Origin of the sequence: Nonomuraea sp. NPDC003560 (genome assembly GCF_042878785.1) — a bacterium.
GTDB lineage: Bacteria > Actinomycetota > Actinomycetes > Streptosporangiales > Streptosporangiaceae > Nonomuraea.
Genome location: NZ_JBIAOF010000006.1, coordinates 501606 through 555373 on the forward strand (window position 1 = coordinate 501606; position 53768 = coordinate 555373).

A 53768-nucleotide genomic window follows, 5' to 3' on the forward strand; every position below is an offset into this window, starting at 1 on the left:
GACGACTCGCCGACGGCCCGGCTGCTCGACGTGGCGCACGACGAGGCCAGGCAGGCGCTGGCCGAGCTGCGCGAGCTGATCCGGGGCGTGCACTCGCAGGTGCTCACCGACCGCGGGCTGGGCGCGGCGATCCGCGACGTGGCCGGACGCTCGCCCGTCCCCGTGGACGTGGACGCCGACGAGCTGGGACGGCTGCCCGCGCCCGTCGAGGTCACCGCCTACTACGTGGTCAGCGAGGCGCTGGCGAACGTGGCCAGGCACAGCGGAGCCACCAGGGCCACGGTCACCGCCCGGACGGCGGCCGGCACGCTGGCCGTCGAGGTGCGCGACGACGGCGTCGGCGGCGCGGACCCGGCCAGGGGCACCGGGCTGACCGGCCTGGCCGACCGGCTCGCCGTGGTGGCGGGAAGATTGTCGGTGTCCAGCCCGCCGGGCGGCCCGACCCTGGTACGAGTGGAGATTCCGTGCGCGTCGTGATCGCCGAGGATGCCGTGCTGCTCCGCGAGGGGCTGGCAGGGCTCCTCGAACGGTTCGGCCACACCGTGGCGGCCTCGGTCGGCGACGCCGAAGCCCTGGTCGCGGCGGTCGCCGAGCACCGCCCCGACGCCGTGGTGACCGACGTGCGCATGCCCCCGGACTTCACCGACGAGGGCCTGCGCGCCGCGCTCGGCCTGCGCCGCCGCCACCCCGACCTGGCCGTCCTCGTGCTCAGCCAGTACGTCGAGCAGACGTACGCGGCCGAGCTGCTGGAGTCCGGCGCCGGCGCGGGCGTCGGCTACCTGCTGAAGGACCGGATCGGCGACGTGCGCGAGTTCGTCGACGCGCTCGACCGGGTGGCCGCGGGCGGCACGGTCGTGGACCCGGAGGTGGTGCGCCAGCTCCTGCGCCGGCGGCGCGACCCGCTGGCCCGGCTCACCCCGCGCGAGCAGCAGGTGCTCGCCCTGATCGCCGAGGGCCGCGCGAACGCCTCGATCGCCAGGGAGCTGGTCGTCACCGACGCCGCGGTGGCCAAGCACATCGCCGGCATCTTCACCAAGCTCGACCTGCCGCCCGAGTCCGACGGCCACCGCCGGGTCCTGGCCGTGCTGGCCTACCTTCGGGGATGACCGGCGGGAAGTCCGAAAAGTAAGGTTCGTTGCCATGAACGAGCAGTGGCAGGAGGTCGGCGACCGGGTCTACGTGCGCCGCCATGAGTCCTTCGACCTGAACACGGGCCTGATCGTGGGCGACGGGCACTGCCTGGTGCTCGACACCCGCAGCTCCCACCGGGAGGCGGCCGACCTGATCGACGCGATCAGGACGATCACCGGCCACCCGTGGACGGTCGTGAACAGCCATTCGCATTTCGACCACTACTTCGGCAACGCGCTCTTCCGTCCCGCCGAGATCTGGAGCCACGTCCGGTGCGCCGAGGAGATCGACGTCTACGGCGAGCGGCACCGCGCGGACGTCATCGAACGGCTGCCGGACCGCCGCGCGGAGATGGAGGAGATCGCCATCGTGCCGCCCGACCACACCTTCACCACCTCGGCCAGCCTCGACATCGGCGGACGCATGGTGCACCTGCGGCACTTCGGGCTCGGCCACAGCAGCAACGACATCGTCGTGCACGTGCCGGACGCCGGCGTGGTGTTCGCCGGTGACCTGGTCGAGGAGGGCGCGCCGCCGGCGTTCGGCGACTCCTACCCGCTCGACTGGCCGGACACGACGGCCGCGATGCTCGACGCGCTGCCCGAGCCGGTGTTCGTGCCGGGGCACGGCGCGGTGGTCGGCCGGGCCTTCGTCCAGGAGCAGCAGGCCGAGCTGGCGCTGGTGGCGGAGCTGGCCGCGAAGGCCCACGTGGAGGGGCTGCGCGACTCGATCACACGGTTCCCGTACCCGGAGGAGGTGTCGCGGCAGGCGATCGAGCGGGCCTTCCTCCAGCTCGACAGGTGAGCTATATTGCAAACTGCAATATAGGGGGAGGCAACATGGCACAACGCAAGGGCCTGGTCGACCTGACCGTGCTCGCCCTGCTCACGATGCAGCCGAGCCACCCCTACGAGCTCCACCGCTTCATCATCGACACGCACAAGGACTACATCACCGGCCTGCCGCGCAGCCTCTACCACGCGGTCGAGCGGCTGGCCGGGGACGAGCTGATCGTCCCCGCCGCGACCGGGCGCGAGGGCCGCCGGCCCGAGCGCACGGTCTACGAGATCACCGACGAGGGCCGCGAGGAGCTGATCACCCGGCTCCGGCGGCTGCTGGAGCAGCCCGACCCCGACCGGCGCGCCTTCGTGGCGGCCATCTCGCTGATCGGCTGCCTGCCGCTGCCCGAGGCGCAGCGGGCGCTGCGCACCCGCGCCGCCACCCTCGAAGGCACGCTCGCCGGGATGGAAGGACACATCAAGGCCATGCGCGACAGTGGCCTGCCCGAGATCCTCATGCTGGAGGTCGAGTGCGAGCAGGCGCTGCACGCCGCCGAGCTCGCCTGGATCAGAAACCTTCTCGACCGGCTCGACCAGGGCGAGCTCGCCTGGACGAGCACGATCGAGGGGTGAGAGAAGGGCCGCCGGGGTGCGCCAACACCCCGGCGGCCGGACATCCGAACACGGCGCCTGCCCTGCCCGGACGCGCAACTCCCAGGATAGGCGCCGCGACGAAAGGAGCTGTGCCATGTCCGAAGAGATCACCCGCCTGGTGGAGCGGATGACCGAGACCTGGAACGCCGGCGACTCCGCCGCCTACGCCGGCCTGTTCACCGAGGACGCCGACTACATCACCTTCTTCGGCCTGCACCTGCGGGGCAGGAAGGCGATCGAGGAGACCCACCGAGCGCTGTTCGAGACCTCCGTCAAGCTCGCCGAGGGCGGCCCCGCGCCGCTCGTCAGGCCGCTGACCGACGACGTCGCGCTGGTGATCGCCGGCGGCAGCTCGTCGGTGGCCGGCGTGCCCGACCCGAGCAGGGAGTCCGTCGTCACGCTGACCGCGCTGCGCACGCCGGAAGGCTGGCGGTTCGCCTCCTTCCAGAACAGCCGGGTGCGCAAGCCGTGAGGAAACGGCTGATCACCGAGGTGGCCGGGGTGGTCGGCGCCCCGGCCGAGCAGGTGTGGCAGGCCCTGACGCGTTCCCTGCCCGAACACCCGATGACCGTCGAGCAGGACGGGTACACCGTGGCCTACCAGGGCGGCTGGTGGTACCGGGGCGAGTGGACCGTGCTCCCGCACCCCGAGGGCGCCCGCGTGGAGCACCGCGTCTACGACGTGGCCGAGCGGGGACGCTGGGCCGTGCCTCTGGCCAACCGGTTCTTCATCGGGTTCGCACAGCGGACGAGAATGGGCTTCGCCGAAGGCATCGTCCGCATCGGGAAAGAATTGGGGTGCTCCGCCAGGCTGTCCTAGGCTGCTGGCCATGAGCCTGGTGTGGGAACCGCTGACCCCTGACGACGCCGAGGCGCTCGCCGCACTCCTGGCCGCGATCGAGGCCGAGGACCGCACGGGCGAGGTCCACGACCTCGACGACGTCAGGGAGCAGCTCGGCCACCGCCTGATCGACCTGGCCGCGGGGACGCTCGCGGCCAGGCAGGGCGGCGAGATCGTCGCCTACGGCTACCTGCCGACCCGGCAGTCCGTCACCGACACCCACGTCATGCGGCTGTCGGGCGGCGTGCACCCCGCCCACCGCAGGCGCGGGCTCGGGCGGCGGATCGTCGATTGGAGCCTGGCCGCGGCGCCGGGGCTGAGCGAGCGGGCCTTTCCCGGCGTGCAGCCGGAGATCCACCTCTACGCGCCCGACACCAACGTCGGGCTGAAGGCGCTGGCCGAGGGCGCCGGTTTCGTTGCCAACCGCTGGTTCGCCCAGATGGGACGCTCGCTGTCGGGCGACCTGCCGGCCGTCACGCCGCCCGCCGGGGTGACCATCGCCCCCTGGTCGCCCGAGCTGGACGAGGGCGCCCGCCGCGTACGCAACGAGGCGTTCCTCGACCACTGGGGCAGCGTGCCGCACACCCCGGAGAGCTGGCGCGACTACATCGTCGGCTCCCAGAACTTCCTGCCCGAATCGTCGTTCCTGGCCCTGCACGAGGGGCGGCCGGTGGGCACGCTCATCACCCACACCTTCGAGGGCTACAACGCGCTGGCCGGCGAGCGCCGGGCCTGGATCCAGATCATCGGCACGCTCCGGGAGTGGCGCGGCAAGGGCGTGGCCGGCGCGCTGATCGCGCACGCCCTGGCCGCCTTCCGCGTGCAGGGGTTCGACACGACCGGGCTGGGCGTCGACGCCGACAACCCCACGGGAGCCGTCAGCGTCTACTCCCGCGCCGGTTTCGAGATCTTCCAGCGCAGCACGAACTACGCCCTGGCCGTCAAACGGGGCTGAGCGCTCCGTCCGCGAGGGGGAACCGGGCCACGAAACCGGCGTCCGTGTACGTGAGGGTGCCGCCGTGCAGGTGGGCGATGTCCCTGGCGATGGGCAGGCCGAGCCCGGCGCCGCCGGCGTCCCTCGCCCGCGCCTCGTCCAGGCGGGTGAAGCGGCCGAAGACGGCCTCGCGGTGCTCCGGCGGGATCCCCGGGCCGTCGTCGCGCACCTCCAGCACGGCCCGGCCCTTCTCGGCGCGCACCCGTACGCGTACGGCCGAGGCGGCGTGCCGTACCGCGTTGTCGGTCAGGTTGGTGACCAGCCGGTCGAGGTGGGCGCGGGAGCCGTGCAGCACCACGTCCGGCTCGATGTCCAGCTCGACCCTGATCTCCGGCCGCCGCCTGGCGCGCAGCGACTCCTCGGCCGCCACCTGACCCAGGTCCAGCTCGTCGGTGCGCAGCGGCTCGCCGGCGTCCAGCTTGGCCAGCATGAGCAGGTCGGCGGCCAGCGACTGCAGGCGTTCGACGTCGGCCAGCGCCTCGCGGGTCAGCTCGCTCTGCTCGGCCAGTTCGAGCCGGGCCCGCAGGGTGGCGATGGGGCTGCGCAGCTCGTGCGCGGCGTCGGCGACGAACCGCTTGTGCCGGCCCACGGCCGTCTCCAGGCGGTCGAGGGTGCCGTTCACGGTGGTGGCCAGGGCCGCGATCTCGTCCTTGGAGCCCGGCACCGGCACGCGCTGGTGCAGGTCGCGGGCCGTGATGTCGGCCACCTTGGCCCTGATCGCGGCCACGGGGGCCAGCGCGCGGCCCACGGAGAACCAGGTCATCCCGGCCACCACGAGCAGCAGGGCGGGCACGCCGGGCAGCAACGCGCCGTACAGGGCCTGGACGGCCTTCTGCACGCCGTCCAGGGAGACCCGCGACCAGAGCGTGGCCGGGCCGGTCGGCGTGCTCACCTGCAGGCCCGCGACGGCGTAGTCGGCCGGCTGCGCCCACAGGGCGGGCGAGCCGGTGGCGCGGCCGGCCAGGACGAGGTCCGGATCGGCGAGCCGCACCACGGACAGGTCGTCCACCAGGATGGTGCTCATCTGAGCGGCGGTCGTCGTGGCCGCCGGCGTCGCCCCCTCCGGCATGATCGGCACCGTCTCCGCGTACGGCATCGCCGCCGCGGCGCGCCTGACCGCCTCCTCGCCCGCGTTGCCCTCCAGCGTGCCGCGCAACGCCATGACCAGCACCAGGGCGGCCACGCCGAGCGCCAGGGCCACCACCAGCGTCGCCGCGACGGTGGCCCGCACCCGCACCGACGACATCCCGCTCGACACCCGGGCCCACGTCGGCCGTCCGAGCAGCGCCTTCATGCCGCCTCCAACCGGTAACCCGCTCCCCGGACGGTCACCAGCGTCGTCCGGCCGAACGGCAGGTCGATCTTCCTGCGCAGGGCGCTGATGTAGACCTCGACGATGTTCGGGTCGCCGTCGTAGGAGAAGTCCCACGCCTGGGCCAGCAGCTCGCTCTTGGAGACCACCTCGCCGGGACGGCGGGCCAGCGCGTGCAGCACCGCGAACTCCTTCGGCGTCAGCCCGACCTCCACCCCGCCCCTGCGGCAGCGCAGGCCGGCCGGGTCCACCACCAGGTCGCCGACCGTGATCGTCACCGGCCGCTCGGTCCCGCCGCGCCGCACCAGGGCGCGCAGCCGGGCCAGCAGCACCACGTACGAGAACGGCTTGGCCAGGTAGTCGTCGGCGCCGTTGTCGAGCGACTCGGCCTCGTCGTGGACGCCGTCCTTGGCGGTGAGCATCATGATCGGGGTCCAGTCGCCCGCCTCGCGCAGCCGGGAGCAGACCGTGTAGCCGTTCATCCTGGGCAGCATCACGTCCAGGACGATCACGTCGTACGCGTTCTCGGTCGCCATCCACAGGCCGTCGCGCCCGTCGTGGGCCACGTCCACGGCGAAGCCCTCGCCCGCCAGCCCGCCCTTGATCAGGCCGGCCAGCCGTTCCTCGTCCTCCACCAGCAGCACTCGCACGACGTCCAGAGTGCCTGAGCGAACCTAAAGCCAACCTGAAGATCATTTCGGGCGCGTTCAGGGTCGCTTCAGGTGCGGGCGAGCACGCTCGGGGGCGTTCGGATGGATTCCACTGAGGAGAATGCATGTTCAAGCGACGTCTCGCGGTCCTCGGCACGGTGGGGGTGCTCGCGCTCGCGGGCCTGGGCGGCTCCGCCCTGGCCGACGGAACCCCCGCACCCGACGCCACCACCGCCACCACCACGGCTGTCTTCTGCCGGACGCCGGACGGCAAGGAGGTCAAGCTCGCCGACGGCCCGGCGGCCCGCATTTTCGTCATGCGCGACGAGAAGGGGGAGCGGGCGGACGGCGCGCCGGAGCTCAAGGCCGAGCGGGGCCGCGTGATCGAACTCGCCCCCCGGACGATCACCGAGGCCGCCCCGACCACCCCTTCCGCTCCGACCGCCCCTCAATCCGGCACCGAGGCCGCGCCCACCACGCCGAGCGCCACCGTTCCCGAGGGCGAGGCCGTGCCCGCCGTCCCGGCGACCCCCCTGACCGATGCCGAGGCCGGGCCCACCGCCCTTCCTGAAGGCGAGGCGGCGCGGATGCTTCCGGCGCTGCCCGCGACCGAGCTTCCCCCGGGCGCCAAGCAGCTGGACGACCCCAGCAAGGTCGTCCACATCGTGTGCGCCCCCGCCGAGCCCGCCAAGTAGGTTCACCCGGGGAACGACGGGTGCGGGCCGAGCGCCCAGTACTCGTACAGGCCGTGGCCCACGAGCCCGTCATACTCGAAGCGGCCGACGGCGTCGACCAGGCCCCACATCCTGGCGGCGTCGTCGGGCAGCCGGTACGTCACCCCCTGCACGACCGGCCCCGGCCCCTGGTACATGCCGTGCCTCCACTCCGGCTCCAGCCCGTATCCGGTGCCGGCCATGAGGTGCACCGGCAGCACCGGCGTGCAGCGCACCTCGAACGGCCTGCCGCCCGGCGGTGAGAAGGCGATCACGGCGTCCACGACGTCCCGGGTGCCCGGGGCGTAGACCGGGCGGTAGTCCGGCCGGCCGAGGTACTCCTCCTCCCGCCCGTCCGTCCAGACGCGCACGGCCTCCTCCAGCAGCCGCCGGCCACGGTGGTCCTCCTGGATGATGCACAGGATGGCGTGGTCGTCGAACTTCATCGGCGTGTACAGCCAGTAGAACGTGCCGGGGTTGTTCGCCTGGATGCCGGGCGGCTCGGGCTCGCCCACCGGCCGCACGCCCCATGACCGGTCCCTGGTGCCGAGCCAGCGGTCGGGGGTGACCGGGATCACCTGGTCGCCGACGGTGATGCTGCCGGACCAGCGGCCGGTCTGGGCGAGCCGCACGGAGTCGAACATCACCCGTTCCTGCCAGCGCAGGAAGTGGCGGGGTTCGAGGGTCGCCGGGATCGTCCCCTCCCAGTCGAGCTCGAAGGACAGGCCATGCTCGGTCGGCTCCAGGATCACGCGGAGCCGCTTGAGCCCTTCGATCACCTCGACCCGGAAGGGGCCGATCCTGGTGTCCATCCGGTCGGGGCCCAGCTCGCGCGAGGCCCGCACGACCCGGTGCAGGTCGCCGTGCCTTACGAGGGCGAAGGCGTCGGTGACGCCGAGGTTGGGGTACTGGCCGAGGCCGACGATCAGCATGAGCTCGTCGGTGCCGGCGTGGCAGTTGAAGTAGTAGCGGTCGTAGAAGTTGCGGTCGGAGGTGGCGACGTGCCGCATGACCTGGGCGGTCTGGTGCACGGGGTGATCGTCGAGCGGTGACAGCGCCATGCTCGGCTTTGTAGCAAGCGCTTGGTGAACCGTCAACGGGCCGGAACGCGAAAGCGCGCCCCCGCTCTCGTGAGAGCGGGGGCGCGCTTTCGGTCCGGATCAGGGCATGTTGTGCGATGCCTGGTCCGTCTTGTTCTGCACGTTGGACGCCATCCGGTCCGCTGAATGCGCGGTCCTGTCCGCCTTCTCACCGACCCAGCGTGATGCATCGGAGGCAGAGTCCTTCATGTGCTCGGTCCACTGCTGGGCGTTGCGACGGTAGGCCATGTAGCCGATCGCGCCGACCGCAAGACCGGTCAGCAGCACCATCGTCGGCCACCGCCGTGACCGGGACGGTTTCGGGTCGATTCGCTTGGCCGCCGCCGACAGCATCCTGCTGACCTTGGGGGCGACCTGATCCTCGAACCCGTGCGCCGCGGCGTCGAGCCTTGGCGCCGCCCAGTAACGGGCGTCTTCGATGCGCTGTGCGGTGGCCACCTTGGCCTGGTCCGCCATTGGCGCCATGCGATGGCCGGTCTTGACGGCCTGGGCCTTCATGCGGCCCATCCACGTGGCGGGTACCTCTATTACCACGCGGCGTCTCTTCAGTGTCAGGGACACGACAACCTCCCCTGTCGTTGGGGCCCCGCGCTTGACCTTCCCTGGACAAGGCGGCTCAATCATGGCGGTCCATGGGAGGATGGCTCAGGAGGCCGAACGGCCATACTGCTCAGAACATCACAAACAACCCTGTGCATAGAGGGGGGCAGCTGTCTCGTGGCTGAGAAGCTGATCGCAAATCTGAAGACCAATCGCGGCGATATCAAGGTCGAGCTTTTCCCGAACCAGGCGCCGAAGACCGTCCGCAACTTCGTGGAGCTCGCCGAGGGCACCCGCGAGTGGACGCATCCGGAGTCGGGCGAGAAGAGCACGGCCCGTCTGTACGACGGGACCATCTTCCACCGGGTCATCTCCGGTTTCATGATCCAGGGCGGCGACCCGCTCGGCCAGGGCATCGGCGGCCCCGGCTACGAGTTCGACGACGAGATCCACCCGGACCTCTACTTCAACCGGCCCTACCTGCTGGCCATGGCCAACGCGGGCGTGCGGTTCGGCAAGGGCACCAACGGCTCGCAGTTCTTCATCACGGTCGTGCCCACGCCGCACCTCAACGGCAAGCACACGATCTTCGGTGAGGTCGTCGAGGGCCAGGACGTCGTCGACGCCATCGCCAAGACCGACACCGACCGGCGTGACCGTCCCGTCCAGGACGTCGTCCTGGAGTCGGTCACCATCGAGCGCGTACAGGGCTGAGCCGATCCCTGACGGGGGCGGGCCGTCCACGGGTCCCCGCCCCCTTCGGGCAGGCATGTCACAGCCCTGATCGACGGCACACAGCTACGTCCGGTACGTCATAGGCTCTGGACATGACCAGCCAGCCGCCCAGCCCGCCCTCGCAGCCCGAGCAGCCTGCCGAGGCGGTCCCCACGTGCTACCGGCATCCCGGCAGGGAGACCTGGGTCCGCTGCCAGCGCTGCGACCGGCCCATCTGCCCCGACTGCATGCGCGACGCCGCCGTGGGCTTCCAGTGCCCCGAATGCGTCGCCCAGGGCAACCAGGGCTTCCGCCAGGCCCGCTCCACCTTCGGCGGCCAGGTCGTCGGCACACCGTACGTCACCTGGGCCATCCTGGCCGTCAACGTCCTCGTCTTCGGCGCCCAATACCTCGTGCCCGCCGTCACCGGCGCGCTGCAGATGTGGCCGGCCGGAGTGGCGGTCTTCGGCGACTACTACCGGCTGGTCAGCGCCGCGTTCGTGCACGCCGGCGTCTTCCACATCCTGTTCAACTGCTGGGCGCTCTACGTCGTCGGGCCCTATCTGGAGCGCGCGTTCGGGCACGTGCGTTACACGGCCCTCTACCTCGTCAGCGCCGTCGGCGGCAGCGTGCTCAGCCTCTGGCTCGACCCGCTCGGCCAGCCGACCGTGGGGGCGTCCGGAGCCATCTTCGGCCTCTTCGGCGCCGTCTTCGTGGTGGGCCGCAAGCTCAACATGGACGTACGCGGCATCGCCATGCTCATCGTGATCAACCTGGTGATCACCTTCGTGTTCCCCGGCATCAGCTGGACCGGGCACGTCGGCGGCCTGATCACCGGCTCGGTGCTGGCGGGAGCGATGGCCTACGCCCCCAAGAACAACCGGACCCTGTGGCAGGTGCTGGCGATCGCGGGAGCGCTGGCCGTGCTAGCCGTGCTCGTGATGGCCCGGACCTCGGCGATCCTGAGCTCGATCTGACTTCCCCAGGCTGTGGAAAAGACTGTGGAAAGAACTAACGCCAGCGGGTGGAAAGAACCACACCGAAGATGATGAAGACAAACCCGATCAGCAGGTTCCAGTTCTGGAGGTCGCTGAAGAAGGGCGCCTGCGGGGCGATGTAGTAGATCGCGATCCACAGGATGCCGATGATCCAGGACACCACCATGGTGGGCGCCAGCCAGCGCGGGCTGACCCTGACCTGCTGGGACTTCTGCGGCGGGGTGTAAACCGCCTTCTTGCGAGCCTTGGACTTGGGCACTGGGTAACTCCTGCTGAGGGCCTGGGCTTCCGGATCGTCCACAGGCTCTTCGTTAAGCGTAGTTGAAGCGTGCCCCAGGATAGTCGCCACGCGCACGACATGGCGATCCCCCACGTCGGGAGATGTCATGAATACGCTGACGACATGCGGTCCATCTTCCGGGCCGTGGGGGAGCTGAGCATCACCGCCGGCCTGGTCCTCATGTTGTTCTGCGCCTACCTGCTCTGGGGCACCGGCGCCTACACCAAGAGCCAGCAGTTGCTGCTCCAGCGCGAGCTGGCCGCCGAGAAGGCGGAGCGCGACCGCGGCCGCATCGACAAAGTCCAGCTCGGCAGGGCCGTCGCCATGCTGAGCATCCCGCGGCTCGGCCGCGACTACCGGTACGCCATCGTCGAGGGCGTGGACGCCGAGCACCTGAAGAAGGGCCCGGGACACTACCCCGACAGCGCCATGCCCGGCCAGATCGGCAACTTCGTGGTCTCGGGCCACCGGACCACGTACGCGGCCCCGTTCAAGGAGCTCGACGAGCTCGAACGCGGCGACGAGATCGTCGTGGACGCCCGCGAGGCGCGCTACACCTACCGCGTCACGTCCCAGGACGTCGTGGAGCCCACGGAGGTGGAGGTGCTCGCCCCCGTCCCCGGCAAGCCCGACATCCGTCCCATCCGCGCCTACATCACCCTCTCCACCTGCCACCCCGAGTACTCCGCCGCCCAGCGCCTCATCGTGTACGGCGTGCTCAAGAAGACCGAGCTCAGGAAGGAATGACATGTACGGCTGGATCTGGCGCAAGCTGCCCGGGGACCCTCGTCGCAAGGTGCTGGCGGCCGCCTTGCTGGTCATGGTCGTGGGGGTCGTACTCTGGTATGCCGTGTTCCCGCTCCTGGAGCCGGCGGTGACGCTCGACGAGGTGACCGTAAGAAGATGACCCGCGTGCTGGTCGTGGACAACCACGACAGCTTCGTCCACACGATCGTCCAGTACCTGCGCGTACTGGGCGCCGACTGCGACGTGCGCCCCCGTGACGTCGTGGGCGTGCGCGACGGCGACGCCTTCGACGGCGTGCTCGTCAGCCCCGGGCCGGGCACCCCGGAGGCGGCCGGCGTGAGCGTGCCGCTGGTGCTGCGCGCGGCCGAACGCGGCACGCCCCTGCTCGGCGTCTGCCTCGGCCATCAGGCCATCGCGGTCGCCTTCGGGGCCACCGTGGCCCGCGCGCCCGAGCTGGTCCACGGGCGCACCAGCGCCGTGCACCACGACGGCAAGGGGGTCTTCGAGGGCCTGCCGTCGCCGGTGCCGATGACCCGCTACCACTCGCTCGCCGTGCTGCCGGAGACCGTCCCCGAGGTCCTCGACGTGACCGCCCGCACCGACGACGGGGTGATCATGGGCCTGCGCCACCGCCGGGCGCCCATCGAGGGCATCCAGTTCCACCCGGAGTCGGTGCTGTCCGAGCACGGCCACCGGCTGCTCGGGAACTGGCTGCACGGGATCGTGTAACGCCCGGCTCGCACAGAGCGACTACCAAATGAACGCCCCCGCCGTTGCCCCCGAGCGGCGGGGGCGTTCTCCACGCTCCCCGTGAACCCCGGCTCCCGGCGCGCCGGAACACCCGCCACTCCGGCCCTTCCGGCAGGGCTCGCCACTCGCCACCCCGGCCCTTCCGGCAACGCCACACGCTCGCGACCCCCGGGCCATCCCGCAACACGGGACGCTCGCTACTCTCGGCCCTTCCCGCAACGCGGGACACTCGCCGCCCGCCGCCTACCGCAACACGGGACGCTCACCACCTCGGGCCCTTCCCACAACACGGCGCACTCGCCCCCCGGCCCCTTCCGCGAGGCGTAGTTGTCGGCGCGCCGGAAGTTCTGCGACGGAACGCCGAGGGCCGCCCTTCCCATGTGGGGAGGGCGGCCCTGGGTGGTCGGGTCAGCCGTTGAGGCCGTCGTCGCCGATCGGGTTGTCCTCGGTCGGCTCGTCGGACGGGAAGTCGTCCGTCTGGTCGTCGGTCGGCTGCTCGGTCGGCTGCTCGTTGGTGGGCGGCGGAGCCGTCTCGGGGCCGGTGGACACCACGATCGTGATCGTCGTGTTCGGCTGCAGCTTCTGGCCCGCGCCCGGGTTCTGCTGGATGACCGTGCCCTCGGCCTGGTCACTGGCCTGCGGTGACACCTTCACCTTGAAACCGGCGCCCTTGAGCGCGGCGATGGCGTCCTGCTGGGTGTAGCCGATCACGTCGGGCAGCTCGGTCAGCTCGAACGGCACGTAGAGGGTGACGCTGGCGTCCTTCTCGATCTCGGTGCCGGCCGCCGGCTTGGTCTCGAACACCTTGCCCTGGGGCTTGGCGGACTGCTTGGTCTTGACCACGCCCTTCAGGCCGACATCGGCGAGTGCCTTCATCGCTTCCTGGGTGTCCATGCCGATGAGCCCGTCGGGTACGGCGACCTTCTCCTTGCCCTTGGACACGACCAGCTTGACCGTGGCGCCCTTCTCGACCTTCTCGCCCTCCGCCGGCTCGGTCCGGATCACCGTGCCCTTGCCGAACTCGTCGCTGGCCTCCTGCACCACCTCGGGCTTCAGGCCCAGGGTGATGAGCGCCTTCTGCGCGGGATCCAGCTTCTGCGTGGCCAGGGCCGGGATGGTGATCGAGGCGTCGGTGGGCGCGGCCTTGGTGCCGAACACCAGGTAGCCGACCGTGACGAAGGCGCCGATGATCAGCAGCGGGATGATGATCCACAACGCAGTCTTGACCGCGTTGCCGCCACCGCCGGAGGCCCTGCGCCGCCCCACGCGGGTGCCGTCGCCGTCGCCGTACTCGTACGGCGGGACCGCGCCGGTGCGCTGCGTGGCCGGGCCCTGGGCCGCCTGGGTGGCGGTCATCATGCGGGTGCCCTGGTTGAAGTTCCCGGTCATCGCCATCGTCTGGGCGTCGACCGGCATGCCGGACATGGCCCGCTGGATGTCGGCCCGCATCTCGCCGGCGTTCTGGTAGCGGTGGGCCGGGTCCTTGGCCATGGCCTTGAGCACGATCGCGTCGGCCCACGCCGGGATCTCGCGGTCGATCTGCGAGGGCGGGATCGGCTCTTCGCGGACGTGCTGGTAGGCGATCGCCACCGGGGAGTCGCCGGTGAACGGCGGCTGGCCGGTGAGCAGCTCGTACAGCACGCAGCCGGTGGAGTAGATGTCGCTGCGGGCGTCGACGCGCTCGCCGCGGGCCTGCTCGGGCGACAGGTACTGGGCGGTCCCTATCACCTGCGCCGTCTGGGTCATGGTGGCGGCCGAGTCGGCCATCGCGCGCGCGATGCCGAAGTCCATCACCTTGACGTCGCCGGCGCGCGTGATCATCACGTTGGCCGGCTTGATGTCACGGTGGACGATGCCGCCGCGGTGGCTGTAGTCGAGCGCGCGCAGGATGCCGTCGACCAGCTCGGCCGCCCGCTCGGGCAGCAGCCGGCGGTCCTGGCGCAGCAGGTCGCGCAGCGTCCGGCCGTCGACGTACTCCATCACGATGTAGGGCACCGGGGTGCCGTCGGTGACGTCTTCGCCGGTGTCGTAGACAGCGACGACGGCGGGGTGGTTCAGTGAGGCCGCCGACTGCGCCTCGCGGCGGAAGCGGGCCTGGAAGGTGTGATCGCGCGCCAGGTCGGAGCGGAGGGTCTTGATCGCGACTATGCGGTCCAGCCGGATGTCTCGGGCGCGATACACCTCGGCCATGCCGCCGCGCCCGACGACACCGTCGAGCTCGTAACGACCTCCGAGTAGCCGAGGCTGAGTCATTTCCTGCACTGTCCCTTACCGTTCATCTTGGGTACCGGCCTGCTCGGGGGGCCGCCGGTGTCCATCATCGACCCCGTAGCGCATCACGTCTCCTCCTTCGGCGGGTTTGTGCCACCCGGGTCCGGCGAAGCGGTTGGTGTCGGAGTTGTCGGTGTCCTGCTGGGCGTTGGGGTGGTGGGGGTGGGAGTCGGGGTACGGGTGGTCGGGGTTGGCTTCGGTGTCGGCTTCTTCGTAGGAGTAGCCGACTTGCTTACCGTAGCCGACCGCGAGGGTACCGGCCGCGTCGACTTCACCGGAACCGCCGGGGGTCGGCGCGTGCGCTTCTTCGTCCGCGTGGGCCTGAGCAGCTCAGGCGACTGCATCGGGGAGTGGCTGGGCTCGGCGATCTCCGGCAGGGGAGGCGGCGTCGTATCGCGGTTGGCGAACGTGATCGCGCTCAACCCCACCGCGGCCACGCAGCCGGCCGTCGCGACCAGCGCCAGCGTCCGCGCGCCGCGGCGGCTGCGGGGCGGCGGGTCGGGCGGGCTCTGGACGGTCGTCGCCGGGGCGAGGCTCTCGGTCGCCCGCTGGTCCTCCGTGGCCGGCTCGCGCACCCGGAAACCCGCCGGATCGGTGTACATGCTCAGGTCGGCGCCCTGCTCGACGCCCTCGACCAGCGACTGGCGCAGCACGTACGCCCGGTCGGCCGCCTCCAGCGCCGAGGCCGGACGCATCCCCGGCTCCTTGGACAGCAGCGTCATGACCAGGTCGCGCACCGGGACGGGCACGTCCGCGCCGAGCGGCGGCGGCTGCTCGTTGAGATGCAGCAGCGCGATCGCCACCTGGCTGTCGGCCCGGAACGGCGTGTGGCCCGCCAGGCACTCGTAGGCCACCACGCCCAGCGAGTACAGGTCGGTCGCGGGTGTGAGCGGGAAACCCTGGGCCTGCTCCGGGCTCACGTACTGGGCGGTGCCGAGGACGGTGCCGGTCTGCGTGACGGGCGCGGCCTCCAAGGCGCGCGCGATGCCGAAGTCGGTCACCTTGATCGTGCCCTCGCGGGTGACCAGCAGGTTGCCGGGCTTGACGTCCCTGTGGATGATCCCGGAGGAGTGGGCCGCGTGCAGCGCCTTGGCGGTCTGGTGCACCACGTCGAGGGCCACCTCGGGCCCGAGCGCGCCGTTGCGCCCCAGGATGGCCGACAGCGGCTCGCCGTGCACCAGCTCCATCACGAGATAGGCCAGATCGCTCTGCTCGCCGTAGTCGAAGATCTGGGCCACCCCGGGATCGGCCAGGGCGGCCGTGAGCCGCGCCTCGTTGCGGAAGCGCTCGCGGAACGTGGGGTCGGCGTGCATGTGACTGCGCAGGATCTTGACCGCGACCTCGCGGCCCAGAAGCTCGTCACGGGCGCGCCACACCTCTCCCATACCGCCCGTGGCGATGCGGGAGAGCAGGAGATAGCGGTTACGGAGCCGCATGACCCAGCACGTTACCGTCACTCACTTGTTCAGCACCGCCTCCAGCACAGCCTTTGCGATCGGAGCGGCGGTGTGGCCGCCCGTGGCCTCCGCGCCGACGTTGGCCGCGCCCGACTCGACGATGACCGCCAGCGCCACCTTCGGGTCCTCGGCGGGCGCGAAGGAGATGAACCAGGCGTGCGGCGGCGCGCCGTTGCTGGTCTCCGCGGTGCCGGTCTTGCCGCCCACCTGGACGCCCGGCACCTGCGCGAGGTTGGCCGTGCCGTTGTTGACCACGCTGACCATCATGTCGCGCAGCTTTTTCGCCGTCTCGGAGCTGACCGCCTCGGTCAGCTCCTCGGGCTTGGCCTCCTCCATGACGTCGTTCTTGGAGTCGGTGATCTTGTTCACCAGGTACGGCTTCATCACCTTGCCGTCGTTGGCGATGCCGGCCGCGATCATGGCCATCTGCAGGGGCGTCATCCGGTTGTCGCGCTGACCGATCGAGGCCATCGCGAGCGCGGCGTCGTCGTACTTGCTGCCGAAGTCGCTCTGGGCCACCGACATCGGCACGCCGATCTGCTTGCCCATGCCGAACTTCTCGGTCTGCTCGTTGAGCCTGTCGAAGCCCAGCTGCATGCCGATCTTGGCGAACGGCGTGTTGCAGGACTTCTCCAGCGCGTACACGAGCGGCACCTGGCCGGCGCCGCAGGCCGCGCCGCCGTAGTTGGGCAGGCTGATGTTGGTGTTGGGCAGCGGCAGCCGCTGCGGCGCGTCGACCGTGGTGTCGCCGCCGCGCGAGGAGTCGTCCTCCAGGTACGCCGCCGCCGTCACGACCTTGAACGTCGACCCCGGCGGGTACGTCTGGGCGATGGCCCGGTTGAGCAGCGGCTGGCTCTTGTCCTTGTCCAGCTCGTTGTAGCGGGAGAACACCGTGCCCTTGTCGGTGCCCGACAGCTCGGCCGGGTCGAAGGTGGGCAGCGACACCATGGCCAGGATCCCGCCCGTCCGCGGGTCGAGCGCCACCAGCGCGCCGCGCTTGCCGCTGGCGCGCAGGGCGTCGTAGGCCGCCTTCTGCGCCTTGGGGTTGATCGTGAGGTCGACGTTCGCGCCCCTGGTCGGCTCGCCCGTGAACAGGTCGATGCTCCGCCGCAGCAGCAGGTCGGCGCTGGAGCCGTCGAGCAGCTTGTTCTCGGCCCCCTCGATCGCGCTCGCGCTCTCGGGCGAGAAGTAGCCCGTGACGTGCGCGTAGAGCTTCCCGTCGGTGTACTTCCTGACGAACCGGAAGTTCTTGCTGTCGGTCTCCACCGACTGGGCGATCACCTTGCCGCCGGCGGTGATGCGGCCGCGTTCGACGGCGTAGCGCTCGTAGTAGTTGCGGCGGTTGCTCGGGTTGGAGCGGTAGTCGTCGGCCCGGACCGCCTGGAGGATGTTCACGTTGATCATCAGGAGCGCGAACATGACCAGGCAGGCCACGGCCGCGCGCTTCAGAGTGCTGTTCATCGCTGGAACACCTGGGTGAGTCCTTCGTTCTGGATCGCCTGGGGCGGGGGCCGTCGCGCCGCGTCTGACATGCGTACCAGCAGCGCGATAAGGATCCAGTTAGCCAGCAGCGCCGAGCCGCCCTGCGACATGAACGGCGTGACCAGGCCGGTCAGCGGGATGAGGTTCGTCACGCCGCCGACGATGATGAACACCTGCCAGGCCAGGATGAACGACAGGCCGCCCGCCAGCAGCTTCGAGAACGGGTCGCGGGCCACGAGCGAGGTGCGCAGGCCGCGCTCGACCAGCAGCGCGTAGAGCATGAGCAGCGCCATCAGGCCGGTCAGCCCGAGCTCCTCGCCGGTCGCGGCGAAGATGAAGTCGGAGAAGCTCAGCGGGATCAGGTCGGGGTGGCCCTGGCCGAGCCCGGTGCCGAGGATGCCGCCCGCGCCGAACCCGAACAGCCCCTGCATGATCTGGTAGCTCTTGCTGCACATCGGGTCGCCCGGCGGGTCCTCCAGGCAGACGGGAGCCGTGCCGTAGTAGACCGGGTTGCTCGGGTCGAGCCAGGCGTCGAAACGCGCGCCCACGTGGTCGAAGACCTGCCCGGCGAGGAAGGCGCCGCCGACGAACAGCAGGATGCCGATGAGCACCCACGAGGTGCGCTGGGTGGCGATGTAGAGCATCGCGATGAACGTCCCGAACAGCAGCAGCGAGGTGCCCAGGTCCTTCTCGAAGACCAGCACCAGCAGGCTGAGGCCCCAGGTGACCAGGACCGGCCCGAGGTCCCGGGCACGCGGCAGGTCGATGAAGAGCAGCCGCCGCCCGGCCAGCGCCAGCACGTCGCGCTTGGCCACCAGGTAACCGGCGAAGAAGACCACCAGCGCCAGCTTGGCGAACTCGCCCGGCTGGATGGAGAAGCCGCCGATGCGGATCCAGATCTTGGCGCCCTGGACCTCGCTGAGCGAGCCGGGCAGCAGCGCCGGGATCGCCAGCAGCACCAGGCCCACCGCGCCCGCCGTGTACGTCAGGCGTTGCAGCATGCGGTGGTCGCGCAGCACGATCAACGTGATCGAGAACATCACGACGCCGACGCCGGTCCACATGATCTGGTTGGCCGCGGAGGCGCCGCCCATGTCGGCCGACTCCAGCCGGTAGATCATCACCAGCCCGAGGCCGTTGATCAGGGTCACCAGCGGCAGGATCAGCGGGTCGGCCCATGGCGCGAACTTGGCCAGCACCAGGTAGGCCGCCAGCATCAGGCCGCCCAGGCCCAGCCCGTAGGCCAGCATGCCGGCCGGCACCTTGCCGTCGACGGCCAGGCCGACGTTGGCGTAGGCGCCCATGATGATCAGCACCGCCAGGGCGAGCAGGACCAGCTGGGCCACCCGCCGTTTGGCCGGCATCGGGACGGGGGTCGCGAGCATTTCTGCCATTTATTGCGATTTCGTCTTGGTGGCGGAGGGAGTCGGGGACGTGGCCGTGGTGGAGCTCGTGTCGCCCGTGTCGCCCTTGTCGTCCTGGGAGAACTTCAATCCGTTTATCTTCGTCACGCCTTCGTTGACGTCGGTGACGGGGATGCCGCTCTTGATCAGGGCCTGGTCCGCCGGGGACAGCTTGGAGACCGGACGGCCGGTGCGCTTCTCCACGTGGAAGAACTCGATCGGCCCCACCTCCTGCTTGATCCCCTGGAAGATGACCACTTCGTCGCCCCTGGCACCGACGAAGAACTGGTCCTGGGTCCACTGCCATCCGAGGTAACCGCCGGCGCCCAAGGCGACGGCGCCCACCCCGAGCACGGTGACCAGCACGGGCCACACACGACGGCGCCGCCCCGACCGCCGGGTCGCCTGCGCGACCGGCTCATCGAAGTCGTCACCGTCGGCGATCGCCGGCTGGGGTGCGGTCACCGCGCTCACTCGCCCCGGCTGGGTCTCCGGAGCGCCTCCTCGCAGCCTGGTCATCCCCGCGGCGCCGACGACCGCCGCCTCCACGGGAACTTCCTGGCCGTCGCTGATCTCCAGCACGTCGGCGAGCACGCACGTGATGTTGTCGGGCCCGCCGCCCCGGTTCGCCAGATCGATGAGCTGGCGGACCACCTCTTCGGGGTCGTCGATGTTGGTCAGCGTGGCGTGCAGCGTCTCGGCGCTCACCACGCCCGACAGGCCGTCGGAACAGAGCAGGTAGCGGTCGCCCACCTGCGCCTCGCGCAGAGTGAGGTCGGGATCGACCTCGCCGCTGCCGTCGAGCGCGCGCAGCAGGATCGATCGTTGGGGGTGCGTGGCCGCCTCTTCGGGCGTGATGCGCCCGTCGTCGACGAGCTGCTGCACCAGGGTGTGGTCATGGGTGATCTGGTAGAGCTCGCCGCGTCTCAGGAGGTAGGCGCGCGAGTCGCCCACGTGCACCAGGGCGACCTGGGTGCCGTTCCAGAGCATGGCGGTGAGCGTCGTGCCCATGCCTTTGAGGCTGGGATCCCGCCCGACCATCTCGTGCAGCCGGCGATTGGCGTCGCGCACCGCTGCCTCGATGGCGTTGAGCAGGTCACCCCCCTGTTGGGCCTCTTCCAGAGAGGCCATGGCGGCGATGGCGACAGAGCTCGCCACCTCGCCGTGTGCGTGCCCGCCCATGCCGTCGGCGACGGCCAGCAGGCGGCCGCTAGCGTACGCCGAGTCCTCGTTCCCTTCGCGGAGGAGGCCGACGTCCGAGCGGGCGGCGTAGCGGAGTGCGATGGTCATTTGCGCAATTCAATGACTGTCTTGCCGACGCGGATCGGAACACCGAGCGGCACCGGGGTCGGACGGGTGACTTTCGAGCGGTCGAGATACGTGCCGTTGGTCGAACCGAGATCTTCCACGATCCACTGACCGTCCTGAGGGAAGAGCCGGGCATGCCGGCTGGATGCGTAGTCGTCGCTGACTACCAGCGTGGCGTCGTTCGCCCGGCCAATGGTGATGGGCGTCTCCGTGAGGTTAATGGTGGTGCCCTGCAATGGGCCACCGGTAACGATGAGCTGGCGTGGCTCGCCCTTTTTGCTCTTGGGCTTGGCCACCGGTTTGGCGGGCTTCACGGCTTTGCGCGGGCCCGCGGGAGCCGTGCGTGAACCGAACAAGTCAGTCCGGATCACGCCGACTGCGGCAATGACGAAAAACCACAGCACCGCCAGGAAGGCGAGCCGGATCAGCAGCAGCGTGAGCTCGGACATGGACCGTCTGTCTACCCCTAATCGCGCCGGAACACCAGAGTCGTGCGTCCCAGCGTCACTCGCGTGCCGTTCTGGAGCTCGATTCTGCGTACCGGCTGGCCGTTGACGAAGGTGCCGTTCGTCGAACCGAGATCGACGAGGGCCACGAGCTGCCCCTCGACGCGCAGCTCCGCATGGTGCCGCGAGACTCCCGGATCGACAAGACGAAGATCGCAGTCGGTGCCCCTGCCTAGCAAGGTCACCGGCGTGGTGAGCTCGTAGGAGCGGTCGCCCTGCGGGTCGTCCTGGGTGGAGACGAGCAGCCTGGGCCGCCCGTTGAAGGCCCCGGGCCTGGACGGGGGCAGGTCGCTCGCCGGCTGGCGGATCTCGTCCTGCTCGACCGTCGCGCCGCGGATGACGCCGGACCGGATGCGGAACAGCCCCACAGCCAGGTCCCCGGCGGTCTCGAAGCGCACCCGGACCGGTCCCACGAAGGAGTAGCCCTGTTCCTTGGCGTACTCCCTGGCGAGGTTGGCCAGCTCGTGGCTGATGCTGTCGGCGTAGACCTCAAGCCGTTCGCTGTCGGTCGTGGACAGCTCCACCACGAAGTCGTTGGGCACGAGCGTCCGGCCCTGTGCGACGATCGCCGCCCGCTCGTCCATCTCCCGTTGAACCGCGCTGGCGACCTCGACCGGCTGAAGGTCAGATTTGAACGCCCGCGCAAAGGCCCCCTCAACCAAGCCTTCGAGCCTTCGCTCGAAGCGCTGAAGGACTCCCACCGGGTACCTCCCTTCTTCCCTGCATATGATCGCGGCCCCAGACGCTTCCGGCGCCCGGTTTCCGCTCGTCCCACGTGGCGGCGTCGTGACGCTCGTTGCCAGTCGCGCCCAGCTCCTCCGCTTCCGTGTCTTCTGCGATCGTATCCGGGTTCAGTACCAGTGGCTGTTCCGTGCTACTGTTTCTCCGCACCCACAAACGGGCGGGTGGCGGAACGGCAGACGCGCACGGTTCAGGTCCGTGTGTCCGAAAGGACGTGAGGGTTCAAATCCCTCCTCGCCCACTCGGTGACTAGGGGATCCTTGGTCGCCGGCCTTACAGGTCGGCTTCCTCGGGTCCCCTCGTCATATCTGCCCGGGGGATGACCCCCGGACCCCCAGGGGGACAAGCGTTCGGGGGATTCTCCCCCGGACCCCCGTCCATGGGGGATGCTCGTCTCTCGGGTCTGGCCCACAGTTTCGTACCGGGTCCTGGTGCGCAAGGGTCCTGGGATTTCTTTCTCGTGACGTGGTTCTTGGACCTTAGGTCGGCCGGCTTGCAGCGAACTTTCTGGTGGCTTGCGTGATTTAGGTCACATTGGTTTGGTGGGCGGGTTCGGGTGATCCTGAGGGCTACGGCAAACTGTGGCCGCTGGGTTTCTGTTCAGGGGGTTGCCGCACATGGATGACTCGATGGTTCAGCTGCTCACGCCCTCTGGTGAGCGCGTGGAGCATCCGGAATATCCGCTGGTCGTCTCGGATGATGAGATCCGGGATCTTTATCGGGATCTCGTGGTCGTCCGGCGGATCGACTCCGAGGCCGTCGCGCTCGCCCGTCAGGGGGAGCTGGGGCTGTGGACGTCCCTGCTCGGGCAGGAGGCCGCCCAGGTCGGCTCCGGGCGCGCCGTCGGGGATCTGGACGCCGTCTTCCCCTCCTACCGGGAGCACGGGGTCGCCTACTGCCGGGGGATGGACCCCCTCGACGTGGTCGCCATGTGGCGCGGCGTCAACCACGGCGGCTGGGACCCGTCCCGGCACAACTTCTTCCTGTACACGATCGTCATCGGGACGCAGGCCCTGCACGCCACCGGTTACGCGATGGGCATGCAGCGCGACGGCGTCATCGGCACCGACAAGGCCGGGGCGACCATCGTCTACTTCGGCGACGGCGCCACCTCACAGGGCGACGTGAACGAGGCGTTCGTCTTCGCGGGCGCCTGCCACGCGCCGATCGTGTTCTTCTGCCAGAACAACCAGTGGGCCATCTCCGAGCCCCAGGAACGCCAGTCGCGGATCCCGCTGTACCGCCGGGCCGAGGGCTTCGGGTTCCCCGGCGTCCGGGTCGACGGGAACGACGTGCTGGCCTGCCTCGCGGTCACGCGCAAGGCGCTGGCCGACGCCCGGTCGGGGCAGGGGCCCACGCTCATCGAGGCGTTCACGTACCGGATGGGGGCGCACACCACCTCCGACGACCCCACCCGCTACCGGGCCAAGGACGACGTCGAGGCGTGGCGGCGGCGCGACCCCATCGAGCGGGTCAGGGCGTACCTGACCGCGGTCGGCACCGGCGACGACTTCTTCGGCGAGGTCGAGGCCGACGCCGCCAAGATCGGGGCCGAGCTGCGCAGGCGGCTGCTCGAACTGCCCGACCCCGCCCCTTCGGCGATCTTCGAACACGTCTACGCCGAGCCGCACCCGCTCATCGAGACCGAGCGGGCGCAGCACGCCGCCTACCTCGACGGGTTCGCCGCCGGGGAGTAGGCGCGCGAGGCGGCCTTGGTGTCCAGGAGCTCGCCCAGCAGGTCCGTGAGGCTCACCATGCCGATGACCGCGCCGCCCTGGCCGGTGACCAGCGCCAGGTGCGCGCGGGCCTCCTGAAGGGCCGTCACGGCCTCGGGGACCTGCGTGACGCACGCCAGCCTCGGCAGCGGCCTGGCGAGCTCACCGGCCGTGCGCGTGGGCTGCAGGAGGGCGTCACGGGCGTGCAGGACGCCCTCGATGCCCGCCGGACCGCCCACGAGCAGCCGCAGGTGGCCGCTGCCCGCCGCCCTGGCCCTGATCTGGGCCGACCCGGCGGCCGGCGGCACCTTCACGGCCCGGTCGATCGGCACCATCAGACGCTCGATGCCCTCGGCCTGCAGCCGCAGCGCGCGGGTGAGCAGGTCGTGCTCCTCGCGGTCGAGCAGGCCCATCCGGCCCGACTCGCCCACCAGCATGGCGAGCTGCCGGGGCGTCCTGGTGGTGGCCAGCTCGTCGCGCGGCTGCACGCCGAACAGGCGCAGGATCAGGTTGGTCAGCCCGTTGAGCGACGACAGCAGCGGCCGCATGAGCTGCGTGAACCCGCGGAACGGCAGCGTCAGCACCAGCGCCGCCCGCTCGGGGTGCGTCAGCGCCCACGACTTGGGCGCCATCTCGCCCACCACCATGTGCAGGAACGTCACCAGCGCCAGGGCGATCGTCAGCGCGATCGGCATGCGCAGCGACTCCGGCACGCCGACGGCGGCGAAGACCGGCTCCAGGAAGTGCTCGATGGCCGGCTCGGTGACCTGGCCGAGGCCCAGCGTGCACAGCGTGATGCCGAGCTGCGCGCCGGCCAGCATGAGCGAGAGCTGACGCCCGCCGCCCACGGCCGACTTGGCCGCGACCCGGACCAGGCGGTTGCCGCCCGAGGCCATCTCCTCCAGGCGGTGCCGCCTGGCGGAGACGAACGCGAACTCGGCGGCCACGAACAGCGCGTTGAAGAACAGCAGCGCGAGGCTGACCAGGATCATCGTCATCGGGACGCCTCCGCGTGCTGCACGGGCGCGAGCCGCACCCATTCGGGCACCCGGCGGTTGAGCGACATGACGGTCAGCTCGGCCAGGTGCTCGGCCGCGTCCTCGGCGAACGGGTCGGCGTCCCCCTCGATGGGGACGATCACCATGTCGCCGGGGTCGGGCATCCGGCCCAGCCGGGCCAGCACCAGGCCGGCGAGGGTGTCGTAGTCGTCGCTCTCCGGCAGCGCGACGCCGGTCGCGCGCTCGACCTCGTCCAGCCTGAGCCAGCCGGGCACCTCCCAGACGCCGCCGGGCCGCTCGACGGCGCCCGCCGGCTCGGGGTCGTTCTCGTCGACGAGCTCGCCGACCAGCTCCTCGGCCAGGTCCTCGACGGTGAGCACGCCGGCCAGGCCGCCGTACTCGTCGATGACGCAGACGATGTCGTCGTTGGCCGCCCGCATCCGGTCGAGGACGGCCGGCAGCGGCAGCGAGTCGGGCACCAGCAGCGCGGGGCGGGTGATGCTGCCGACCAGGCCCTCGTCCAGGCCGGACTCCAGCAGCTCGCGCACGCCCGTCACGCCCACCACGTCGCCGTCGTCACCGACGACGGGGTAGCGGGAGTGGCCGCGTTCGCGCATGACCTCCACCAGGTCGGAGATGGGCTGGGAGTCGCGCAGCGCCACCACGCGGGGGCGCGGCACCATGATCTCCTCGGCGCTGTGGTCGCCGAACTCCAGGGCGCGCTCCAGCAGCTCCGACAACCTCGGGGGCAGCTCGCCCGCCTGGGTCGACTCCTCGATGATCCGGGAGAGCTCCTCGGGGGTGGCCCCGTGCTCGACCTCCTCGACCGGCTCGATGCCGACGCGGCGGAGCAGCCCGGTGGCGGCCGAGTCGAACAGCTTGACCACCGGCCCGACGACCGCCAGGTAGACCAGCGTGGACCCGGCCAGGAACTTGGCCACCGGCTCGGGCCTGGCGATGCCGAGGTTCTTCGGCGCCAGCTCGCCGAGCACCATCTGCACCACGGTCGCCACGAACACGCCGGCGGCCACGGACAGCCCCGTGATCGCCGCGTCGGGCAGGCCCGTGCCGTCGAGCCAGGGCCGTACCAGGACGGAGATGGCCGGCTCGGCCAGGAAGCCGACGAGCAGGGCCGTGACGGTGATGCCGAGCTGGGCGCCCGAGAGCATGAACGAGAGCCGGGAGGTCACCTGGAGCGCCTTTTCGGCCTGGGTGTCACCGGCGGCGGCCTGCTCGCGCAGGAGGCCCCGGTCGGCGGCGACGAAGGCGAACTCCTGGGCGACGAAGTACCCGGTGGCGGCGGTGAGGAGGAAAAGGGCCAGTAGGCCGAGATAGGCGCTCACCGGGGTGAGCCCTCAGAGGAACCCGTGCCGAGGCACGGGCCAAGACTCCACGAGTCCGGAGCGGACACGATCATCCCTTCGATAGAGGTCGTCCATAACGCTAACGACGCAGTCCGCGTCTATGTTTCCGCAGTGACTCTCCGCTAGTTGTGTGTACTTGTACGTGGGAGAAACTTGGTGAGATGTCTTCACTGCCAGGGGGTTGGACGTAGCGTCTATGGCATACCGAAGGGAAGAAGGCGAAGTGTCTGAGGACGACCGTACGCGGGCCATGCGCTCGCCGGGCGACGGCCGCCCGCTGCCACCGAGGCCCGGCGACGGGCAGCGTTCCGGTGGCGCACCCGCCCACCGGGTCCCGCCGGGCGTGCCGAACGCGGCCACGTCCAAGCTGCCCGCCTACTCCGACGAGCAGCAGTCGCCGCCGCCTCCACCGCCTCCCCGATCGGGCAAGGTCTACGGACGCGAGCGTGCCGGGAACAGCCCGGTCAAACCGCTCAGGGCGGCGGGCGACCCCGCGCCGAAGGAGCCGCGCGGGCCCAGGGGGCCGCGGGTGCGCGGCCGGACCGTCCTGAAGATCGTCGCGGGCCTGGTCGCGCTGCTCCTGGTGGCGTCCGTGGGCCTGTTCTTCTGGATCAACTCCCGGCTGGCGGGCATCGACGGGGTGCTCGACGAGTACCCGGGCCGGCCCGCCGACACACCCGGCACCAACTGGCTGCTGGTCGGCTCCGACAGCCGCAAGGGCCTGACCGCGGCCGAGCGCAAGAAGCTGGCCACCGGGCGCGCGGTCGGGCAGCGCACCGACTCGATGATGCTGCTGCACATCTCCGACAACGGCGACAAGCCCACCCTGGTCAGCCTGCCGCGCGACTCGGCGGTGACCATTCCGGGGCGCGGACGCGACAAGCTCAACGCGGCGTACGCGTCCGGCGGGCCGAAGCTGCTGGTCCGCACGATCGAGACGGTCACCGGCGTGCACGTCGACAACTACATGGAGATCGGCTTCGCCGGCTTCGTGGACATCGTGGACGCGATCGGCGGCGTCGAGATCAACGTCCGGGCCGACGTCGACGACCCCAAGGCCGGGCTCAAGCTCAAGAAGGGCAAGCAGGTGCTCAACGGCGCCCAGGCCCTCGGCTACGTGCGCACCCGCAAGGGCGGCGCGCTGCCGGACTTCGAGCGCACCAAGCGGCAGCGGCAGTTCCTCGGCGCGGTGGTGAAGAAGGCCGCCAGTCCGGGCGTGCTGATCAACCCGTTCACCTCGATCCCGCTGGCCATGAGCGCCACGGACGCGGTCGAGGTCGACTCCGGCACCGGCGCGTTCGACATGCTCTCGCTGGGGCTGGCGATGGGCGACAGCCCGGTCACGACGGTGGTGCCGTTCGGCGGGAACGAGATCGTCGCCGGCGGCGGCGCGGCGGTCAAGTGGGACCGGCTCAAGGCGCTGGCCCTCTTCGACGCGCTGAAGGCCGACAAGCCGGTGCCGAAGGAGATCGTGGACGCCGGTTGACCCGTTCCCGCAAAGGCGCGAGCCTCGCGGGAACGGCCGGGCCCGGTCAGGGCCGGCTCAGGTCGTGGTGGCGGCGACGACCGCGGCGGTGGAGGCGGTGGCCGCGATGGCCGCGGTGATGGCGGTGATCGTCTTGGCGACCGCCTGGCCGGCCCACTCGCCCTCGGCGATCTCCTTGACGCGCTCGCGGTCGGCGCCCGGGAAGGCTTTGCGGTCGAGCTTCGCCGCGTGCATGATCGCGATCAGCGTGGCGGTGCGCTCGTCGGGGTCGGCGCCCGCGAGGACGGCCGTGACGCGTTCGCGCACGTCGGCCTCCACCTGGGGGTCCGCCTCCGGCCAGCGCGTGGTCGGGAAGATGCCCAGGACCCGGCCGCGCTCCTCGGCCAGCACGCCCGCCTCGGCGAGCCTGGTGAGCAGGCGCCTGCGCAGCTTGTCCGACTGCAGCCGCTGCACCCACCACGCGGGCTTCCTGGCCTTGCCGTCCTCGGCCATGCGGGCGAGGGCGGCGTCGAGCTCGGCGTCGCCCAGCGGGGTGGGGTCCGTCACCGTCACCTTGTCGTCGGCCAGCTCGACGCGGCCCGCGGCGGCCAGCTCGGCGAGGATCGCGCCGCCGAGCGCGGGATCGAGCTGGACGCCTCCGATGAGCTGCTTGCCTGCTTCCTCGTCGTGGGCGAGGAGGAGGAGTTCTTCGGCGATCGTCACGGTCATGTCCCGACACTAACCTCCCAGGCATGAGCATTTCGGAAAGACTTCACGCGATCGGCCGGCCCTTGCTCCAGGCGCAGCTGGACCATCCCACGGTGGCCGGCATCGGGCGCGGCGACCTGCCGGAGCCGGTCTTCCGGTCCTGGCTGGAGCAGGACTACCTGTACCTGCTCGACTATGTGCGGGTGTTCTCCAGGCTGGCCTGGCAGGCGCCGGACGGGCATGTGGGAGACCTGGTGGATCTGGCGTACGCGACGTACCACGACGAACTGCGGCTGCATCGGTCGTTGTCGGCGGAGTTCGGGGCCGATCTGGACAACGCGGTGAAGGGGCCGGCGTGTGTGGCGTACACGGCGTTCCTGCTGGAGGCGGCGGGGTCGTACGGGGAGGGGTTGGCCGCGCTTTATCCGTGTATGTGGGGATATTCGAGTCTTGGGAAGATTCTCGCCGAGAACCCGCCCGCCGAGCCGCGGTACCGGGCCTGGGTGGACACCTACGCCGACCCCGCGTTCGCGGTGCTGACCGTACGGATCGGGCAGATGATCGACGAGGCCGACCCCGACCCCGTACGGGCGGAGGCGCTGTTCGCCGAGGGCATGGCACACGAGCTCGCCTTCTGGGACGTGCCGTAGTCGCGTGCCGGCCCGGCGCGCGCCATACCCTGGGGGCATGCCGGAACTTCCCGAGGTGGAGTCGCTCACCAACTTCCTGCGCGAGCGGGCGGTCGGCCGTTCGATCGCCGGCGTCGACGTCGTCGGCTTCCAGGCGCTCAAGACGTTCGACCCGCCGGTCACCGCGCTCGGCGGGCTCACCGTCACGAACGTGTCGAGGCACGGCAAGTTCCTCGACCTCGACTGCGACGGCCTGCACCTGATCATCCATCTGGCCCGCGCCGGCTGGCTGCGCTGGCGCGACGACCTGACCGGCGCGCGGCCGGTGCGGCCGGGCAAGGGGCCGCTGGCCGTACGCGTACGGCTGGCGCCGGACGACGACGGCCTGGCCCCCGGCTTCGAGCTGACCGAGGCCGGCACGCAGAAACGGCTGGCCGTCTACGTCACCGACAAGCCGGAGGACGTGCCCGGCGTCGCCGCCCTGGGCCCCGACCCGCTCGACGACGCCTTCACCGTCGAGGCGCTCAAGCGCATCGTGGGCGGCAACCGCACCCAGATCAAGGGGCTGCTGCGCGACCAGAAGGTGATCGCGGGCATCGGCAACGCCTACTCCGACGAGGTGCTGCACGCGGCGAGGATGTCGCCGTTCAAGATCGCCGCGACGCTGACCGACGCCCAGATCGCCGACCTGCACGAGGCCATCGTGACGACGTTGCGCGACGCCGTCGAACGGGCGCACGGGCTGGCCGCCAAGGACCTCAAGGCGGAGAAGAAGTCCGGGCTGCGCGTGCACAACCGGGCCGGCCAGCCGTGCGACGTGTGCGGCGACACGATCCGCGAGGTGTCCTTCGCCGACTCCGCGCTCCAGTACTGCCCGACCTGCCAGACGGGCGGGAAGCCGCTGGCCGACCGGCGGATGTCGCGCCTGCTCAAGTAGGGTCCCGGGCGCGGGATGATGGAGACATGACCGTTCCAGAGATCGACGTCACCGCCGTTCCCGACGACGCCTACCTGCTCGACGTCCGCGAGCAGGACGAGTGGCTGGCCGGCCACGCCCCCGAGGCCGTGCACATCCCCATGTCGCAGATCCAGGGCCGGGTCGAGGAGGTGCCCGCCGACCGCACCGTCTACGTGGTGTGCCGGGTAGGCGGCCGGTCGATGCAGGTCACGGCGTGGCTCAACCAGCTCGGGCGCGACGCCGTCAACGTGGGCGGCGGCATGCAGTCGTGGGAGTTCGCGCGCCGTCCCATGGTCAGCGAGACCGGGCAGGATCCTTTCGTGGCCTGAATGCCCCACTGTGGCGGTTCCGCCGCCATTGAGGCATGATGAGGGCGCCAACTGCATAGTCGCGGGAGCTCGGGGTGCCGGGCTGAGAGGGCAGCAACACAGCCGCTGCCGACCGCCTGAACCTGTCCGGGTAATGCCGGCGTAGGGAGTGTGCGATGACGCATGTCGTCGACGAAGTTCCGCTGACCCTTGACGGCGCGCCCCCCAAGACCCTCGGCGTCCTCGACCAGGGCGCGCTCTGGGCCAACCTGGGTGTCAGCCTCCTCGGCTTCTCCGGCGCGCTCGTCCTGATCGATCCCCTGGGCAACGCGCCGCTCAGCCTCGTGGCCGCGCTCACGGCCGCCGTGGTCGGCAGCCTCATCGGCACGGCCATGGTCGGCCTGTCGGCCATCCCCGGCACGCAGACCGGGCGGCCGGCGATGGTGCTGCTGCGCGGGCTGTTCGGGGCGAAGATGTCGTACGTCCCGTCCGTGCTGAACATCGTGCAGATGCTCGGCTGGGGGGCCTTCGAGCTCTGGGTGATCGCCAAGGCCGCGAACGCGATCTTCGGGAGCGTCCCGTACCAGGTGTGGGTGGTGGTGGCGGGGGTGCTGACCACCGCGCTCGCCGTCTGGCCGCTCGGGTCGATCCGGCTGCTGCGCCGGTACGTGACCGCCGGCGTGATCGTGTCGCTGATCTGGTTCACGGTGTCGTTCCTGGGCGAGGCGCCGACGTACACGGGCGGGTCGTGGACGGCCTTCGCCCCGGCCGTCGACTACGTCATCGCCCTGTCGGTGTCGTGGGTGCCGATGGCCGCCGACTTCGCCAGGCACTCGCGTTCCAGCCGGGCCGCCTTCACCGGCGTCGTCGGCGGCTACACCGTCGCCCAGGTGGCCTGCCTGGCACTCGGCGTGTACGCGGTGGCCATCGCGGGCGCCCAGGCGGTCCAGGCCGACGGCATGGTCGTGTTCCAGCCGTTCGTCGCGGCGCCGCTGGGCGCGCTGTTCTTCGGCATCCTGGTGCTGCGCGAGACCGACCAGTCCTTCGCCAACGTCTACTCCACCACCGTCTCGCTGCAGAACCTGATGCCGAAGGTGGACCGCCGGGTCGTCTCGACCGCGATCGGCGTGCTCACCACCGCGATCGCCCTGGTCGTGGACGTCACCTCCTACGGCGCGTTCCTCGGGGTGATCGGCGCGGTGTTCGTGCCGATGTTCGCCGTGCTGGCCGTCGACTACTTCGTGCTCGGCGGCGCGGCCCGCTGGAACACCGCCGAGGACGCGCCCTCGCGCTGGCTGATGCTGCTGCCGTGGGCGCTGGGCTTCGCCGCCTACTGGTTCACCACCTCGACGCCCACGGTCGCCGGCTGGGACGGCTTCTGGGCCTCCGCCCGCGAGGCCGTCGGCTTCACGCGGGAGCCGTGGATGAACGGCGCGCTCGGCGGGGCGCTGGTCGCGGCCCTGGTGACGCTGCTCATCGGCGTGCTCGGCCGGCGTCGCTCAGCGGCCCGCTGAGACCCGGCGTTCGACGTTGAGCAGGTGCTGCTTGGCGGCCACGCCTCCGGCGTAGTCGCCGAGCTCGCCGTCCTCGCGGACCACCCGATGGCAGGGCACGATCACGCACACCGGGTTGGCGCCGACCGCGTTGCCGACCGCGCGAAGGGCGCGCGGCCGTCCGATGCTCGCGCCGATCTCCTCGTACGTCGTGGTCGTGCCGTAGGGCACCGCCATGGTCTTCTGCAGCACGGTACGGGCGAACGGCGTGGCCAGCGCGAGGTCGACCGGCGTGGCGAAGGTGCGCAGCCGGCCGGAGAAGTACGCGTCGAGCTCCCGGCGCACCGGGTCGAGGCGGCGGGCGTCGGGCCCGATGAACGTGCCGACCTCCTTGGCCACCCGCTCGAACACGGTGTTCTCGGCCTCGAAGCTGCAGGCCGCGATGCCCTTGCCGGTCACCGCGAGCACCAGCCTGCCCACGGCGCCGTCGTAGGTGCCGAACGCGATGTGTGGCGGCCCCTCGCCCTTGTAGGTGCTGGAGGTCACTCTCAGCAGGGCATCGAGGTCGCTGCTCGACATGCCGCTCACCCGTTTCAGCCACCGGAATCTTCGTGAGCGCAGCGTATCGGACGGATCGCCCGTCAGACCCACCACGCCACGTGCACTATGGAGGTGTGGGATACGCATGGGTCGGCAGTGACGAGGAGATCGCTCGCGCCGTGCTCGCCGGGTCCCCCAACGCCGTGGTGGCGCTCGACCGCGACCAGAGCGTGCTGGTCTGGAACGCGGCGGCCGAGCACCTGTTCGGCTGGACGGCGGCCGAGATGCTGGGTCGCCGGGCGCCGATCGTCCCCGACGAGCTGGCCGCCGAGCACAACGCGGTGCTGGAGCGCGTCCGCACCGGGGGCCAGGTGTCGCTGCGCACCAAGCGCGTCCACAAGGACGGCAGGCCGCTCGACCTGCGGGTGGACATCAACGCCCTGCGCATGGGCAACTCCGTGGTCGGCTACGTCCTGGCCCACCATCCCGCGCGGGCCGACGAGGTCGCCGGGCTGCGCATGGAACGCCGGGCCAGGCTGGTGCGCCGGCTCACCGACGTGGTCGGCGACATCAACTCCGAGCTGGAGCTGCCGGCCGTGCTCGACCGCATCTCGGCCAGCCTCACCGAGCTGACGGGCGCGGACGCGGGCGGGTTCGTGCTGATCGAGGGCGAGCGGCTGCGGCTGGTCAGCACGTACCGGCTGCCGGAGACGCTCAGGGGCACCACCACCGGCCTGCGGACGAGCCTGGTGGACAAGCTCTTACGGACGGGCAAGACCGTCATGCTGGAGTCCCAGGGGCTCGGCGACCTGGTGTGGGCCAGGCTCAACGGGCTGCACACGATCGCGCTCGGCCTGGCCGCGGTCGGCGGCCGCCCCTACGGCGCCCTCTACGCGCTGTTCGCCGGGCCCGCCCCCGGCCACCTGGAGCTGGAGCTGCTCGAACTGCTGGCCGGGCACGCCGGCATCGCGGTGGGGAATGCGGTGGCCTACCAGGAGGCGGTGCGGCAGCGGGCGCACGAGCGGGCCGTGTTCGACGCCAGCGCCGACGGCATCGCCGTGCTGGACGACGCCGGCCGGGTCGTGCGCTGGAACCCCGCCGCGGCCGAGCTGACCGCCTTCCCCGCCGACGCGGTGATCGGCGGCCCGCCGCCGTTCCCGCTGCCCAGCCCCGGCGAGAAGCTCACGTTCCAGCTGGAGAACGGGCGCTGGCTGGACGTGGTGAGCGCGCGCATCGAGGAGACCGGCGAGATCGTCATCGACTTCCGCGACGTCACCCAGGCCAAGGAGCTGGAGGAGGCCAAGGACCTCTTCCTGGCCACCACCAGCCACGAGCTGCGCACGCCGATCACGATCGTGCGCGGGTTCGCCGGCACGCTCGACGCGCGCTGGGACAAGATGAGCGACGCGGAACGCCGCTCGGCCGTGCACACGATCGCCGAGCGGGCCGGATCGCTGGGCCAGCTCATGGACCACCTGCTGCTGGGAGCCAGGGCGGGCGCGGACGAGCTGGCCGTGCGGATCGAGGCGTTCGACCTCGCGGCCCGGATCCACGCGGCCACGCTCGGCCTCCCCGCGTTGTCCGACCGCCACCGCGTCGAAGTACGCATCCCGGACGAATTGCCGCCGGTGCTGGGTGACGCCCTGGCAACCGACATCGTCTTGGGGCAATTGCTGGAGAACGCGTTTAAATATTCCCCAATGGGTGGATTGATCTGTGTTGAAGCTTGGCCCGAAGACGACGGCGTGGTCGTAGTGGTGGATGACGAGGGGGTCGGAATCCCACCGCCTGACCGCGAACGGATCTTTGAGCGCTTCGTCCAGGTGGACAGCGGGGACCGGAGACGCTTTGGTGGAGTGGGGCTCGGGCTCTACATCGTGCGCAGTCTGGCCAGGGCACAGGGGGGAGAAGTGAGTGCTCAACCGAGGCCCGGAGGGGGTACGAGGATGCGGTTGATCCTGAGGCGCGCTTCCCCTATCCGATCCGACACACCGATGCGGTAACGAGGTGGTCACAGTTGAGCTGATCTATCGTCCAATGTGTACAAGCTGTGATCGAGATGCGGTTTCTGCGATTGGCTAACGGGGCATTTCGGTCGTACCGGGGAGTGTTCCCGCGGGGGGCACAGGGAACGGGGAGGTGGGTGTGTCAAGCGTGGTGCTGCTGCCGTACGCGCCGTCCAGCGTCGCCGTCGCCCGCCAGCGTCTGAGCACTGACCTGCAGGATTGTGGGGTCTACACCGCCGCGATCGACGATGCGGTGCTGGTGGTGAGCGAGTTGCTGAGCAACGCGCTGCGGCACGCGCATCCGCTGCCTTCAGGCATGGTGAGGGTCGCCTGGATGCGTAGCGACGATCACATAGAGGTGGCGGTCAGCGACGGGGGTGCGGCGACGGAGCCGCGGGCGGGCCGCCCGACCCTGTCTTCGCTCGGGGGCCGGGGGCTGGGGATCGTCGAATACGTGGCTGAGAGCTGGGGGGTTCGTCACGACGGTGACACGACGACGGTGTGGGCCATCCTGCCCGCACCCAACGGGGCGGCGGTGAACGGGCAGGTCGCGGCCCTGAAGGAGGCCGGTTAGGCGGTCCTGGCCGCCAGTGCGGCCCGTTCGGTGACGGCCCACGCCGTGGAGACCAGGAGGTACAGGCCGGCCGCCAGGGGGAGCACGAGCACGGCCAGCGCGGAGCCGTACGGCAACAGCGGCATGACCCTGCGCAGCAACTCAGGCTGCTCCTCCGACACCTTGATCGAGCGTGCCGACAGCCATGCCAGCAGCACGAGCCCCGCGATCACGATGACAAAGACCGAAACCGGCCAACTGATCAGACCGAAATTGGCCACCACGCCCGCGAGCTGCTGGCCCAGCGGCGCCCCGAACAGAGTGTGACCGGCCAGTGCCGTCGGGTGCGTGGCCACCCTGAACATCAGCCACAGGAACGGCAATTGCGCCAGCATCGGCAAGATCCCCGCGAACGGCGACGTGCCCTCCCGGGCGTACAGAGCGGTCAGCTCCTTGGACAGCCGCTCGGGATCGCGCCCATGGCGCTTGCGCAGCTCCTGCAACTTCGGCGCGAGCCGCTGCCGGACCTGGCCGGCCCGCGCCTGCCGGACGTTGAGCGGCAGCAGGACCAGGCGTACGGCGAGGGTGAACAGCACGATGGCGAGCGCGGCATGGCCGCCGGACACGCCGATGACGAACGTGACAAGTGAATCGATCATGAGCCCTTCAGACATGACGACGGATCAGGGCTCACCCATGACGATGAGCCCCGCTTTGACGGAAGCGGGGCTCGCCTAAGGCGCTCGTGGACGCGGGCGTCCGGCCGCGTCGGGATCGCGCAGCCGCTGGAAGGCCGTGCGGCGCGCGTAGGTCAGCGGGAAGCCGGGAGACTCACCGCCGAGGACGGGCGGCAACGTGGCCGCCCACGTGGCAAGCAGGAGGATCGCCATCATGGTGATCCCCACCAGCCACGGATCGAACAGAAGCGACGTCACTGCGACGAACGGGACTTACCGACGACGGTGACGGTGATGAAGACGATCAGGCCGACGACCCCGACGATCAGGGCGAACTTGAACAGACCTGCCAGCAGCGGCAGCAGGAAGTTGAACAGCACGAAGAGACCGAGAAGGGTCCCTAAAACGAGCATCACGACTCTACTCATGAGGCCACCGTACGTCCTGCGAGCATGATCCGCGAGGCTTACGAACCTGTGACGTCCATGTCCGCCACCATGTCCGCCACGTGGGGCTCAGCCGTACGGTGAGACGGTGAACACCCGCATCCTGGTGGTCGACGACGATCCGACCGTGTCCGAGGTCGTGGCGCGCTATCTGGAGCGCGACGGGCACGAGGTGGAGTGCGTGGGCGACGGCGCCGAGGCGCTGCGCAGGGCCCTGGCCGACCCGCCCGACCTCATGGTGCTCGACCTGATGCTGCCCAGGATCGACGGGCTCCAGGTGTGCAGGAAGCTCAGGGAGCGGTGGCCGGTCCCGGTGATCATGCTGACCGCGCTCGGCGAGGAGATCGACCGGGTGGTGGGCCTGGAGACCGGGGCCGACGACTACGTGACGAAGCCGTTCAGCCCCCGGGAGCTGGCCTTGCGCGTGCAGTCGGTGCTGCGCCGGGCGCGGGGGGCGTCGGTCACGGCCGGCACCGGCGTGCTGCGCGACGGCGACCTCGTCGTGGACGTCGGCGCCCACGAGGTGCGGCTCGGCGGCGCGCGGGTGATGCTGACGGCCAGGGAGTTCGACCTGCTGGCCTACCTCATGCGCAACCCGCGGCAGGCGTTCAGCCGGTCGGCGCTGCTCGACCAGGTGTGGGGATGGTCGTTCGGCGACTCCTCGACCGTGACCGTGCACGTGCGGCGGTTGCGGGAGAAGGTCGAGGCGGACCCGACCGAGCCGCGGCGGATCGTCACGGTCTGGGGTGTCGGCTACCGGTACGAGCCGCAGGAGAGCGCGGGGTGACGCCTCCCGATCCCATGGTGTCGGTGAGCGAGCTGCCCATGGTCGTGGCCGTCTCGGCGGGGCTGGGGCTGCTGGTCGCCGCCGCCGGCGTATGGGCCATGGGACGGCTGCGGACCAGGTCGATCGGGGTGATGCTGGCCGTCGTGGTGGTGGTCGCCGTGGCGGCGACGCTGGCGGGCGTGGTCGCCATCACCATGAAGATGATCATCGAGGGGGCGGTCAAGGACTTCGTGCTCAGCGTGGTCGCGGTGGGCGGCCTGGTGGGGCTCGGGGTCGCGTTCGTGCTGGCCAGGCGGGTGGTGGGGGAGAGCAGGCGGCTGGTGGCGGCCGTGCGCGACGTGCCGTTCAGGGCGCCGCTGGGGTTGCCGGCCGAGCTCCAGGAGATCGCGAGCACCCTTGAGGAGGCGTACGCGCGGGAACGCGCGCTCGAAGGCGCGCGCCGGGAACTGGTCGCCTGGGTGAGCCACGACCTGCGCACGCCGCTCGCCGGCCTGCGGGCCATGGCCGAGGCCCTGGAGGACGGGGTGGTGGCCGACCACGAGACGGTCGCGCGCTACCACGGCCAGATCAAGCTGGAGGTCGAACGGCTCTCGGCCATGGTGGACGACCTGTTCGAGCTGTCGCGCATCCACGCGGGCGCGTTGCGGCTCTCGCGGGCCAGGATCGGGCTCGCCGACCTCGTCGCGGACACGCTGGCCGGGGTCGAGCCGCTGGCCAGGGCCAAGGGGGTGGTGCTCACGGCGGAGGCGGCGGGGGCGGTGCCCGTGGAGGCCGACGCGGCGGCGCTGGGCCGGGCACTGCGGAACCTGGTCGTCAACGCCATCCGGCACACGCCGTCGGAACGGGCCGTGGTGCTGCGGGCGGGGGTGGACGAGCAGGGGATGGCCTGCCTCTCGGTGGCCGACGGTTGCGGGGGGATTCCCGAGGAGGATCTGCCTCGGGTGTTCGAGGTGGCGTTCCGGGGGGAGGCCGCGCGTACGCCCACCGCCGACGGCGGCGCCGGGCTCGGGCTGGCGATCGCCCAGGGGATCGTCGAGGCGCATGATGGGATGATCGGGGTGGTCAACGAAGGACCGGGGTGCCGGTTCGAGATCCGGTTGCCCCTGGTGTCCGGAAGTTGACGTTCCCGCACGGTGTCCTGCCTCGATCTTCCGCTGTGGTCTCGCTTCCTCGGTCGTGGGTCGCCCGGGTCAGGGCGCCCGGGTCAGGCGGGTTCGGGGAGCGCGGTGTCGCGTTGCCCGAACGACTCCGACATCGCCCGGAACGTCGGGCAGGGCCAGCGCCACATGCAGCTCCGGCACCGCAGGATCGGGTTGGCGGTGTCGCTCGTGATGCCACCCGCGTCGCGCGGCTGGTGCAGGTCGAGCAGCCGCAGCCCGAGCTCGGCGAACCTGAGCAGGTCGGCGCGGGAGCCGGCCAGGAAGTCGAGGTCTTCGCTCGCCAGCCTGGTGCGGATCGGGACGTAGCCCTCGTGGTTCAGCAGACTGCGCAGGCGCGCTGCTTCGTCATGCCATGACGTGGCCTTTTCTGTGCGGATGAGGATGGTCTCCAGACGTTCCCGGAGCCCCTGACGCTGTGGATCTTCAGGTTTCTCTGCATTCATCGATACGAGGCCCATGGGGCGGGCCACAGCCCCTCCTTCTCCATGAAGCGTTGCCGGTTCCGGTGTCACGCTGTCAAGCTTCGCGTACTCTCCGTTTTGATGGAGCCCAAACGGAGGACAAAAACCTGTCGTTCCCCTCTCGGCGTGACAACGTGACCGGAAGCCTCCGCGCCGCTAGCCTGCCCATGTGGAGCTCAAGGTCTCGACTCGATCACATGCCGGGTGCGCACTCGTTGCCATCGCCGGAGAAATCGACCTCTATACGGCGCCTCACCTGCAGGCCGAGTTCACTCGGCTGCTGCAGGACGAGCCCAGCCGGGTGGTCATCGACATGTCCGCCGTGGATTTCTGCGACTCCACGGGGATGAACGTGCTGCTCTCGGCGCTCAAGCGCATGAAAGAGCGGGGAGGTGTGCTGGAGGTGGCCGCGCCGCGTCCGGCCGTCCGCAAGATCCTGCAGGTGACGGGGCTCGTCTCGGTGTTCACCGTGCATGACGAGCTGCCGCAGGAGTTCCTCATCACCGAGGGATCATGACGCAGGCTGACACGGCCGTCGTCATTCCCGCGGTGAACGAGGGCGACCGCATCGCCGCCACCGTCGCCGCGGCGGCCGGCCTGCCGGGCGTCGATCTCGTCGTGGTCGTCGACGACGGCTCGCACGACCGCACCGGCAAGGTGGCGCGGGCGGCGGGCGCGCGGGTGGTCCGCCACAGCCGCAACCGAGGCAAGGCCGCGGCCATGGAGACGGGCGCTGAGGCCGTACGCCTCCTCGACGAGGACCGTACCCCTCGCCACCTGCTCTTCCTCGACGCCGACCTGGGTGACACGGCGAGCGCCGCGGCGCCGCTGGTGGAGCCCGTGCGCGAGGGCAAGGCCGACATGACGATCGCGCTGTTCGGCACGCGGGTGAAGCTCGGCGGCCATGGGTTAGTCGTGCGCGTGTCCAAAGACGGCATCCGCCGCGCCACCGGCTTCGAGGCCGCCCAGCCGCTCAACGGCCAGCGTTGCCTGACCCGAGCCGCCTTCGAGGCCGCCCGGCCGCTGGCGCACGGGTTCGGCGTGGAGACGGCGCTCACCATCGACCTGCTGCGCAAGGGGTTCAGGGTCGTCGAGGTCGAGGTGGAGATGTCCCACCGGGCCACCGGCAACGACTGGCGGGCCCAGCTGCACCGCGCTCGGCAGCTGCGGGACGTCGCTCTGGCTCTGGCGAGCCGGGAGCCGGTGGTCGTCGAAAGTCTCGGCAAACTCCTTCCCAAGCGGTGATTTCGTGCTCCGGGTTATCCACAGGCGTGGATGATCTGGGGCTGGCGCCGTGACGAGTGTGCTGGAATTTGCGGGTGACTTCGGAGAGACGCCGCAAACAAGCACAAGCCCCACCCTTCCGGGTGGCATCGCTGCGGCTTCCGTGGTCTGCCGCCGACCGGCGCCGGTTCCCGGCGGGCGGGGGCGGGGTCGTCGCGTGGGGTGGGCGGCCGGTGTTCGCCCGGGCCTCCGCGGCCGGTGGGCGGCCGGTGTTCGCCCGGGCCTCCGCGGCCGGTGGGCGGGCGGCGGCGCCTCGGCCGGGGCGGCTCCTCGACGCCGTTCGAGCGCGGCTCGCGGTTCCCGGGCTGGTGATGATCGCGGTCTCGGTGCTCCTGACGATCACGATCGGGTTGCTCGGGCCCTCTCCCATGGTGCCCGCGCTGGGCGGGCCGGGGTGGCAGCCGCCGTACTGGCTGGATGCCCGTCCTGATCCTTATGCGGTGCTCGTCCTGGCCGCGGCGGCTCTGCTCATCGGCGGAGCCGGGCTGCTGGCGGCGCTGGCCGCCGGGCCGCGTCCCGGGCTGCCGGTCCGGCCGCTGGTGCTGCTCGGTTGTCTCGCCGCGGGGGTGCTCGCGTTCCTGCCTCCCTCGGGCTCCGGCGACCACCTCAACTACGCCGTGTACGGCCGGATGGTCACGCTGGGGCTCAACCCCTACACGCACGGCGCCGTCGACCTGCCGGGCGATCCCATCGCCGACGCGGTCGAGCGGCCGTGGCGCGAGGAACCCAGCGTCTACGGGCCCGTCGCCACCGCTCTGCAGGCGCTGGCGAGCTGGATCGGCGGCGACTCGCTCCGGTTGACCATCTTCGTGCTGGCGGTGTTCAACGCCGCCGCCTTCGTCGTCACGGCCCTGCTGATCGACCGCTTCACCAGGGACGATCCCGCCCGGCGGCTGCGGGCCGCCCTGTTGTGGGCGGTCAATCCGCTCCTGCTCTACCACCTGGTCGCGGGCATGCACGCCGACACCCTGGCCATCGCGTGCATGGTGGCCGCGCTGCTGGCCAGGGCACGTCCGGTCGCGTCGGGGGTGCTGCTCGGGCTGGGGGTGGCGACGAAGCTCAACGCGGGGCTGGTGGCGCTGGGGCCCGCGTGGGAGCTGCGCCGACGTCCCGGGCGGCTCGCCGTCATGGCGGCCGGCGCGCTGGCCGTGGTGGTCGTCGGCTACGCGGTCGTCGGGCCCGAGGCGATCACGCCGGTGACGACCACCAGCAAGGCGATCTCGCACGCCTCGTTCTGGAAGCTGGTGCAGGGGTGGCTCTGGGCCCTGGTGGGCACCGGGCGCGCGTACCGGGGCGAGATCCAGGTGAGCGCGCTGGTGGTGCTCGCGCTCGTCGCCTGGTCGTTGCTCCGGCTGGCGTCCCGGCGGTCCGCCTTCCGCGAGGGGGCCTCCGGAGGGCTGGAGGCGCCGGTCGTGGCGGCGGCGCTCGTCGTGGCCTACCTGTTCGCCACGCCGTACCTCCTGCCCTGGTACGACGGGCTGGCGTTCGGCATGCTCGCCCTGGTGGGCGCCTCGGCGGTCGACGGGTTCATGGTCGCCCACCTGCTGGTCCTGTCCCTGGCCTACCTGCCCGCCCGGGTCGACGGGCAGCCGCGGGGCGTCGAATGGCTCAGTGGCGTCCTCAGGCCTCAGATCGCGTGGGCGCTGCTGGCGTTGACCGTTCTGCTGGTGGTGTGGGCGTGGCGAGCTGGAGGGCCCGTACGCAGGCCGCGAGCGTCAGCGGCACCGCCACCGTGAGCGCCATGGCCGGGATGGCGATGCCCGAGTCGTTCATCAGGAAGCCGATGAAGGCGCAGGTGAGCGTCCCGAACAGGCCGGCCCTGAGCGGCGGGGCCAGCGTGTACGCCTGACCCAGCGCCGAGATCCCCCATCGCGACGGGCGGGCCAGCACCAGGAACAGGAAGGCCAGCGCGACCAGCGAGAGCAGGGTCAGCGGCCAGTTGCCCACGGTCACGCCGATCATGGCCCCGAACTTGCGTCCGACGACGGTCCACGCCTGGCCGTCGATGATCTGCTGCACGAACGCGCCGAGGTGCGTGCGCCTGTCGGCCGGGCGCATCCAGTCGAAGACCGAGATGGCGGCGATCAGCGCGACCGCGCCCACCCCCACGAGCAGGAGTTTCACCACCGACACCCGCCTGCCGGAGAGCAGGATGAGGAAGACCGCCACCCCGATCACGAACGCCGGGACACCGCCGAAGTCCGCGCCCCACGAGGGCGAGCCGTCCGCGAAGACGGCGAAGGCGCCGTACAGGCCGCACAGCGCCACGACCACCGTCCTGGAGACGCCCCTGCCGAGCAGCCAGTGCGCCACCCCGGCCAGGCCGAGAACCGTGCCGGTGGCGTAGATGGCGAAGGCGATGTTGCTGAAGCCGTAGAACCGTCCTCCGGTGACGGGTTCGTAGCCGGTCACGGCGTTGACCTGGAGGGCCGAGCCGGTCATCACGTCGATGAGGAGGGCGAGCGAGGTGACGGCCGCGACCACGGTGAGCGGGCCGAGCACGTGCGCACGCCAGGGGCCGGCGAACGCGAGGCCGGTGATCAGGGCGGCGATGGCCAGGATCGTCACGATCACCGAGACCATCGGCATCGGCAGGCTCCACCACGGCACGAGCTGGGCCAGGAACGTGGAGACGGCGATGGCGCCGCTGACGGTCGCCACCACCTGGATGGCGGCCAGCAGCTTCGAGGCGTCGGCCGGGTCGCCGCCCGCAGCTGGGGCAGGGTGGTCGTTCGCCTGGGGAGCGCCCGGCACGGCGGCGGTCGCCGTGGGCGTGCGGTCGGCCGACGAGCCGGCGGCGTCGGACGCGGGCGGGGCCTGCCGGACGCGGGAGGAGCGGCGGCGGCGCAGCGCCAGGGCGGCCAGGGCGTAGAAGAGCAGCTGGACGCTCACCAGGACGGTGAAGAAGGGCCCGCGTACGTCCCGGAGCACCTGGCTGGCCAGGTCGCCGTCGGCCAGTCGGGTCACCGTGGCGGCGGCCGGCGCGGAGGCGTCGCCGTCGGGCTGCCAGGCGCGGCCGACCACGTCGCGAGGGGCGGTCAGGCCCAGGAGCTGGATGGCGGTGGCGGTGAGGTCGGTGATGGTGACCAGGCCGTCCTGGCGGGTGGAGGAGGCGGTGAGAGAGCCACCCTGCGGGTACGGCTGCCCGCTCGGGGACGGTCCCGTGGCGAGGGCCGCGTGGAGGTGGGCGTTCGGGCCGAGGTCGGAGATGCCGGCGAGCAGGACGGTGGTGTTCTGGGGCACTTTGCCGATCAGGGCGGCGATCTGCTGGTCTGCCCTGGTTGCGGCGGCTTGGCGTTCGGCGGCCGGGAGCGAGACCGGGATTCCGTGATCGTCGAGGGGGCCGCGGGCCCAGGCGGTGGTGAGGTCGGCGGCTTCGAAGACGATCAGGTTGTAGGGGGTCAGGTCGTTCAGGGCGTCGAGGGTGGGGGCGTATTTGGTGATTTTTCCGGTCTTGTCGGCGGCGGCGAGGGCGGCGCCGGGGCCGATCGCCGCCACCTTGCCTCCGCCGTCCGCCACCAACTGGCCGAGCGTGCCGATCTGGGCCGCGTAGCCGGTGTCGGCCTGGAAGGCCACCAGCTCCCGCCACCCGGGGACGGTGGCGCCCTCCCCGGCGGGCTGAGGAGGCGTCGCGGCGGGGCAGCCCTGTCCGGGAGTGCCGGCGCGCTGACCGGCGGAGACGGTCAGCCAGCCGGCCATGGGGCAGGTGAGGCCACGGTCCTTGGGCGGGACGGCGCGGGTGGACAGTGACGCCGAGCTGCCCTGGGCGACGAGCTTCCACAGGGTCGGGGTGCCCGACTCGCTGAAGTCACTCCACTGGAGACCGGGGACGCCGACCACGACGACCCGCCGCCCTGCCGGCCCGCCTTGCCCCGGGACGCCGTTGCCCGAGGCCGCCGCGGCGTTCCCCTGGGCGGCGGCGGCCGTGCCGGGGAGGAGGAGGGCGGCGAGCAGGAGGCCGAGGAGCACCGTGACGAGATGGCGGCGCGCCCGAGGCGCCGCTGCACCGAGATTGTGCGGGGGCTCGGGGCGGGCGCTCGGGGTCGCGGGGCGTACGCGACGCGCTTGGTGCTCGCCCCCGAGCGTGGCGTAAGGCATGTGCGGAACCCCCAGTGTCTGCGCCCTCGATCAACAGCCACGGTAACGTGCCACATCGTGACAAGAGGCGAGGTGCGAGTGATCCGGCGGCAGTGGTGGGCGTGGGTGGTGGTGGCGCTCGTCGTCGCGGCGGCGGCCGCGCCTCTCGTGCACACGTGGCTGACCAACCCGGACGACCAGCGGCTCGTCGACCTCGACGTCTACCGTACCGGCGGCCAGATGCTGCTCGACGGCCGTCCGGTGTACGACTTCTTCACCCCGGCGCCCCAGCTGCTGCCGTTCACCTATCCGCCCGTCGCGGCCATGCTGGCCGTGGCGCTGGCCGAGATGTCCTGGGGCACCGCCCAATGGGTGTGGACGGCCGGCATCTTCGCGGCGCTGGCGGTCACCGTCTGGTTCGCCTTCCGCCAGGCGCTGCGGGCCTACGTGCCATGGGTGTTCGGGCTGCTCATGGTGGCCTGCACGTACCTGATGCCGATCCGGGACCAGGTGCGGTTCGGGCAGGTGGACATCCTGCTGGTCGCCCTGTGCCTGGTGGACTGCCTGGCACGGCGGCCCTGGCTGCCCCGGGGGTTCCTGGTCGGGCTGGCCACGGCCGTCAAGCTGACGCCCGGCGTCTTCCTGATCTACTTCCTGGTCACCAGGCAGTGGCGGACGTTCTTCATGGCGGCCTTCGTGGCGGCCGTGCTGACGGTGCTGCCGTTCGTGGTGATCCCGCAGGACGCGTCCGCCTTCTGGTTCTCGGCGCTGCTCGATCCGGAGCGGCTGGGGGCGAACACCGCCACGACGAACCAGTCGATCCGCGGCATGTTGCTGCGGCTGTACATGCCGGAGCCGCTGACGTTCGTGATCTGGGCGGTGATCGTGGCGGCCGTGGCCTGGTACGGGTTCCGGGCGGCGCGGGCGGCGTACCTGGCGAAGGACGAGCTGACGGCGGTGGCGCTGACGTCGCTGATGGCGGTGCTGCTCTCGCCGGTCGCCTGGATCCACCATCTGGCCTGGGTGGTCGTGGTGCTCGGGGCGATCGTCGGCGACGGGCGCGATCCGGTGAGGCTGCGGGTGGCCGCGGGGGTCTGGCTGTTCTACGTGGTGCCCGTGCCCTGGTGGGGGGTCTCGCTGATCGCCGCCGGGATCCCGGGGGTGAGCCTGGTGCTCGGGAAGATCGTGCAGGACGGGTTCGGGCTCGGGGCGCTGGTTCTGGTCTGGCTGCTGGCGTCCTGGTTGCCCAAAAGGCGGCAACTGGCTTGACCGAAGTATTACCCTCTGTGGCGTGCTCGTTACCGCTTGGGTAGTCGTGGGCCTCGTGGCCGGGGTGAGTGGCGTGTTCATCGGCTACATGGGCCTCAGGCAGGCCAGGGCCGCCGTCGACGACTGTCTGCGCAGGGTGGCCAGGCAGGCCGGCGAAGGCGCCGGCGACCTCAGGGCGATCAGGGACGTGGCCGTGTGCCGCTACGACGCGCTCGCCGAGATGAGCGGCAGGCTCTCGTTCTCGGTGGCCATGATCAACGGGCTGGGCGACGGCATCGTGCTGACCTCGATCAACGGCACCAGCGAGACGCGCACGTACGTGCGTCCGGTGGTGGGCGGGAAGGGGCAGCAGCCGCTGTCGCCGGAGGAGGAGCAGGCGGTGCGGGCGGCCCGGCCCGGGCTGGGGCCGCTGGTCCCGCCGCGGGTCCTCAAAGGTTCACGCTGAGTGTCCGCACGGGTGCCGTACGCGGTCGGCGAAAGGGCGGCGTGCTGCGACCACCTGCGGATACTCTGGATGCATGCCCAGACTCGCCTATCTCGGACCGGAAGGGACCTTCACCGAAGAGGCCCTGAGGCTCCTTGACCCCGCCGCCGAGCGCCTGCCCTGCGCCACGGTGAGCGCGGCGCTCAACGCCGCCCGTTCCGGTGACGCCGACGGCGCCGTCGTGCCGCTGGAGAACTCCATCGAGGGCGCGATCACCACGACGCTCGACGAGTTCGCGTGGGGCGAGCCGTTGACGATCACGGCCGAGCTGCTGCTGCCGGTCCAGTTCTCGCTGCTGGCCAGGCCCGACACCGAGATCGCGCACATCAAGCGGGTCTACACCCATCCCGCGGCCATCACGCAGTGCCGCGCCTTCATCGCCCGCGAGCTGCCCGACGCCGTGGTGGTCGCCGCGCCTTCCACGGCGGCCGCGGCCCAGGAGGTCTCGCTGCCCGGCTCGCCGTACGACGCGGCCATCGCCGCGCGCATCGCCGGCGAGCACTACGGGCTGGTCGCGCTGGCCGGCGACATCGGCGACCGGTCCGACACGGTGACCAGGTTCGTCAAGGTGAGCCGTCCGGGGCCGCTGCCGGAGGCGACCGGCTCCGACCGCACCACGCTGGTCGTCTTCCTGGCCGACGACCACCCGGGCGCGCTGCTGGAGATGCTGACCGAGTTCTCCGTGCGCGGGGTCAACCTGACCCGCATCGAGTCCCGGCCGACGGGCGACGGCATCGGGCGCTATTTCTTCCACTTCGACTTCGAGGGGCACATCGCCGACGCGCGGGTGGGCGAGGCCGTCGCCGGGCTCCACCGCATCTGCGGCGAGGTGCGCTTCCTCGGCAGCTACCCCCGCGCCGACGGGGTCACGCCGCAGATCAAGAGGGGCACGGCCGACACCCAGTTCGCCGAGGCCGCCGACTGGCTGGCCCGCATCAGGTCCGGCCGGCTCTGACCCCTGGGGCGTTCACGCGGGCCTGACCGCTCTGAGGTGGTGACGCGGGTCCGGCCGTTCCCGGTGGTTCACACAGGTCGCGGTGCCTTCGGGGGGTCCGCGGGTGCGCCCCGAGTGGTGCGCCGGGGAATCCAGGGGCGGGGTGGGGGTGGGCGCCGGTAGCCTTTCCTTGTGATTGACCTGCGTACCCTTCGTGAGGATCCCGACCGGCTACGGGCGTCGCAGCGTGCCCGCGGTGAGGACGACTCCGTCGTCGCAACGCTGCTCGACCTCGACGAGCGCCACCGATCCGCGCTGACCTCGTTCGAGTCGATGCGCGCTGAGCAAAAGAGCATGGGCAAGTCGGTCTCCAAGGCGCAGGGCGAGGAGAAGGCCGCGCTGCTCCAGCGGGCCAAAGACCTCGCGAGCCAGGTCAAGGCCGCCGAGGCCGAGGCGGAGAAGCTGGCCGCCGAGCTCGACCAGCTCATGCAGACGGTGCCGAACATCGTCGAGGAAGGCGCCCCTCCGGGCGGCGAGGACGACTATGTCGTCCTGGAGACGTTCGGGGAGCCGCGCCAGTTCGACTTCGAGCCGAAGGACCACCTGGAGCTCGGCGAGGCGCTCGGCGCGATCGACATGGAGCGCGGCGCCAAGGTGTCCGGCTCGCGGTTCTTCTTCCTCAAGGGCGTCGGCGCGCGCCTGCAGCTGGGCCTGCTCAACATGGCGATGCAGCAGGCGATCGAGGCCGGTTTCACGCCGATGATCACTCCGGTGCTGGTCAAGCCGGAGACCATGCAGGGCACCGGCTTCCACGTGGCCCACGACAAGGAGATCTACCGCCTGCCGGAGGACGACCTCTACCTCGTCGGCACCTCCGAGGTGGCGCTGGCCGGCTACCACGCCAACGAGATCGTGAGCGGCGACGAGCTGCCGCTGCGCTACGCGGGCTGGTCGTCGTGCTTCCGCCGCGAGGCCGGCTCGTACGGCAAGGACACCCGGGGCATCATCAGGGTCCACCAGTTCGACAAGGTGGAGATGTTCTCCTACGTCCGTCCCGAGGAGGCGCACGAGGAGCACCAGCGGCTGCTGGCCTGGGAGAAGGACATGCTGGCCAAGATCGAGGTCCCCTACCGGATCATCGACACGGCGGCGGGCGATCTCGGCATGTCGGCGGCGCGCAAGTTCGACTGCGAGGCGTGGATCCCGACCCAGGGCCGTTACCGCGAGCTGACCTCGACCTCCAACTGCACCGAGTTCCAGTCGCGCAGGCTCGCCGTCCGTTATCGGGACAAAGACGGCAAGCCGCAGCATCTGGCCACGCTCAACGGCACGCTGGCCACCACCCGGTGGATCGTGGCGATCCTGGAGAACCACCAGCAGGCCGACGGCTCGGTGGTGGTTCCCAAGGCGCTGCGTCCCTACGTGGGGCTCGACGTGCTGGAGCCGTCCAAGTAGGAGTGGCGGCGGGCGTCGATCGCGATGACGGCGACGCCCGCGACCACGATCAGGCCGGTCAGCAGGGCCGCGAGCGTGACGGCGGTCCCGTGGGTCTCGGGCGTGCCGCGTGCCCAGCCGTGGAAGGGCAGGTAGACGGCCGCGTAGACCAGCGGCGCGGCCACCACGCCGGTCAGCGCGCTCACCGGCTGCGGCTTGCCGTCCCAGGCCAGCACGAGGCACGCCAGCCCGGTCGCCAGCGCGACCGCCCAGCTGAACACGGCGGTGAGGTTGACGAACACCGTCTCGCCGATCCCGCTGTCCAGCGCGACGTACATGGCCAGCGCCCCGATCGCCCCTGATGTCGCGAACGCGCCCTGATACCTGCGCATCCTGGCGCCGACGCCGCCCAGCAGCATGCACACCGCCAGGAAGAGCGCGACGTTCCGCTCGGGGCTGAGGTCCACCTCGTCGGCCCGCACGTCGTCGAGCGTGTACGACCAGCCGAGGCGACGCCAGGCGCCTGAGACGTCCCTGACCAGGATGCCGTCCACGCCGTTGGCGACGACCACGACGTGTCCTCCGGGCCTGGCCTGGACCGCCAGGTCGTAGGACATGAGCATGCTCTCCTCCGCGCCGTGCTTCCTGGTCAGGCGGAGGCGGGCGTCGGTGGACGGTTCCCAGGAGGGCCGCCAGGTCCGGCCGCCGTCGTCCGACTGGTCCACGCCGAGGTGGTTCTGGCGGACGCGGTAGCAGCGGGTCGCCTGGCCGGGCACGCACTGGGCGCTGATCGACGTCCGGGTCGCGGCGGGGGCGGTTCCGTCGGTCCAGGTCGTGCCGCCGTCGTCGGAGAGGCGGGAACTGTGTTCCGTGCCGGTCGTCCCAACGACGATCTTGCCCGACTCGGTCACGTCCACGGACAGGGCCGCCGATGCCGGGACGGGCCCGGCCGTGGCGGTCACGGCCAGGACGGCCAGCGGCACGGTGACCATGATCCGCCGGCGCGGGGAGTCGGTGCCGGCGCTGCGCTGCCGTACCCACCAGGCCAGGGCGAGGGCGGGCAGGGCGATCAGGTCCGTCGGGTCGGCCAGGACGCGCGCGGGGCCGGCCACGAGGCTCCAAGCCTGGGAGGCGAGATCGGCGCCCGTCTCCGTGGTCTTCATGAACGTGAACAGCAGGCCGGCCAGGACGGTGGCCGCCAGGTCGGCGCGGCGTCCGAGGAGCAGTGCCAGCACGGCGGGGGCGACCACGAGTCCGGCCAGGTCACTGAGCTTGCCGGTGAGGAGGCCGGGCCAGAGCGGCTTGAAGAGGTGGTCGTTGAGCAGGAGCAGGATGACCCCGGTGATGGTCACGGGGTGACATAACCACGCGTACCTCATATACGGGTGGATGGCGGGAGACGGAGGGAAGTTGGGCCGTGCCCGAGGCCGTGACTGATTTGTGAAACTCCCCTTTGTCCACAGGGCGACAGGCGCCTGTGGACAGGAGTGCGGCAGGCGCTTCAGACGGCCGCTGAGGCGCGAGTACATGTCCGGACATGGGAGGGGCCGCACGACGCCTCTCGGGGCCGCCACGGCGTCCTCAGGCTTTGGCGAGAGGCAATGGCGGTCTCCGGGGCGAGAAGCAAAAAGACCGGAGTCCGCTGGAATGCGGACCCCGGCCTTACTTGCGAACTACGAACTACAGGTCAGATAGCACGGACCTGGGAGGCCTGCGGCCCCTTCTGTCCCTGCGTGATCTCGAACTCGACCCGCTGGCCGTCTTCAAGGCTGCGGTAGCCGTTGCCGACGATCTCGGAGAAGTGCACGAACACGTCCGGCGCACCGCCGTCCGGGGCGATGAAGCCGAAGCCCTTCTCAGCGTTGAACCACTTGACGGTTCCCTGAGCCATAAAAGCTCTCCCTCAGGATGTGAATCTATGGGACCCACACCTCGTGGATCCCGGTGTGTCGTACAGCAGGCACCCGGGGTGGCTCAGACAAAGTCATGCTGGTTTTCACTACGGGATCAGCTAATACAACGCCATCACATCTAACACCATTCTGGCGCGTTGGTGTTCCCGTCCCTACGAAGATTTCTGTCAGGCGGCATCACCGGGCAAACTGGAACCTGTTATGCAGAGCCTTGCACCGCCGCGCCTAGTGGCCACCGACCTCGACGGCACCGCCCTGCGCGCCGACGGAACCGTGTCTCCCCGGACGGCTGCGGCCTTCGCGAAAGTCGAGGAATCCGGGGCCGCGCTCGTCTTCGTGACCGGACGGCCGCCCAGGTGGATGGGGGAGGTCGCGGGCGCCGTACGGCACCGTGGCCTGGCCGTATGCGCCAACGGCGCACTGATCTACGATCTCCATACCGAACGGATAGTGGAATCTCACCTCATCGACGCCCACGTACTGGGGGAAGTCGTCGCTCAGCTACGAGCGAACGTGTCCGGTCTCGTATTTTCGGTCGAGTATGAAGGCGGTTTTGCGCATGAGTCCGATTTCCGGCTCGGTGGTCTGGATCGCAAGGGTGTCGGAGTTGTCCGGATTGACCGAGACGCGCTGACCGCCCGGCCCTGCGCCAAGTTGCTCGCCCTCCATCCCGAGATGGGCGCCGACGAGCTGCACGCGACCGTGCACGACCTGGTGGGCCACCTGGTGACCGCGACCCACTCCAGCCACGGCGGCCTGGTCGAGATGAGCGCCCAGGGCGTGACGAAGGCCACGGCGCTGGCCACGCTCGCCGGGCGGCACGAGATCAAGCCGGCCCACGTGGTCGCCTTCGGCGACATGCCGAACGACCTGCCCATGCTGAGCTGGGCAGGTACGTCGTACGCCGTCGCGAACGCCCACCCCGACGTGCTGGCGGCGGTCGATCACGTGACCGCGTCCAACGACGAGGACGGCGTCGCTCAGGTGCTGGAACGGCTCTACAGGTAGGGGCCCGACCCGCTCGGCGGCCGGTGGCCCTCGTCACCCGGCACGCCGGGCAGCGCCCTGCGCATCTGCTCCAACTGGGCCCTGGCCGCCATCTGCTGGGCGAACAGGGTGGTCTGGATACCGTGGAACAAACCCTCCAACCAGCCCACGAGCTGGGCGTGCGCGATGCGCAGCTCGGCCTCGCTGGGGGGCGTGCCGTTGTCGTCGGTGAACGGGAGCGACAGCCGTTCCAGCTCGTCGACCAGCTCCGGCGCCAAACCGTCCTCAAGCTCCTTGATGGAGGACTCGTGGATCTCCTTCAAGCGCTTGCGGCTGGCCTCGTCGAGGGGGGCGGCGCGCACCTCCTCCAGGAGCTGCCTGATCATGCTGCCGATGCGCATCACCTTGGCGGGCTGCTCGACCAGGTTGGTGACCGAGCGCTCTTCATCACCGCTATCGCCCTGACCTTGGAAGTCGGGGCCCACCACCACGATGTGAGGGGTGTTGTTGTCCTCAGCATTCATAACACTCACCGTACTAGCAGGATCTTGCCGACGTGCTCTCCCGAATCCAACATTCGGTGTGCATCGGCTGCCTCTGCCATGGGCACGCTCGCGTAGACCACGGGACGTACGGCACCCGCCTCGACCAGCGGCCAGACGTTGTCCACGACGCTCCGGACGATGACGCCCTTCTCGTCGACCGGACGGGCGCGCAACGTGGTGCCGTGGACGGAGGCCCGCTTGGTCAGCAGCGCGCCGAGATCGAGCTCGGCCCTTCCGCCGCCCTGGAGGCCGATGATCACCAACCGGCCGCCGGTGCGCAGCGCCCGGACGTTGGCCGCCAGGTACTTGGCGCCCATGATGTCGAGGATGACGTCGGCCTCCACCCGGTCGGCGAAGTCCTCCTCGCGGTAGTTGACGACCTCGTCCGCGCCCAGCTTCCTGACCTGCTCGGCCTTCGCCTCGGACCCGACCGTGGCCGCCACCCGCGAGCCGAGCGCCTTGGCGAGCTGCACCGCGAACGTGCCGATGCCGCTGGCCCCGCCGTGCACCAGCAGGGTCTCGCCGCGCCGCAGCCGGCCGACCATGAACACGTTCGACCACACCGTGCACGCCACCTCGGGCAGCCCCGCCGCCTCCGCCAGCGGCACGCCCTGCGGCGCCGGCATGACCTGCTGCCAGGGCGCCGCCACGCGCTCGGCGTAACCGCCGCCGGCCAGCAGCGCGCACACCTCGTCGCCGGCCTTGAACTGCTCGACGTCCGCCCCCACCGAGGCCACCACGCCCGACACCTCCAGCCCCGGGTACAGGGGCGCGCCGGGCGGCGGGTCGTAGAAGCCCATCCGCTGGTGGACGTCGGCGCGGTTCACCGCCGAGGCCACCACGTCGATGAGCACGTCGCCGCGTCCGACGGCCGGATCGGGCACCTCGCGCCATTCCAGGACCTCTGGTCCACCCGGCTCGGTGATCTCAATGGCTCGCATGCGATCCACGGTAGCCGGGCAAAGAAGTTGTGGGTTGCCGGGCTGCGCGGGAACGCGTGGCGTTAACCTGCAAAGTATTTGCTGCCCCTTTAGACCCACCCGAGGGGGAACACGGTGGCAAGACACGATCGAGAAGAATCTCTCGAGGAACAGCTGGCCTGGCTCGACGCGATCAAGGAGACGGAGGAGACGCCCGTCTCCGTCGGAGCCTCGTCCGCGTCGGCGGACGAGCCGGTCGCTTCGCCGTACCCCAAGGACCCCTGGCTGCTCGTGCCCACGCCGCACGACACGCCGACGCCGCCGCTGTTCCGCGCCGCCGTCGACTCCGTTTACGGCCACGCGGCGGCCGAGGATCTGCCCGCGGCCGAGAGCGAGGCAGGGGAGTGGCTGGACAGGGCCGCCACGCAGGAGAGCGGCAGGGGGCAGGAAGGCAGCAAGGGGCAGGAGAGCGCGGCGGGCGAGCCGGCCGTGCCGCCGGTGAGTCTCGGCCGGTCGGAGGACCCTTTCCTGGCGCCGCTCAAGCCGTTGCCGCGTCCTGACGACACCGACAGCTACTCCTTGACGTTCACGCCGCCCGAGCGGGCGGGGAGCGGGGAGAAGGACACCGAGCAGGGCCGGGAGCAGGGCGAGAGGCCGAGCCAGGGGCAGGGCGAGGAGCCGGTCGGGGACCAGGGACGGCAGCAGGGCCGCCAGCAGGGCCGCCAGCAGAGCGAGGAGCAGGCGCGCGAGAGCGAGGAGCCGGGCTGGCCATCGCTCGGCGACTGGTCCCGGCCCGCCGAGCAGTCGAACGAGACGCAGCCGATGATCACCGAGCTGCCCGAGGCGTTCGACCTGCCGTCCCGTACCGAGCTGCCCGGGGCGTTCGACGTGCCGTCGCGTACCGAGTCGCCCGGGGCGTTCGACGTGCCGTCCCGTACCGACGCGGCCAGGGTGTTCGACGAGCCCGCCCCGATCGAAGCCGCCGAGCCCGCCCCCGTCGAGCCGCCGCGGGGGTTCGAGGAGCCCGTCCGCCGAGAGGAGCCGGTCCGGGCGGAGGAGCCCGTACGCAGGGAGCCCATACGCGGGGAGGCGGTCGAGGAGGCGGCGGCCGACGAGCGGCCCCGCTGGGACGAGCGGCCGCAGTGGTCCGACACCTCCTTCCGCGAGGGCCGCCCGCAGCGGCCCGACCTCGCGCACGGCGAGGCCCCCGCCCCCCAGGACGCCGCGCGGGACGAGCGCCCGCAGTGGAGCGACCGCCAGGAGTGGCGGCCGGCCGAGCGGGAGATCCCGCCGCCGCACGAGCGCCGCCGGCGTCCGGCGCCCATCCCCGTGTTCACCGCGCCGCAGCGCCCGCCGCTCACCGGCAGGCCGACCGCCGACAGCCTCGACCCGGAGTCGTTGCTGCGCGGCAGGCGCAACGCGCCCTCGAAGGGCTGGCGACGTCTGGTCTACAAGGCGTCCGGCGGCTGGATCAAGCCGGGCGAGGCGCCGGAGGTGCGCCGCCGCCGCGAGCTGGTGACCAGGGCGCGCACCCCCGTGACCACCGGCCACCACCGGGTGGCGGTGCTGAGCCTGAAGGGCGGCGTGGGCAAGACCACGACGACGGTCGGGCTCGGCGCGACGCTCGCGCAGATGCGCGGCGACCGCGTCATCGCCGTGGACGCCAACCCCGACCGGGGCACGCTGTCCGACAAGCTGGTGCTGGAGACCTCCGCCACCGTGCGCGACCTGCTCAACGAGCGCGACCAGGTCAAGCGGTACGTCGACATCAGGGCGTTCACCTCGCAGGCGCCCTCGCGGCTGGAGGTGCTAGCCTCCGACCGCGACCCGTCGGTGTCGGAGGCGTTCAGCGGCGCCGACTACCAGGCCGTCTCCCAGGTGCTGGAGAACTTCTACTCCATCTGCATCACCGACTGCGGCACCGGCCTGCTCCACTCCGCCATGGGCGGCGTGCTCGGGCTCGCCGACCAGATCGTGCTGGTCAGCAGCCCTTCCGTGGACGGCGCCAGGGCCGCCTCGGCCACTCTCGACTGGCTGGAGGCCCACCACTACGCCGACCTGGTGAAGAACGCGACCGTGGTGCTGTGCAGCGTCCGGCCGCGGTCGAAGTCGGCGGTGGACATCAGAAAGCTGGAGGCCCATTTCGCGGCCAGGTGCCGCGCGGTGATCAGGGTGCCGTACGACCCGCACCTGGAGGAGGGCGCGGAGATCGACCTCGACCGGCTCCAGGAGGCGACCAGGGAGGCCTACCTGCAGCTCGCCGCCAGTGTGGGCGACGGGTTC

General features: G+C 70.9%; 57 protein-coding genes, 1 tRNA gene and 1 riboswitch (2 of these 59 cut by a window edge). Of the genes, 33 read left to right on the plus strand and 25 right to left on the minus strand.

What is annotated here, in order from left to right; genetic code table 11:
- The 7 genes from ACFYUV_RS26065 to ACFYUV_RS26095 all read left to right on the plus strand — a co-directional run.
- Nucleotides 1-477: the 3' end of a sensor histidine kinase gene (locus tag ACFYUV_RS26065; protein WP_387671968.1), read on the plus strand. 684 nt of this gene lie to the left of the window's left edge; 477 of the gene's 1161 nt are visible here — the last part of the coding sequence; its start codon lies beyond the left edge, outside the window; it ends in the stop codon at nt 475-477.
- Nucleotides 465-1106, plus strand: coding sequence for a response regulator (locus tag ACFYUV_RS26070; RefSeq protein ID WP_387671972.1), 642 nt, complete (start codon nt 465-467; stop codon nt 1104-1106). Before ACFYUV_RS26065 ends, ACFYUV_RS26070 begins: the two co-directional genes overlap by 13 nt.
- A 34-nt stretch (nt 1107-1140) precedes the next feature.
- Complete coding sequence (locus ACFYUV_RS26075) at nt 1141-1935, plus strand: MBL fold metallo-hydrolase (protein ID WP_387671974.1); 795 nt, start codon at nt 1141-1143, stop codon at nt 1933-1935.
- A gap of 35 nt (nt 1936-1970) precedes the next feature.
- Nucleotides 1971-2543, plus strand: a complete 573-nt coding sequence (locus tag ACFYUV_RS26080) for a PadR family transcriptional regulator (RefSeq protein ID WP_387671977.1) — start codon at nt 1971-1973, stop codon at nt 2541-2543.
- Between the two features lie 115 nt (nt 2544-2658).
- Nucleotides 2659-3036: an SgcJ/EcaC family oxidoreductase gene (locus ACFYUV_RS26085; protein WP_387671980.1), complete on the plus strand. Its 378-nt coding sequence runs from the start codon at nt 2659-2661 to the stop codon at nt 3034-3036.
- The gene (locus ACFYUV_RS26090) at nt 3033-3383 is read left to right on the plus strand and encodes a hypothetical protein (protein ID WP_387671983.1); all 351 of its coding nucleotides are present in this window, start codon (nt 3033-3035) and stop codon (nt 3381-3383) included. Before ACFYUV_RS26085 ends, ACFYUV_RS26090 begins: the two co-directional genes overlap by 4 nt.
- Before the next feature lie 10 nt (nt 3384-3393).
- Entirely contained in the window at nt 3394-4359 is a 966-nt protein-coding gene (locus tag ACFYUV_RS26095) for a GNAT family N-acetyltransferase (RefSeq protein ID WP_387671986.1), read from the plus strand.
- Here ACFYUV_RS26095 and ACFYUV_RS26100 read toward each other — a convergent pair.
- Nucleotides 4346-5692 (minus strand): ATP-binding protein, encoded by a 1347-nt coding sequence (locus tag ACFYUV_RS26100; RefSeq protein ID WP_387671989.1) that lies wholly within the window; start codon nt 5690-5692, stop codon nt 4346-4348. The two genes, ACFYUV_RS26095 and ACFYUV_RS26100, sit on opposite strands and share 14 nt — an antisense overlap.
- Complete coding sequence (locus ACFYUV_RS26105) at nt 5689-6360, minus strand: response regulator transcription factor (RefSeq protein WP_387651341.1); 672 nt, start codon at nt 6358-6360, stop codon at nt 5689-5691. The genes ACFYUV_RS26100 and ACFYUV_RS26105 overlap by 4 nt, the downstream gene beginning before the upstream one ends.
- A 125-nt stretch (nt 6361-6485) precedes the next feature.
- On the opposite strand from ACFYUV_RS26105, the gene ACFYUV_RS26110 reads away from it, so the two are divergent.
- The gene (locus tag ACFYUV_RS26110) at nt 6486-7055 is read left to right on the plus strand and encodes a hypothetical protein (protein ID WP_387671991.1); all 570 of its coding nucleotides are present in this window, start codon (nt 6486-6488) and stop codon (nt 7053-7055) included.
- Nucleotides 7056-7057: 2 nt separating this feature from the next.
- Here ACFYUV_RS26110 and ACFYUV_RS26115 read toward each other — a convergent pair whose 3' ends face one another.
- Nucleotides 7058-8134 carry a hypothetical protein gene (locus ACFYUV_RS26115; protein ID WP_387671994.1) on the minus strand — a complete coding sequence of 359 codons (1077 nt, stop codon included), beginning with the start codon at nt 8132-8134 and terminating at the stop codon, nt 7058-7060.
- 99 nt (nt 8135-8233) lie between these two features.
- The gene (locus ACFYUV_RS26120; RefSeq protein ID WP_352363324.1) at nt 8234-8671 is read right to left on the minus strand and encodes a hypothetical protein; all 438 of its coding nucleotides are present in this window, start codon (nt 8669-8671) and stop codon (nt 8234-8236) included.
- Nucleotides 8672-8890: 219 nt separating this feature from the next.
- On the opposite strand from ACFYUV_RS26120, the gene ACFYUV_RS26125 reads away from it, so the two are divergent.
- Both ACFYUV_RS26125 and ACFYUV_RS26130 read left to right on the plus strand, forming a co-directional pair.
- A complete protein-coding gene (locus ACFYUV_RS26125; protein WP_352363322.1) occupies nt 8891-9427 on the plus strand; it encodes a peptidylprolyl isomerase in 537 nt (178 codons plus the stop codon).
- Between the two features lie 113 nt (nt 9428-9540).
- Nucleotides 9541-10404, plus strand: a complete 864-nt coding sequence (locus ACFYUV_RS26130; protein WP_358291022.1) for a rhomboid family intramembrane serine protease — start codon at nt 9541-9543, stop codon at nt 10402-10404.
- A gap of 34 nt (nt 10405-10438) precedes the next feature.
- Here ACFYUV_RS26130 and ACFYUV_RS26135 read toward each other — a convergent pair whose 3' ends face one another.
- A complete protein-coding gene (locus tag ACFYUV_RS26135; RefSeq protein WP_387671998.1) occupies nt 10439-10684 on the minus strand; it encodes a cell division protein CrgA in 246 nt (81 codons plus the stop codon).
- A 144-nt stretch (nt 10685-10828) separates the two neighbouring features.
- On the opposite strand from ACFYUV_RS26135, the gene ACFYUV_RS26140 reads away from it, so the two are divergent.
- Genes ACFYUV_RS26140 through ACFYUV_RS26150 form a run of 3 tightly spaced genes read left to right on the plus strand, consistent with a single transcriptional unit; the run spans nt 10829 to nt 12181 of the window.
- A complete protein-coding gene (locus ACFYUV_RS26140; RefSeq protein WP_387672001.1) occupies nt 10829-11452 on the plus strand; it encodes a class E sortase in 624 nt (207 codons plus the stop codon).
- Between the two features lies 1 nt (nt 11453).
- The gene (locus ACFYUV_RS26145; protein WP_387672003.1) at nt 11454-11612 is read left to right on the plus strand and encodes a hypothetical protein; all 159 of its coding nucleotides are present in this window, start codon (nt 11454-11456) and stop codon (nt 11610-11612) included.
- The gene (locus ACFYUV_RS26150) at nt 11609-12181 is read left to right on the plus strand and encodes a gamma-glutamyl-gamma-aminobutyrate hydrolase family protein (protein ID WP_364327984.1); all 573 of its coding nucleotides are present in this window, start codon (nt 11609-11611) and stop codon (nt 12179-12181) included. Before ACFYUV_RS26145 ends, ACFYUV_RS26150 begins: the two co-directional genes overlap by 4 nt.
- Before the next feature lie 429 nt (nt 12182-12610).
- On the opposite strand, the gene pknB is transcribed toward ACFYUV_RS26150, so the two are convergent.
- The 7 genes from pknB to ACFYUV_RS26185 all read right to left on the minus strand — a co-directional run bounded on the left by pknB (nt 12611) and on the right by ACFYUV_RS26185 (nt 21330).
- Nucleotides 12611-14455: a Stk1 family PASTA domain-containing Ser/Thr kinase gene (gene pknB, locus ACFYUV_RS26155; protein WP_387672006.1), complete on the minus strand. Its 1845-nt coding sequence runs from the start codon at nt 14453-14455 to the stop codon at nt 12611-12613.
- Between the two features lie 83 nt (nt 14456-14538).
- The gene (locus ACFYUV_RS26160; RefSeq protein WP_387672009.1) at nt 14539-15909 is read right to left on the minus strand and encodes a serine/threonine-protein kinase; all 1371 of its coding nucleotides are present in this window, start codon (nt 15907-15909) and stop codon (nt 14539-14541) included.
- A 21-nt stretch (nt 15910-15930) separates the two neighbouring features.
- Nucleotides 15931-17391 (minus strand): peptidoglycan D,D-transpeptidase FtsI family protein, encoded by a 1461-nt coding sequence (locus tag ACFYUV_RS26165; protein ID WP_387672012.1) that lies wholly within the window; start codon nt 17389-17391, stop codon nt 15931-15933.
- Nucleotides 17388-18806 (minus strand): FtsW/RodA/SpoVE family cell cycle protein, encoded by a 1419-nt coding sequence (locus ACFYUV_RS26170; RefSeq protein ID WP_358291006.1) that lies wholly within the window; start codon nt 18804-18806, stop codon nt 17388-17390. The genes ACFYUV_RS26165 and ACFYUV_RS26170 overlap by 4 nt, the downstream gene beginning before the upstream one ends.
- Nucleotides 18807-20105: a Stp1/IreP family PP2C-type Ser/Thr phosphatase gene (locus tag ACFYUV_RS26175; protein ID WP_358291004.1), complete on the minus strand. Its 1299-nt coding sequence runs from the start codon at nt 20103-20105 to the stop codon at nt 18807-18809.
- Complete coding sequence (locus ACFYUV_RS26180) at nt 20102-20572, minus strand: FHA domain-containing protein (protein ID WP_357693136.1); 471 nt, start codon at nt 20570-20572, stop codon at nt 20102-20104. Before ACFYUV_RS26180 ends, ACFYUV_RS26175 begins: the two co-directional genes overlap by 4 nt.
- Nucleotides 20573-20589: 17 nt before the next feature.
- Complete coding sequence (locus tag ACFYUV_RS26185) at nt 20590-21330, minus strand: DUF3662 and FHA domain-containing protein (protein ID WP_125640997.1); 741 nt, start codon at nt 21328-21330, stop codon at nt 20590-20592.
- A gap of 198 nt (nt 21331-21528) precedes the next feature.
- On the opposite strand from ACFYUV_RS26185, the gene ACFYUV_RS26190 reads away from it, so the two are divergent.
- Nucleotides 21529-21611: transfer RNA gene (locus ACFYUV_RS26190), tRNA-Leu, on the plus strand.
- Between the two features lie 388 nt (nt 21612-21999).
- Nucleotides 22000-23067: a pyruvate dehydrogenase (acetyl-transferring) E1 component subunit alpha gene (pdhA, locus tag ACFYUV_RS26195; protein WP_387672015.1), complete on the plus strand. Its 1068-nt coding sequence runs from the start codon at nt 22000-22002 to the stop codon at nt 23065-23067.
- On the opposite strand, the gene ACFYUV_RS26200 is transcribed toward pdhA, so the two are convergent.
- Both ACFYUV_RS26200 and ACFYUV_RS26205 read right to left on the minus strand, forming a co-directional pair.
- A complete protein-coding gene (locus ACFYUV_RS26200) occupies nt 23037-24083 on the minus strand; it encodes a hemolysin family protein (protein WP_357982951.1) in 1047 nt (348 codons plus the stop codon). The two genes, pdhA and ACFYUV_RS26200, sit on opposite strands and share 31 nt — an antisense overlap.
- A complete protein-coding gene (locus ACFYUV_RS26205; protein ID WP_387672018.1) occupies nt 24080-25426 on the minus strand; it encodes a hemolysin family protein in 1347 nt (448 codons plus the stop codon). Before ACFYUV_RS26205 ends, ACFYUV_RS26200 begins: the two co-directional genes overlap by 4 nt.
- Before the next feature lie 244 nt (nt 25427-25670).
- Between ACFYUV_RS26205 and ACFYUV_RS26210 the strand changes: the two genes are divergently transcribed.
- On the plus strand, nt 25671-26933 hold the full coding sequence (locus ACFYUV_RS26210) for an LCP family protein (protein ID WP_364327965.1): 1263 nt from the start codon (nt 25671-25673) through the stop codon (nt 26931-26933).
- A 57-nt stretch (nt 26934-26990) separates the two neighbouring features.
- Here ACFYUV_RS26210 and ACFYUV_RS26215 read toward each other — a convergent pair whose 3' ends face one another.
- Nucleotides 26991-27641 (minus strand): GPP34 family phosphoprotein, encoded by a 651-nt coding sequence (locus tag ACFYUV_RS26215; RefSeq protein WP_387672021.1) that lies wholly within the window; start codon nt 27639-27641, stop codon nt 26991-26993.
- A gap of 23 nt (nt 27642-27664) precedes the next feature.
- On the opposite strand from ACFYUV_RS26215, the gene ACFYUV_RS26220 reads away from it, so the two are divergent.
- The 4 genes from ACFYUV_RS26220 to ACFYUV_RS26235 all read left to right on the plus strand — a co-directional run bounded on the left by ACFYUV_RS26220 (nt 27665) and on the right by ACFYUV_RS26235 (nt 31029).
- Nucleotides 27665-28270: a TenA family protein gene (locus ACFYUV_RS26220; protein WP_387672024.1), complete on the plus strand. Its 606-nt coding sequence runs from the start codon at nt 27665-27667 to the stop codon at nt 28268-28270.
- 37 nt (nt 28271-28307) lie between these two features.
- On the plus strand, nt 28308-29186 hold the full coding sequence (locus ACFYUV_RS26225) for an Fpg/Nei family DNA glycosylase (RefSeq protein ID WP_387672027.1): 879 nt from the start codon (nt 28308-28310) through the stop codon (nt 29184-29186).
- Between the two features lie 26 nt (nt 29187-29212).
- Complete coding sequence (locus ACFYUV_RS26230) at nt 29213-29536, plus strand: rhodanese-like domain-containing protein (protein ID WP_352318274.1); 324 nt, start codon at nt 29213-29215, stop codon at nt 29534-29536.
- A 51-nt stretch (nt 29537-29587) separates the two neighbouring features.
- Nucleotides 29588-29701, plus strand: a riboswitch (TPP riboswitch).
- Nucleotides 29692-31029 (plus strand): purine-cytosine permease family protein, encoded by a 1338-nt coding sequence (locus ACFYUV_RS26235; protein WP_387672030.1) that lies wholly within the window; start codon nt 29692-29694, stop codon nt 31027-31029. (Overlaps the previous riboswitch by 10 nt.)
- Here the strand turns inward: ACFYUV_RS26235 and ACFYUV_RS26240 are convergent.
- A complete protein-coding gene (locus tag ACFYUV_RS26240) occupies nt 31015-31587 on the minus strand; it encodes a methylated-DNA--[protein]-cysteine S-methyltransferase (RefSeq protein WP_387672033.1) in 573 nt (190 codons plus the stop codon). The two genes, ACFYUV_RS26235 and ACFYUV_RS26240, sit on opposite strands and share 15 nt — an antisense overlap.
- A gap of 95 nt (nt 31588-31682) precedes the next feature.
- Between ACFYUV_RS26240 and ACFYUV_RS26245 the strand changes: the two genes are divergently transcribed.
- Together ACFYUV_RS26245 and ACFYUV_RS26250 are read left to right on the plus strand one after the other, a co-directional pair.
- Entirely contained in the window at nt 31683-33551 is a 1869-nt protein-coding gene (locus ACFYUV_RS26245; RefSeq protein WP_387672036.1) for an ATP-binding protein, read from the plus strand.
- Between the two features lie 151 nt (nt 33552-33702).
- The gene (locus ACFYUV_RS26250; RefSeq protein WP_352363279.1) at nt 33703-34128 is read left to right on the plus strand and encodes an ATP-binding protein; all 426 of its coding nucleotides are present in this window, start codon (nt 33703-33705) and stop codon (nt 34126-34128) included.
- Here the strand turns inward: ACFYUV_RS26250 and ACFYUV_RS26255 are convergent.
- From ACFYUV_RS26255 to ACFYUV_RS26265, 3 genes are all read right to left on the minus strand, one after another.
- The gene (locus ACFYUV_RS26255) at nt 34125-34766 is read right to left on the minus strand and encodes a YidC/Oxa1 family membrane protein insertase (RefSeq protein WP_387672039.1); all 642 of its coding nucleotides are present in this window, start codon (nt 34764-34766) and stop codon (nt 34125-34127) included. The genes ACFYUV_RS26250 and ACFYUV_RS26255 overlap by 4 nt on opposite strands.
- A gap of 75 nt (nt 34767-34841) precedes the next feature.
- A complete protein-coding gene (locus tag ACFYUV_RS26260) occupies nt 34842-35042 on the minus strand; it encodes a DUF6412 domain-containing protein (protein WP_352318263.1) in 201 nt (66 codons plus the stop codon).
- A complete protein-coding gene (locus ACFYUV_RS26265) occupies nt 35039-35212 on the minus strand; it encodes a hypothetical protein (RefSeq protein WP_358290981.1) in 174 nt (57 codons plus the stop codon). Before ACFYUV_RS26265 ends, ACFYUV_RS26260 begins: the two co-directional genes overlap by 4 nt.
- 106 nt (nt 35213-35318) lie before the next feature.
- On the opposite strand from ACFYUV_RS26265, the gene ACFYUV_RS26270 reads away from it, so the two are divergent.
- Both ACFYUV_RS26270 and ACFYUV_RS26275 read left to right on the plus strand, forming a co-directional pair.
- Nucleotides 35319-36017, plus strand: a complete 699-nt coding sequence (locus ACFYUV_RS26270; RefSeq protein ID WP_387672043.1) for a response regulator transcription factor — start codon at nt 35319-35321, stop codon at nt 36015-36017.
- Entirely contained in the window at nt 36014-37138 is a 1125-nt protein-coding gene (locus ACFYUV_RS26275) for a HAMP domain-containing sensor histidine kinase (RefSeq protein WP_364327934.1), read from the plus strand. Before ACFYUV_RS26270 ends, ACFYUV_RS26275 begins: the two co-directional genes overlap by 4 nt.
- A gap of 83 nt (nt 37139-37221) precedes the next feature.
- Here ACFYUV_RS26275 and ACFYUV_RS26280 read toward each other — a convergent pair whose 3' ends face one another.
- Nucleotides 37222-37620 carry a hypothetical protein gene (locus tag ACFYUV_RS26280; protein WP_387672046.1) on the minus strand — a complete coding sequence of 133 codons (399 nt, stop codon included), beginning with the start codon at nt 37618-37620 and terminating at the stop codon, nt 37222-37224.
- A 187-nt stretch (nt 37621-37807) separates the two neighbouring features.
- On the opposite strand from ACFYUV_RS26280, the gene ACFYUV_RS26285 reads away from it, so the two are divergent.
- The 3 genes from ACFYUV_RS26285 (at nt 37808) to mptB (ending at nt 40658) form a co-directional block, all read left to right on the plus strand.
- On the plus strand, nt 37808-38155 hold the full coding sequence (locus ACFYUV_RS26285) for an STAS domain-containing protein (RefSeq protein ID WP_387672049.1): 348 nt from the start codon (nt 37808-37810) through the stop codon (nt 38153-38155).
- A complete protein-coding gene (locus ACFYUV_RS26290; protein ID WP_387672051.1) occupies nt 38152-38883 on the plus strand; it encodes a glycosyltransferase family 2 protein in 732 nt (243 codons plus the stop codon). Before ACFYUV_RS26285 ends, ACFYUV_RS26290 begins: the two co-directional genes overlap by 4 nt.
- A gap of 212 nt (nt 38884-39095) precedes the next feature.
- On the plus strand, nt 39096-40658 hold the full coding sequence (mptB, locus tag ACFYUV_RS26295) for a polyprenol phosphomannose-dependent alpha 1,6 mannosyltransferase MptB (RefSeq protein WP_387672054.1): 1563 nt from the start codon (nt 39096-39098) through the stop codon (nt 40656-40658).
- On the opposite strand, the gene ACFYUV_RS26300 is transcribed toward mptB, so the two are convergent.
- Nucleotides 40543-42891 carry a hypothetical protein gene (locus tag ACFYUV_RS26300; protein WP_387672057.1) on the minus strand — a complete coding sequence of 783 codons (2349 nt, stop codon included), beginning with the start codon at nt 42889-42891 and terminating at the stop codon, nt 40543-40545. The two genes, mptB and ACFYUV_RS26300, sit on opposite strands and share 116 nt — an antisense overlap.
- 186 nt (nt 42892-43077) lie before the next feature.
- On the opposite strand from ACFYUV_RS26300, the gene ACFYUV_RS26305 reads away from it, so the two are divergent.
- The 4 genes from ACFYUV_RS26305 to serS all read left to right on the plus strand — a co-directional run bounded on the left by ACFYUV_RS26305 (nt 43078) and on the right by serS (nt 47141).
- Nucleotides 43078-44268, plus strand: coding sequence for a glycosyltransferase 87 family protein (locus ACFYUV_RS26305; protein WP_387672060.1), 1191 nt, complete (start codon nt 43078-43080; stop codon nt 44266-44268).
- A gap of 22 nt (nt 44269-44290) precedes the next feature.
- The gene (locus ACFYUV_RS26310) at nt 44291-44713 is read left to right on the plus strand and encodes a DUF4446 family protein (protein WP_387672063.1); all 423 of its coding nucleotides are present in this window, start codon (nt 44291-44293) and stop codon (nt 44711-44713) included.
- 73 nt (nt 44714-44786) lie between these two features.
- Complete coding sequence (pheA, locus tag ACFYUV_RS26315) at nt 44787-45707, plus strand: prephenate dehydratase (protein WP_387672065.1); 921 nt, start codon at nt 44787-44789, stop codon at nt 45705-45707.
- A gap of 171 nt (nt 45708-45878) precedes the next feature.
- Entirely contained in the window at nt 45879-47141 is a 1263-nt protein-coding gene (gene serS / locus ACFYUV_RS26320) for a serine--tRNA ligase (RefSeq protein WP_358290963.1), read from the plus strand.
- On the opposite strand, the gene ACFYUV_RS26325 is transcribed toward serS, so the two are convergent.
- On the minus strand, nt 47105-48472 hold the full coding sequence (locus ACFYUV_RS26325) for a hypothetical protein (protein WP_387672068.1): 1368 nt from the start codon (nt 48470-48472) through the stop codon (nt 47105-47107). The genes serS and ACFYUV_RS26325 overlap by 37 nt on opposite strands.
- Before the next feature lie 335 nt (nt 48473-48807).
- Complete coding sequence (locus ACFYUV_RS26330; RefSeq protein WP_043619750.1) at nt 48808-49011, minus strand: cold-shock protein; 204 nt, start codon at nt 49009-49011, stop codon at nt 48808-48810.
- Between the two features lie 250 nt (nt 49012-49261).
- Here ACFYUV_RS26330 and ACFYUV_RS26335 point away from each other — a divergent pair, with 250 nt between their 5' ends.
- Nucleotides 49262-50041, plus strand: a complete 780-nt coding sequence (locus tag ACFYUV_RS26335; protein WP_387672073.1) for an HAD family hydrolase — start codon at nt 49262-49264, stop codon at nt 50039-50041.
- Here ACFYUV_RS26335 and ACFYUV_RS26340 read toward each other — a convergent pair.
- Both ACFYUV_RS26340 and ACFYUV_RS26345 read right to left on the minus strand, forming a co-directional pair.
- On the minus strand, nt 50032-50544 hold the full coding sequence (locus tag ACFYUV_RS26340) for a bacterial proteasome activator family protein (RefSeq protein WP_352318235.1): 513 nt from the start codon (nt 50542-50544) through the stop codon (nt 50032-50034). The genes ACFYUV_RS26335 and ACFYUV_RS26340 overlap by 10 nt on opposite strands.
- Before the next feature lie 5 nt (nt 50545-50549).
- Nucleotides 50550-51506 (minus strand): NAD(P)H-quinone oxidoreductase, encoded by a 957-nt coding sequence (locus ACFYUV_RS26345; RefSeq protein ID WP_387672076.1) that lies wholly within the window; start codon nt 51504-51506, stop codon nt 50550-50552.
- 114 nt (nt 51507-51620) lie between these two features.
- Between ACFYUV_RS26345 and ACFYUV_RS26350 the strand changes: the two genes are divergently transcribed.
- A protein-coding gene (locus ACFYUV_RS26350) for an AAA family ATPase (RefSeq protein WP_387672079.1) crosses the window boundary here: on the plus strand, nt 51621-53768 show its 5' portion. 18 nt of this gene lie beyond the right edge of the window; 2148 of the gene's 2166 nt are visible here — the first part of the coding sequence; the start codon lies at nt 51621-51623; the stop codon falls past the right edge of the window.

What these genes read in the sequence shown, in the direction of transcription:
- pknB (WP_387672006.1), bottom strand. Translation starts at nt 14,455, where the DNA reads ATGACTCAGCCTCGGCTACTCGGAGGTCGTTACGAGCTCGACGGTGTC.
- ACFYUV_RS26110 (WP_387671991.1), top strand. Translation starts at nt 6,486, where the DNA reads ATGTTCAAGCGACGTCTCGCGGTCCTCGGCACGGTGGGGGTGCTCGCG.
- ACFYUV_RS26095 (WP_387671986.1), top strand. Translation starts at nt 3,394, where the DNA reads ATGAGCCTGGTGTGGGAACCGCTGACCCCTGACGACGCCGAGGCGCTC.
- ACFYUV_RS26345 (WP_387672076.1), bottom strand. Translation starts at nt 51,506, where the DNA reads ATGCGAGCCATTGAGATCACCGAGCCGGGTGGACCAGAGGTCCTGGAA.
- ACFYUV_RS26160 (WP_387672009.1), bottom strand. Translation starts at nt 15,909, where the DNA reads ATGCGGCTCCGTAACCGCTATCTCCTGCTCTCCCGCATCGCCACGGGC.
- ACFYUV_RS26100 (WP_387671989.1), bottom strand. Translation starts at nt 5,692, where the DNA reads ATGAAGGCGCTGCTCGGACGGCCGACGTGGGCCCGGGTGTCGAGCGGG.
- ACFYUV_RS26180 (WP_357693136.1), bottom strand. Translation starts at nt 20,572, where the DNA reads ATGTCCGAGCTCACGCTGCTGCTGATCCGGCTCGCCTTCCTGGCGGTG.
- ACFYUV_RS26115 (WP_387671994.1), bottom strand. Translation starts at nt 8,134, where the DNA reads ATGGCGCTGTCACCGCTCGACGATCACCCCGTGCACCAGACCGCCCAG.
- ACFYUV_RS26140 (WP_387672001.1), top strand. Translation starts at nt 10,829, where the DNA reads ATGCGGTCCATCTTCCGGGCCGTGGGGGAGCTGAGCATCACCGCCGGC.
- ACFYUV_RS26080 (WP_387671977.1), top strand. Translation starts at nt 1,971, where the DNA reads ATGGCACAACGCAAGGGCCTGGTCGACCTGACCGTGCTCGCCCTGCTC.
- ACFYUV_RS26200 (WP_357982951.1), bottom strand. Translation starts at nt 24,083, where the DNA reads ATGACGATGATCCTGGTCAGCCTCGCGCTGCTGTTCTTCAACGCGCTG.
- ACFYUV_RS26240 (WP_387672033.1), bottom strand. Translation starts at nt 31,587, where the DNA reads ATGTCGAGCAGCGACCTCGATGCCCTGCTGAGAGTGACCTCCAGCACC.
- ACFYUV_RS26215 (WP_387672021.1), bottom strand. Translation starts at nt 27,641, where the DNA reads ATGACCGTGACGATCGCCGAAGAACTCCTCCTCCTCGCCCACGACGAG.
- ACFYUV_RS26340 (WP_352318235.1), bottom strand. Translation starts at nt 50,544, where the DNA reads ATGAATGCTGAGGACAACAACACCCCTCACATCGTGGTGGTGGGCCCC.
- ACFYUV_RS26170 (WP_358291006.1), bottom strand. Translation starts at nt 18,806, where the DNA reads ATGGCAGAAATGCTCGCGACCCCCGTCCCGATGCCGGCCAAACGGCGG.
- ACFYUV_RS26225 (WP_387672027.1), top strand. Translation starts at nt 28,308, where the DNA reads ATGCCGGAACTTCCCGAGGTGGAGTCGCTCACCAACTTCCTGCGCGAG.
- ACFYUV_RS26120 (WP_352363324.1), bottom strand. Translation starts at nt 8,671, where the DNA reads ATGAAGGCCCAGGCCGTCAAGACCGGCCATCGCATGGCGCCAATGGCG.
- ACFYUV_RS26130 (WP_358291022.1), top strand. Translation starts at nt 9,541, where the DNA reads ATGACCAGCCAGCCGCCCAGCCCGCCCTCGCAGCCCGAGCAGCCTGCC.
- ACFYUV_RS26290 (WP_387672051.1), top strand. Translation starts at nt 38,152, where the DNA reads ATGACGCAGGCTGACACGGCCGTCGTCATTCCCGCGGTGAACGAGGGC.
- ACFYUV_RS26220 (WP_387672024.1), top strand. Translation starts at nt 27,665, where the DNA reads ATGAGCATTTCGGAAAGACTTCACGCGATCGGCCGGCCCTTGCTCCAG.
- ACFYUV_RS26150 (WP_364327984.1), top strand. Translation starts at nt 11,609, where the DNA reads ATGACCCGCGTGCTGGTCGTGGACAACCACGACAGCTTCGTCCACACG.
- pdhA (WP_387672015.1), top strand. Translation starts at nt 22,000, where the DNA reads ATGGTTCAGCTGCTCACGCCCTCTGGTGAGCGCGTGGAGCATCCGGAA.
- ACFYUV_RS26085 (WP_387671980.1), top strand. Translation starts at nt 2,659, where the DNA reads ATGTCCGAAGAGATCACCCGCCTGGTGGAGCGGATGACCGAGACCTGG.
- ACFYUV_RS26280 (WP_387672046.1), bottom strand. Translation starts at nt 37,620, where the DNA reads ATGAATGCAGAGAAACCTGAAGATCCACAGCGTCAGGGGCTCCGGGAA.
- ACFYUV_RS26075 (WP_387671974.1), top strand. Translation starts at nt 1,141, where the DNA reads ATGAACGAGCAGTGGCAGGAGGTCGGCGACCGGGTCTACGTGCGCCGC.
- ACFYUV_RS26235 (WP_387672030.1), top strand. Translation starts at nt 29,692, where the DNA reads ATGACGCATGTCGTCGACGAAGTTCCGCTGACCCTTGACGGCGCGCCC.
- ACFYUV_RS26330 (WP_043619750.1), bottom strand. Translation starts at nt 49,011, where the DNA reads ATGGCTCAGGGAACCGTCAAGTGGTTCAACGCTGAGAAGGGCTTCGGC.
- ACFYUV_RS26165 (WP_387672012.1), bottom strand. Translation starts at nt 17,391, where the DNA reads ATGAACAGCACTCTGAAGCGCGCGGCCGTGGCCTGCCTGGTCATGTTC.
- ACFYUV_RS26145 (WP_387672003.1), top strand. Translation starts at nt 11,454, where the DNA reads ATGTACGGCTGGATCTGGCGCAAGCTGCCCGGGGACCCTCGTCGCAAG.
- ACFYUV_RS26265 (WP_358290981.1), bottom strand. Translation starts at nt 35,212, where the DNA reads ATGAGTAGAGTCGTGATGCTCGTTTTAGGGACCCTTCTCGGTCTCTTC.
- ACFYUV_RS26175 (WP_358291004.1), bottom strand. Translation starts at nt 20,105, where the DNA reads ATGACCATCGCACTCCGCTACGCCGCCCGCTCGGACGTCGGCCTCCTC.
- pheA (WP_387672065.1), top strand. Translation starts at nt 44,787, where the DNA reads ATGCCCAGACTCGCCTATCTCGGACCGGAAGGGACCTTCACCGAAGAG.
- ACFYUV_RS26255 (WP_387672039.1), bottom strand. Translation starts at nt 34,766, where the DNA reads ATGATCGATTCACTTGTCACGTTCGTCATCGGCGTGTCCGGCGGCCAT.
- ACFYUV_RS26230 (WP_352318274.1), top strand. Translation starts at nt 29,213, where the DNA reads ATGACCGTTCCAGAGATCGACGTCACCGCCGTTCCCGACGACGCCTAC.